The following is a 46,282-nucleotide window of genomic DNA, read 5'->3' as shown; positions in this document are numbered from 1 at the left end:
TTCGTATATTCAACGAATGGTAGAAATTCTGCTAGATATTTGCGGTTACTATCTACTAATTTAAATAACTGCCCTGCTTCTCTTTCTTCTAATATCTTTAATTTAATATCTTTATCTATTTGATAACCAAAGATCATAACTATCCCACCCGCTTATATAATTATTAATGAACCTTAAAGAAAAAAACCGCTACTAAAGAGGATATGGAAATCCATCTCCACGAGCAAATTGCTGTAACACTAAATGGATAAAGTGTTTACTATCTTCCATCTTCTTCGTATATTCAACGAATGGTAGAAATTCTGCTAAGTAGTCACGATTTGAATCCACGAGTGTAAATAATTGTTCCGCTTCACGTTCCTCTAATATTTTCAGTTTAATATCTTTATATATTTGATAAATAAAAATATACAGTACTTTATTTCTTTTTTCAAAATATTCAATAAATTATACACATATTAATATGCTAAGTTTGCTAAAAAATATGAATTTATTAAATATTTTTAAAATTTTATATTGCTCTTTATTCGATATATGTTAATCTTTTATACATCTGTTTTATTAAATTTGAAAGGAGTTAAATACATGGAAAACAAATCTAAACAGTTTTCAAATGTGTTTATTTTTGCTTCAGTTATTGTAGGGTTACTGGTAATTATTGGAGCCATCTTCCCTAATCAATTTGGTTCAATTTCTGGAGCAATCGGAAGTTTTATTACAGAAACGTTTGGTTGGTACTATATGCTACTTATTAGCATTATTCTGATATTTTGTATCACACTTATTTTTCATCCAATTGGAAAGCTTAAGTTAGGAAAGCCTGATGATAAACCAGAATTTAATACCATTTCATGGTTAACAATGCTATTTAGTGCAGGTATGGGTATTGGACTTGTATTCTATGGATCTTCTGAGCCCATTTCACATTATCTATCGCCACCAACAGCGAGTAAAGAAACAGAAGCTGCTCTAGCTGAAGCCATGCGTTCAAGTTTCTTACATTATGGACTACATCCTTGGGCAGTTTACGGTATTGTTGCATTGGCTCTTGCATATACACAGTTTAGAAAAAATGACTTAGGACTCATTTCTCATACATTACGTCCTATTTTCGGAAATAAAGTAGAAGGTCCATTAGGTACTGTTATAGATGTTCTAGCCGTTTTTGCTACTATTATTGGGGTTGCAGTGTCACTTGGTGTTGGCGCCATGCAAATTAACGGTGGTTTAAATTATTTATTTGGAGTGCCAAACAATAAACTTATTCAAGGCATTATTATTCTAATTGTTACAGTTTTATTCTTAATTAGTGCTTGGAGTGGCTTAAGCAAAGGTATTCAGTATTTAAGTAATTTAAATATGCTTTTAGCTGCGATGTTATTTATTATTATTCTTATTGTAGGCCCTACAATTTTAATTATGAATATGTTTACATCCTCAATTGGTGAATATTTGAATACTCTTATTTTTAATAGCTTTGATGTTGCTCCACTTAACTCACAAAAACATGAATGGTTACAGTCATGGACGATTTATTATTGGGGCTGGTGGATGAGTTGGTCACCATTTGTAGGTATCTTCATTGCACGTATTTCAAAAGGTCGTTCGATCCGTGAATTCGTTATAGCAGTATTAGGTGTTCCTACAATTATTAGTATGCTATGGTTTACAGCCTTTGGTATTACTGGTATTGAAATTGGTAAGCAATCTAAACATATCTTTAGTATGCCACCTGAAACACAATTATTTGGTATTTTCAATGAAATGCCTATGGGTACAATTTTGTCATTTATCGCTATTATCTTAGTAGGCTCATTCTTTATTACATCCGCAGATTCAGCTACATTTGTATTAGGCATGCAAACATCATTTGGTCGTTTAAATCCATCGGGTTTTGTTAAAATTGTCTGGGGCGTGATGTTATCAGCGATTGCCTATGTACTTTTATTATCTGGTGGATCGACAGGTCTAGATGCGCTGCAATCTGCTGCTATTATTTCAGCATTACCATTTAGTTTTGTTGTTATTTTAATGATGATTTCATTTTTCAAAGATGCAAATCAAGAAAGAAAATACTTAGGTTTAACCTTACAACCTGATCATCAACGTAAAAAGGACTATATTAAAAATAACACAACTCAACAATCTAAAATCAAATAGGACAGAAACTGAGACATCATTAAATGTCTCAGTTTTTTTATTGATAGCCGATTATTGAATTGAACATGCATTTGTCGCAAGCTTTTTTCAACCTTAGTCCTCTTTTTTGGGGACGACACATTCAAAATGAATTCTATCTACTCTTGTAGTTTGTATAAGATATCTTCTAAAACTCTACTATAAAATAAAAGGTCACAGCGAATTGAAGACATTCGTTGTGACTTTATTTTTAAAATGTTCCTGGATTGAAGTTAGTCTTCCATTCATTAAATGGCCAATATCTCCAAACGACTTTACCTACAAGTTGTTTTTTATCTACTAGACCTACAACATCAAATCGGCTATCTATACTATTTTGTCTATTATCTCCTAAAACTAAATATTTATCTTTAGGAAGTTTCATTTCACCATTTGAACCTTTAATTTGACTTGATTTAAATGAGCCTGTTAAATATTGACCTTGTTTGTGTTTCTTATTGTAATCTAAATACGGTTCAGACACTTTTTTATTATTTACATATAATTGGTCTCCCTTATATTCTACTGTATCCCCTGGTGTACCAATCACACGTTTAATAAAATCACGTTTTGAATCTTCATGAAATACAACGACATCACCATTATCAATGTGATTCATAGATTTAGAAATTTTACTTATAATCACTTTATTGCGATCTTGAAACGTTGGATACATCGAAGACCCAGATACTGTATAGGATTCGCCAATAAACTTTGTTACTACAATAACAACCAGTAGCCCCACTACAATGGATATAACCCACTCCATGATTTCTCGTTTCACATTTCATCCCGCCTATCATTTGTTTTATTCTCGATGACTTCTACTCTATCATACATACTTTTCAAACACGTTTCATTCTTCTTACGATTGATTTCTATTTGAATCTTTCACATTCGTAAGATATCCCTCTTACTTTGTAAGGTTAGATAAAGGCACCGCTTCATTCACTCTTTTAAAATAAGAAGTGTAATAGAGATAAGGAGTGATGAGATTGAAATTATTATTAAGAATCATATTAACTATTCTTGTCATTATTGTAGTCATTATAGGTGGTTTATTTGGATTAAACGCATATTCAGACCAACATCCTAACAATCGTTCTATCAATGATTGGAATAAATTAAATCCCTTAGCACCAACGCATGAGTATTATGTTAAGACTCAAAAACCATCAAAAGTGGAAGTCATTGATAAGGAAAAAGACTTCTACATCTACCATTACAATCAAACAGGTTACACCAAAGATGGTAAAGCTAAAAACATTGATTACACAGCGTCTAAAAAATTAAAACAACATCATTACTTAGTTGTAAGCGAAAAATCTCACACCATTACATCATATAAAGAAGTAAAACAATCAGACATTCCAACTAAAGCGAAAGAAAAATTATAAAACTTACAAGGAGTATGAGAATCATGCCTATTTTAAACGTTAATCATGTATCAAAAATTTATGGAACGAAACAAAAATTTAAAGCACTACACGATATTAATTTTTCAGTCGATAAAGGAGAATTCGTTGCAATTATGGGCCCATCTGGTTCAGGTAAGACAACCCTTCTTAATGTTATCAGTTCGATTGATAGCATTTCAGACGGTACTGTAGAAATCAGTGGCAATGAGATAAACCAGTTGTCTAATAAAAAATTAGCACAATTTCGTAAGAAAGAACTTGGTTTTATTTTCCAAGATTATAGCGTTTTACCTACATTAACAGTTAAAGAAAATATTATGTTGCCATTATCTGTCCAAAAAATGAAAAAAGATGAAATGGAAAAAAACTATCAAGACGTCACAGAGGCACTTGGTATTTATGATTTAAGTGATAAATATCCTAGTGAAATTTCTGGAGGTCAACAACAACGTACAGCTGCTGCACGTGCTTTTGTACATCGACCATCCATCATTTTTGCAGATGAACCCACAGGTGCACTGGATTCAAAAAGTGCACAAGATTTACTTCATCGCTTAGAAGATATGAACAAACAATTTAATAGTACGATTATTATGGTTACTCATGATCCTTCAGCAGCAAGTTTTGCACAACGTGTCATTATGTTAAAAGATGGCGATATTCATTCAGACATTCATCAACAAAGTAAAACAAAATCTACATTTTACAATGAAATTATTCAATTACAATCAGCCCTAGGCGGTGTGGCAAATGACGTTTAATCAAATTACATTAAAGAATTTAAAAAGTAATATCAAACATTATGTATTATATCTTTTTTCATTAATCTTAAGCATCATCTTATATTTTAGTTTTGTCACATTACAATACACACATAGCTTAAATAATGGTTCATCAAAAATAATCAATCAAGGTGCAAAAGTTGGTTCAGTTTTTTTATTCATTACGATTATCATTTTCTTAATGTATGCGAACCATCTATTTATTAAACGTCGTACACGTGAATTTGCATTATTCGAACTCATTGGACTAACACGTGGTAACATTCTTAGAATGCTTGCTATCGAACAAATCACTTTATTTATTAGTACAGGCATTATTGGCGTTATCATTGGTATTTTAGGTTCAAAATTATTGCTTTCAATATTAATAAAACTGATGCATTTACACATTCATGCATCTATAGGATTTGAAGTAGCTGCTTTAATTCAAACAATGATCATGCTAATGTTAGCGTTTATTTTAATTATGTTAGAAAATGCGATCTTTTTAAAACGAAGAACCATACTTTCTATGATGAAAGACAGTATGAAAACAGAAGCAGTAAAAGCGAAAATCACCACGCCAGAATGTATTGCTGGTATTCTTGGACTCATAATGATGATGTTAGGTTATTATATGTCTACAGAAATGTTTGGTAAATTTCAAGAATTAACAATGGCCTTATTAACGCCATTTATTATTTTATTCTTAACTGTAGTAGGCGCATATTTGTTTTTCAGAAGTTCAGTTTCAATTATTTTTAAATCTTTAAAAAAATCAAAACAGGGTCGTGTCTCTATCACTGATGTCGTCTTTACATCTTCGATTATGTATAGAATGAAGAAAAATGCGATGTCTTTAACTATTATTACAGTCATTTCAGCAGTTACAGTAACAATATTGTGTTTCGGAGCAATTAGTAAAGCAAATGCTGACTTTAATATTCAATCATCGTCACCTCAAGATATTAACTTTACTAAAGTAAAGATGGCCCAACAATTTGAACATCAACTTAACCAACACGGTATACCATATACAAAAAAAACGTATGAAAATGCCAATACCCATATTATTGAAAATGATGTCATTAAAAGTAAAACGGGTAATGCAATGCAAAATGAAAGTATATCAATTATGGCTGATCCTCATATCAAAGGTCATCACGCTACAATTACAAATTTACAAGGTCCACTTTCAATGATGTTTAATGTTCAAATTCATAAAGATTTAAAACTAAAAGGGCAACAAGTAAAGACATTTTATGTAGATAAAAAAGATTTAAATGAAATCATTCCAATGGATGCTTCACTGGGTGGACCAGTACTTAAAATTAGCGCAGACAACTATAATGCTTTAAAAACAAAAAATCAACTTACACATCATTATGGTTTTAATATTAAGCATCATAGCGATCTTTCAAAAGCTGAAACATTAGCTAAAAAAGGAAACCAAAATGTAGTTTTAAAAAGTGAAACCAAAAAAGCAATTGATGAAAGTAATGGCATTCTTATATTTGTCACTTCTTTCTTAGGTCTTGCATTTTTAGTGGCAGCTGGTTGCATTATTTATATTAAACAAATGGATGAAACTGAAGATGAAATAAATAATTATCGTATTCTGCGACGTATTGGTTTTACAAATACTGATATGATAAAAGGACTAGCCTTAAAAATTATATTCAATTTCGGTTTACCATTAGTTGTTTCTTTACTCCATGCCTTTTTTGCAGCAAACGCATTTATGATCTTAATAGGTAATTATACATTGACACCTATCTTCATTGTTATGATTATCTATTCGCTCGTATATCTGATATTTGCAGTTATTTCGTTCATTCATTCAGAACGCATCATTAAAGACGCCATTTAAATAATAAATTGAAAGGACATGTTAAAATGACTATTAAAGAAATGATTCAACACGCATATGACGACTTAGTAAGTTTAAAAGTAAATTGGTTTAATGGTATCATGTTAGCTCTGATAGTATTAGTTGTTAGTAGCATTACAACGCCATTTATTGGTGTGCCGGTAGGCTTACTTGGCGGTGGCTATATTTTGAAAAGATACGAAAAAAATAACCATTAGAATAAAAAAGGAAGCTCAAAATAAATTGAGCTTCTCTTTCATTAATATTTTAAAAATATCTCTGTTAAATATATACTTAAATAACACATACATAAAAATAAACCCACTATAAAAATAAAAGATAATATACTAGTAAATAGATTCCTTTTTTCACTAGATTTTACTTCGTTTGGATCTTTACCATTCATAAAAGCTACTATTCTATCGTAGTTATCTAAATTATATTTATACTTAATTTTATCTATTTGAGTACCACTATAAAAGCTAATTAAAAAAAGAATAGCAATTATTATAAATCCCCATGAATTAAAATAATATAAGAGAGGACCTATAAGTATAGAAGACAAAGTAAATCCAATAATCATAACTAACGACCAAATGTTCATTTTTCTTTTTATAGATTCTTGTTTATTTGAATTTAAATCTCCTCTAACTAAATCATCTAGTGAGATATCAAACAACTCACACATTACTAGTAAATTATGAATATCTGGATAACTCTTTTCATTTTCCCAATTTGATATTGTCTGTCTAGAAACATATAATTTTTCTGCTAAGTATTCTTGAGAATATTCATCTCTTTCTCGATATTTTCTTATTTGTTGACCGATATTCATTCATTCACCTCGTTATAAATTAAACTATTTTTATTTAATTTTTAAAATCATAATACTATATTTATAAAAGCGTTTTTTCTAATAAAAGGCTATCAATTTTCTTTTACATTATCTTAGTTTTAGTGTAAAAAATGTTTTACATTTTAGTATATCGCAATATTTTAAGATCTTTAGAACAAATATAAGCAAAGTATTGGTGGTGAAATTCCTAAAGGGGTAGGACAAATTAAAGATTGAGACCTTAATCATAAATAAACATGAAAAGACTTTGAGTTGACATAAACTGAAACCATCCCCTAGGAAAGCGAAATCGTATAATACTGATTATTAATAAAAAACCCATAGATTAAAATCATCTACGGGTTATATAAGAATAAGAATTATACTCTAATTTCTTATAGTTTCAATATTTTTATTATTCAATATTATATGCATCTAAAATTACTTTTAATAACTTTTTAATATAAGTTTCATTAAGGACGTTAGGTTTAATTAATATATTGAAATAAATCGGTGAAAAAATTAAATCAATAAATAAATCTTGGTCCGCTTCGTCAATATATTTAGAAATAATAGTCTTCAATATTTTACGATTGCTATCAAAATAACCTTTCATAAATATGTCACGTGCTTCAGATTTTTGATAACTAATTAATATTTCAATCACAGCACGACCTAAATGAGTTTGATAAATATTCATAATTCTTATTAGAAAATGATACAATTCATCGTACATCGTTTTATAATCATTTTCAAAAACGTGGATTCGACTGACAAACATATCGACAATAATAGATGATTTATCTTTCCAACGTCTATAAATCGTCGCTTTAGAAACACCAGTATTTTCAGAAATTTGATCTATTGTTATATCTCTAAAATAAGTCGTTTCTAATAACTGATCAATTTCTTTAAATATTTTTTCATTGATTGTTGGATCTTTCGGTCTTCCAGCCATCTTTTCTCCTTCTTAAACGTGAAATAAATTCTACAATTTCAAAGATAATTACTGCACTAATAAACCATACAACAAAACCAACCAAAATACTAAGTAACCACTCATGTGTAGAATATAACATTGCCCATGTTGCTAAGATACTACATAATACACCTGTCATACCAAAAACTGCACCTCTACTAACATGTTTAGCAACGACATCCCCATGTTGCATACCAGTAATAAATAAAGAAACAAGAAATACTGCAGGTAATGTTGCAAAAACGCCACCTAATTCCTTCCAAGGTAGCATAACTGAAATAATATAACTTAACATAACGGCTAAACCACCCACGAGAAATTTGATAAAAGTTAATTTCATTAAAAAGTCCTCCAAATATTAAGAAATATGTCGTACTGCAAAAATAGCAATTGAAATGACTAACCAACAAATAAATGCAAACGCTGTACCTTTTTTATAATCTCGTTTACTTATATAAAGCGACGTAATCAATACTGTAATGATGCAAGAAATAATACCTATTATAGCTCCTGAACTAAGATGTATCGACATTTGAATCAGCCGTTCTCCTCGATGATCTATAGCTAAAGCAATAATAGCTGCTAGGTAGACTGCCGGCATAGTCGCAATAATGCCGCCCATTTTTCCTCCTACTTTCTCAGCCATCATTGATGCAAAGGCAACAGCGATACCTCCAATCACAAAATGAAGTATCGCACTTGAAATTGATATTCCGAACACATGAAACCCTTCTTACCTTAATTATTAAACGATACGTTTCGTTTATTAATATTGTAATTCTATTTTCAAACTATGTAAATATGAAATAAAAAATCAATTATTATAAAAGAATTGACAAAAAAAGAACAGAGTACTGAATACAACATTCATTCTACCTGTTCTTTTAGTCATTAACGTTTATATAGTTTTATTTTAATTTCGTAATAATCCTCGTGGTCTTTATCACGATGCTCAACATGAATACCCGAGTCTTCAATGGCTTGAATACTCTTACCAACTTCATCACGTGCTTGTGTCAAATCTTTAGCAAATTGGAATGTTTTTGCTTTTACTTTTTCAGGAGCTAATTTTTGTTTCACACGAGCTTCTGTCTGTTTGACATTCAATTTCTGAGCAATAACTTGTTCAATCAATTGTTCTTGATCCGCTTCTTTTAAGGATAATACTGCACGTGCATGACGTTCTGTAATTTTACCTTCACGTAATCGTACAATTACTTTTGGTGCTAATTTAAGTAAGCGTAATTTATTAGCAATAAAACTTTGGCTTTTTCCAAGACTTTGCGCTAACTCACTTTGAGTGGTTTGTCCAATTTCAAGTAACTTTTTATAAGCTTCGGCTTCTTCTATTGCAGATAAATTTTCACGTTGGATATTCTCAATAAGGGCGACTACAGCAGTTTCTTCATCATTCATATGACGAATAATGACGTCTGCTTTAGATTGATGCAAGGATTGTAATGCTCTAAATCGTCGTTCACCAGCAATAATTTCATACATATTCTCTTCTATAGGTCGAACGACAATGGGTTGTAATAACCCATGTTCTTCTATCGACTCAGCAAGTTCTGTAATTTTACTTGAATCAAACACTTGGCGCGGTTGATAACGGTTAGGTACGATACGCTCTATTTGAATGGATTCCACACTTGAATGACGATTTTCTTCAATATAATCAACGATGTCTTCTTTATTTTTTAAACCAAATAGTTTAGAAAAAGGTTTTTTCATTGTCCATTCACTCCTCTTAAAATCAATTTTAACATGAGTAACCGAAAAATTGATTAATTTTCTAATAAAGGAGCTTTATTAGGCGTACCAGGTTTTCTAGGATATTTTTTAGGTGTTTGACGGCGCTTATCAACTATAATCATTTGTCGTTCACCTGCATCTTCTGGTAAATCAAACGTGTAAGAATCACTAAACGCTCCACCTAAGATGCTTATACCAAATTGTGCTTCTGCTAATTCTTCTTCACCTTTTGCAGACTTTAATGCAATAAACTGGCCGCCTTTTTTAACTAACGGCAAACACAACTCACTTAGAACAGTAAGTCTTGCCACTGCACGTGCTGTTACCACATCATATGTTTCTCTATTGACACCTTTACCAAATGTTTCTGCTCGATCATGAACAAAACTTACTTGGGTTAATCCAAGTTCAACTGCTAAATGATTTAAAAACTTAATACGTTTATTTAATGAATCGACAATGGTAACTTTCAATTCTGGAAAAACAATTTTTAAAGGAATGCTTGGAAATCCAGCGCCAGCCCCTACATCACAAAGTGTTAATGGCTGATTAAAATCATAGTAAAATCCAGCTGTAATAGAATCATAGAAATGTTTCAAGTAAACTTCATGCTCATCAGTAATACTTGTTAAATTCATTTTTTCATTCCATTCAACAAGCAAACGATAATAGGTTTGAAATTGTTGTTGTTGTTGATCTGTTAATTCAATACCTTGCTCACTTAACGCTTTTGTTAACCATTCGATGCCACTCATTAATTTTTCACCCTTTGTAATTTACCTTGTTCTAAATATACAAGTAAGATAGAAATATCTGCAGGATTAACACCTGAAATACGTGATGCTTGCGCAATATTTAATGGTTTAACCTCTGATAATTTTTCTCGTGCTTCAGTAGCTAAACTATCCACTTTACTATAATCTAAGTCTTCTGGAATTTTCTTTTCTTCCATACGTTTAACTTTTTCAACTTGTTGTAATGATTTATTGATGTAACCTTCATATTTCGTTTGAATTTCAACTTGTTCTTCTACCGCTTCTGGTAACTGATGCGTTTCTTCTAATATCTCTAAAATTGTATTATACGTCATTTCAGGACGGCGCAATAAATCAATGGCTAAGATACCATCTTTTAAGCGAGAACCACCATGAGCTTCAATCACAGATTGCGTATGTTCATTCGGTTTAATACGGATATTTGATAAACGGTCAATTTCATCTTGAATTTGTTGACGTTTATCATTAAAACGTGCATAACGTTCTTCAGAAATCATGCCTAAGTCATAACCAATATCAGTTAAACGTAAGTCGGCATTATCATGACGTAATAATAAGCGATATTCAGCACGAGAAGTCAATAAACGATAAGGCTCATTCGTTCCTTTTGTTACTAAATCATCAATTAAGACACCAATATAAGCATCTGAACGACTTAGAATTTTTTCGCCTGTACCTAATACGTTACCTGCAGCATTAATACCTGCCATAATGCCTTGGCCTGCTGCTTCTTCATAACCAGATGTACCATTAATTTGCCCTGCAGTGTATAAGTTTTTAATCATTTTAGTTTCTAATGTTGGCCATAATTGTGTTGGCACAATCGCATCATATTCAATCGCGTAACCTGCACGCATCATATCTGCTTTTTCAAGACCTGGAATAGTAGCTAACATTTGACGTTGAACATGTTCAGGAAGACTGGTTGATAAGCCTTGCACATAAACTTCATTCGTATTACGTCCTTCTGGTTCTAAGAAAAGTTGATGACGTGGTTTGTCGTTAAAACGTACAAATTTATCTTCAATAGATGGACAATAACGTGGACCTGTACCTTTAATCATACCTGAATACATGGCTGATAAATGTAAATTATCATCAATAACTTTATGTGTACGATCATTTGTATACGTGAGCCAACAAGGTAGTTGGTCTAAAATGTATTCGGTAGTTTCAAAACTAAACGCACGACCAACGTCATCGCCAGGTTGAATCTCAGTTTTAGAATAGTCGATGGTTTTAGAATTCACACGTGGCGGTGTACCTGTTTTAAAACGCACAACTTCAAACCCAAGTTCTCTTAAATTATCAGCTAATGAAATAGATGGAAGTTGATGGTTTGGACCACTTGAATATTTCATATTCCCTAAAATGATTTCACCACGTAAGAATGTACCTGTCGTGATGACTACAGCTTTCGCATGATACTCTGTACCTATGTTTGTACGTACACCTTTAACTTCATCATTTTCAATCAATAATTCGTCTACCATACCTTGCATGATATCTAAGTTATCTTCATCTTCAATGACACGTTTCATTTCTTGTTGATAAAGCACTTTATCAGCTTGAGCACGTAATGCACGAACTGCTGGACCTTTACCAGTATTAAGCATACGCATTTGAATGTGTGTTTTATCAATGGCTTTAGCCATTTGGCCACCTAATGCGTCGATTTCACGTACTACTATTCCTTTTGCTGGGCCGCCGACTGATGGGTTACATGGCATAAAGGCGATATTATCTAAGTTAATGGTTAACATTAACGTTTTAGCACCACGTCTTGCTGAAGCTAATCCCGCTTCAATTCCAGCGTGACCGGCACCAATAACAATTACATCATATTCTTGAACCATTGAATGGACCTCCCTATTTTTCCTTAATTATTATTATTCATTTTAGACTACTGACCGTCTTAATTTTTATTATTTACCTAAACAGAATTGACTAAATAGCTGATTAATTAATTCATCACTTGCTGATTCTCCAATAATTTCTCCTAATAATTCCCATGTACGCGTTAAATCAATTTGAACCATATCCATAGGAATACCAGCTTCAGCTGCATCAATAGCATCTTGAATTGTTTGTCTTGCTTGTTTTAAAAGTGAGATATGTCTTGAATTTGAAACATAAGTCATATCTTGATTTTGTACTTCTCCACCAAAGAATAAATCTCTGATTTGTAATTCTAATTCATCGATACCTTCTTGTTTTAACATTGATGTTTGAATAAGTGGTGTGTCCCCTATCATAGTTTTAACTTCTTCAATATCTAATTGACGTTCTAAATCTGTTTTATTAACAATAACAATAGCATCTTCATTTTTTATGACTTCATATAATGTACGATCTTCTTCAGTTAAAGGTTCGTTGTTATTTAATACAAAAAGGATTAAATCCGCTTCGCTTAATGCTTTACGTGAACGCTCTACGCCTATTTTTTCTACAATATCTTCAGTATCACGAATACCTGCTGTATCAACAAGTCTTAATGGAACACCACGTACATTAACGTATTCTTCTAATACATCTCGAGTTGTTCCAGCTACTTCAGTGACAATGGCTTTATTATCTTGAATAAGATTATTTAGCATTGAAGATTTACCTACATTCGGTTTACCGACAATCACTGTAGATAATCCTTCTCTCATAATCTTACCTTGAGTACCGGTTTCTAATAATTGATCAATTTCATTTTTAATTTTTTTAGATTGCGCAAGTAAAAATTCCGTTGTTGCATCTTCAACATCATCATATTCTGGATAATCAATGTTCACTTCAACTTGGGCAAGAATTTCTAATATCGATTGACGTTGTTGTTTAATTAAATCACTCAAACGACCTTCAATTTGATTCATTGCAACTTTAGAGGCTCTATCCGTTTTAGAACGAATGAAGTCCATGACTGCTTCTGCTTGAGATAAGTCAATTCGGCCATTTAAAAACGCACGCTTAGTATATTCGCCGGGTTCCGCCATTCTAGCGCCATGTGTCATAGTAAGTTCTAGTATACGATTAATTGTCAAAATACCCCCATGACAATTAATTTCAATAATATCTTCACGTGTAAAGGTTTTTGGTGCACGTAAAACTGAAATCATCACTTCTTCAACCACTTCATGAGTCTCAGGATCTATAATATGACCGTAATTAATAGTGTGTGATGGAACATCTTTTAATTTTTTCTTTCCTTTATATAACTTATCACCTATTTCAACCGCTTCTGGACCAGACAACCGTACAATACCAATTGCACCTTCTCCCATTGGAGTTGAAATACTTGTAATTGTATCATAATCCATTATCCATTCTCGCCTCCCTAGTTAAGTAAAATTTCAATATAATATTGTAATAAGTTTCTAATTAAATTGCGAATATATTGTTTTATAATCTACTGGTTAGTCTTCGGTTTGTCTAACATTAGACTTCCGTCAGTCTAAATTTATTTAATTCTCTTATTAAATACCTTTGCTATTTTCAATACATGTTCTAAACTGCCTTGAATCTCTAAAGTTGACATGTTTTTAGCAGGTTGTCTCGCTATTACAATAATATCTTTTGAAATCATATCTTGCTTATGCACTTTAAAATTTTCTCTAATGGCACGCTTAATACGATTTCGAGTTACAGCATTTCCGATTTTCTTAGAAACGCTAATGCCTAAACGAAAATGTTCATACTCATTTTTTAATGTATACACAACAAATTGTCTATTGGCTACAGATTTTCCCTTCTTATAGATTTTTTGGAAATCACTGTTCTTTTTTATACGATAAGCTTTCTCCATGCTTAAATCACTCGCTTACATTGTTCTTTATGTTACATTGATCTATTAAAATGCATTGGTTTAAAACGAAAAAAAAGACCACTGAGAAGTCAGTGATCTTATGCTGATAAAACTTTACGGCCTTTACGACGACGACGCGCTAAAACTTTACGGCCATTTTTAGTGCTCATACGTTTTCTGAAACCATGAACTTTACTATGTTTACGTTTATTTGGTTGATAAGTACGTTTTACCATGCAAAACACCTCCATCTACATATTATATCTCGTTCACTAAATCTACTTCTAATGAACCTGACTATTTTAATAGATAAATGATAATTGTTAATATCAAATAATTTTGATTTAATTCGATTTTATCTAGTCATAATTCAAGCAACTACTACAATATAACAAATTACCATTTATAAAGCAAGCAGCTTTTGAAACCAATTAATGATTTTCAAGACGCTCTCTTAGTTATATCATTTTCATTTTTAATATTTATACATTTCATTGATTTAGTAGTTTCTCAATTTTATACATATTTAATACACGTTTATAAATTATTTCCCAAACCTGTTATAGTACATTGAATTATGGTATCATTTTTTATCCACTTATTCACATATAATATTTAATTTTTTGTGGATAATCAATCATATATTCACAGATTTATACCAAATTTACAAACATATTCACAGCCATTTGACATCTATTGCAGTTAAAAAGTATAATTGTGTGGATAAGTCGTCTGAATCATTTATCTTATAGGATTTGTTTATAAATTCTATACGTGTTTTTACTGTGTATAAATCATAGCATATATAAAGTTATCCACCGAATGTGATTAACTTGTGGATAATTATTAACATGCTGTGATTATTTTTATCCACTCTTATAAAAACTGTGTACAAGTCTTAAATTTATAGAAAGATGGAGTTTATATATGTCGGAACAAGAAATTTGGAAAAAGGTATTAGAAGTAGCTGAGTCAGAGATTTCGAAAACAACGTTTAATACGTTTTTAAAAGACACTGAACTTAAAGAAATTCGCGACAATGTTGCTTACATCTTTGTTATTCATGAGTTTTACGCTGATTGGTTAAACTCAAATTATAAAGATGTAATTCAAACAATTATGAAAGACATCATTGGTTATGAAGTTGATCCAAAATTTTACACTGCTGAACAACTTGCTGAACTTGACGAAACGAGTCGTAAACAATCAAATACTGTAAACAAAACGTCTGCCATTGATGATAGCCATGATGATATCGATCAATTTAATACGCATAATACGTTTGATACATTTGTGATTGGTCCTGGCAACCGCTTCCCACATGCAGCAAGCTTAGCTGTAGCTGAAGCACCTGCACAAGCTTATAATCCATTATTTATCTATGGAGGCGTAGGATTAGGGAAAACGCATTTAATGCATGCCATTGGTCATCACGTACTAAGTAATAAACCGAATGCCAAAGTGCTGTATACTTCAAGCGAAAAGTTTACAAATGATTTTATTAAATCCATTCGTAACAATGAACCTGAAGCATTTAGAGAAAAATATAGAAATATCGATGTATTATTAATTGATGATATTCAATTCATTCAAAATAAAGAACAAACACAAGAAGAATTTTTCCACACATTTAATGAATTACATCAAAATAAAAAACAAATTGTTATTTCAAGTGATCGTCCACCTAAAGAAATAGCAAAACTTGAAGATCGCTTACGTTCTCGATTTGAATGGGGTCTCATTGTTGATATCACGCCACCAGATTATGAAACACGTATGGCCATCTTGCAGAAAAAAATCGAAGAAGAGAACTTAGAAATTCCAGCAGAAGCATTGAATTATATTGCAAATCAAATTCAATCAAATATTCGTGAACTTGAAGGAGCTTTAACGCGTTTACTTGCTTATTCAAAATTACAAGGTAAACCGATTACAACAGAACTTGCTGCTGAAGCATTAAAAGATATTATTCAAGTTCCCAAATCTAAAAAAATCTCGATTCAAGATATTCAAAAAGTAGTTGGGCATTATTACAATGTACGCATCGAAGATTTTAGTGCTAAGAAAAGAACAAAGTCGATTGCCTATCCAAGACAAATCGCAATGTATCTATCTAGAGAATTAACTGATTTTTCATTACCAAAAATTGGTGAGGAATTTGGAGGACGCGATCATACTACAGTTATTCACGCACACGAAAAAATTTCGAATGATATTAAGGCGGATCCAATTTTCAAACAAGAAGTCGAAGATTTAGAAAAAGAAATACGTAAACAGTAATAGGAAATATGAATCTGTTATATAACAGCATTGCTAAAATATGACATTCAATATCAAAGATGACTGTGCTTCTAAATAATTTTATAAATATAGCAAGAATCTAGAAAAGGTTAAATTGTGGATAATGTGAAAAAGTAATACACATCATTAACAACTTATCCACATGTGCATAACTTTGATATAAAAGGTGTTTCATGAGATATCCACTAATCCACAAGCCCTACTACTATTACTATGATTTTAAAACCTATATAATTTAAGTATAAACGACTGGAAGGAGTTTAAATTAATAATGGAATTTACAATAAAAAGAGATTACTTTATCACACAATTGAATGATACATTAAAGGCAATCTCACCAAGAACAACTTTACCAATTTTAACAGGTATCAAAATTGATGCTAAAGATAATAACGTTATCTTAACTGGTTCTGACTCAGAAATTTCAATTGAAATCACGATTCCTAAACAAGTAGATGGAGAAGATATTGTTGATATTACTGAAACTGGATCAGTGGTTCTTCCTGGTCGTTTCTTTGTTGACATCATTAAAAAATTACCAGGCAAAGATGTTAAATTATCAACAAATGAACAGTTTCAAACCCTTATCACATCAGGACATTCAGAATTTAATTTAAGTGGTTTAGATCCTGAACAATATCCATTATTACCGCAAGTATCACGTGATGATGCAATTCAATTATCTGTAAAAGTACTTAAAAACATTATTGCGCAAACAAACTTTGCAGTGTCCACCTCAGAAACACGCCCAGTTTTAACTGGTGTGAACTGGCTTATACAAGATAATGAATTAATATGCACTGCTACGGATTCACACCGCTTGGCTGTAAGAAAATTAAAGCTTGAAGATGAATCGGAAAATAAAAATGTTATTATTCCAGGTAAAGCATTATCTGAATTAAATAAAATTATGAGTGATAATGATGAAGACATCGATATCTTCTTTGCATCTAATCAAGTATTGTTCAAGGTCGGTAACGTAAACTTTATTTCACGTTTATTAGAAGGTCATTATCCTGATACAACACGTCTTTTCCCTGAAAACTATGAAATCAAATTAGGATTAGATAACGGAGAATTCTATCATGCGATAGATCGTGCGTCATTACTTGCACGTGAAGGCGGAAATAACGTAATTAAATTAAGTACTGGAAATGAGGTTGTAGAATTATCATCTACATCACCAGAAATCGGTACAGTAAAAGAAGAAGTTACAGCAACTGATGTTGAAGGTGGCAATTTGAAAATTTCATTCAACTCAAAATATATGATGGACGCATTAAAAGCAATTGATAATGATGAAGTTGAAGTAGAATTCTTTGGTACGATGAAACCATTTATCTTAAAACCAAAAGCAGATGATTCAGTCACTCAACTCATTTTACCAATCAGAACATACTAGTCATTAAAGATTAATTAAAAAGTTAAAGTAGAACAGAGTTCTTATTGAATTACTGTTCTACTTTTTTATTGATTAAAACAGTAATTTTAAACTATCTCAGAGGTTCATAGTGAAGCTAAATTTAGTAAAACGTGGTTTTTATCTACAACTCATTATATTCGCTGAAATAGGCCTTAAAATTAAAAATTGAGATATTGTCTCTGATTATTTTTGTCATAATTTCAAAAAATCATCTATTTTTTACATAACAATTTAAAATAACAAAAACTTATTTAAAAGTAAACGGTTTCACACTTCATTTTAAATGAAATTTATTCCTAAAAAAGGTATAATATAGTAATGATATATAAAGAAATGGAGTGATTATTTTGGTTCAAGAAGTAATAGTTGAAGGCGAGATTACGTTAGGTCAATTTCTTAAAACAGAAGGTATCATCGAATCAGGTGGACAAGCAAAATGGTTCTTACAAGATTACGATGTTTTATTAAATGGCGAACGTGAAACACGTCGTGGAAAAAAGCTAGCTGACCAAGATCGTATCGACTTCCCTGATATTCCAGATATCGATTCATTTATTATTATTCATCAAGGTGAGCAATGAAGCTTAAAACACTCCAATTAGAAAACTATCGTAACTATGAAGCGGTTACGTTAAATTGTCATCCTGAAGTGAATATTCTTATTGGAGAAAATGCACAGGGAAAGACAAATTTACTTGAATCAATTTACGTCCTTGCTTTAGCTAAAAGTCACCGAACCTCCAATGACAAGGAACTTATACGGTTTAACTCTGAGTATGCTAAAATAGAGGGTGAGCTAAGTTATAGACACGGAACCATGCCATTAACGATGTATATAACTAAAAAAGGTAAACAAGTTAAAGTGAACCACTTGGAACAAAGTCGACTAACACAGTATGTTGGACATCTAAATGTGGTTCTTTTTGCACCTGAAGACTTAAATATTGTTAAAGGTTCTCCTCAAATTAGAAGACGATTTATAGATATGGAATTAGGGCAAATTTCTGCAGTATATCTCAACGATTTAGCTCAATATCAACGTATTCTCAAACAAAAAAATAATTATCTTAAGCAGTTACAACTTGGTCAAAAAACAGATAAAACGATGCTAGAGGTTTTAAATCAACAATTTGCACAATATGCGCTTAATGTCACTTTAAGACGTGAGCAATTTATTGAAGAATTAGAGGCTTTAGCACAGCCTATCCACGCTGGTATTACGAACCAACGTGAAACATTATCTCTAAAATATTTACCAAGTATTAAACTTAGCGATACAAGTAAAAATAAGAGTGAATTATTAGATGAAGTCATCATGTTATTGAATGAATATCAACAACGTGAAATGGATAGAGCAGTATGTTTATACGGTCCACATAGAGATGACTTAGGATTTAATGTGAATGACATGGATGCTCAAACCTATGGATCTCAAGGTCAACAAAGAACAACCGCTTTATCAATTAAACTAGCAGAAATAGAATTAATGAACATTGAAGTCGGAGAATATCCGATTTTATTATTAGACGATGTCTTAAGTGAACTTGATGATTCTCGTCAGACGCATTTACTCAGTACAATTCAACATAAAGTACAAACCTTCGTAACAACTACATCGGTAGACGGTATTGATCATGAAATCATGAATAATGCGAAACTTTACCGAATTAATCAAGGTGAAATTATTAAGTAATAGAAAGTGATGGTGAATACATTGTCAGATGTAAACAACACAGATAATTATGGTGCTGGACAAATACAGGTATTAGAAGGACTTGAAGCGGTACGTAAACGCCCTGGTATGTATATTGGCTCAACTTCAGAAAGAGGTTTGCATCATTTGGTATGGGAAATCGTTGATAACAGTATTGACGAAGCGCTAGCTGGATATGCGAATCAAATTGAAGTAGTGATTGAGAATGACAACTGGATTAAAGTGACTGACAATGGTCGTGGTATTCCTGTCGATATTCAAGAAAAAATGGGACGTCCCGCAGTAGAAGTTATTCTTACTGTACTTCATGCCGGAGGTAAATTCGGTGGTGGCGGATACAAAGTATCTGGTGGACTACATGGTGTAGGTTCATCTGTAGTAAATGCGTTATCACAAGAGTTAGAAGTGTATGTACACCGTAATGAAACAATTTATCATCAAGCATACAAAAAAGGCGTGCCTCAATTTGATCTTAAAGAAATAGGTAGTACGGATAAAACAGGTACAGTGATTCGCTTTAAAGCAGATAGTGAAATCTTTTCAGAAACAACAGTTTATAATTATGAAACACTTCAAAAACGTATTAGAGAATTAGCATTCTTAAATAAAGGTATTTCAATTACACTAAGAGACGAACGTGAAGATGAAGAACAACGTGAAGACACGTATCATTATGAAGGTGGTATTAAATCTTACGTTGAATTACTGAACGAAAATAAAGAACCTATTCATGACGAACCTATTTATATTCATCAGTCAAAAGATGATATCGAAGTAGAAATTGCAATACAATACAATAGCGGTTATGCTACAAACTTATTATCCTATGCGAATAATATCCACACATATGAAGGTGGTACACATGAAGATGGCTTTAAACGTGCACTTACACGTGTCTTAAACAGTTATGGGACTCAAAGTAAGATTATTAAAGATGATAAAGAACGTCTTTCAGGTGAAGATACACGTGAAGGTTTAACAGCAGTTGTCTCTATAAAACATGGTAATCCACAATTCGAAGGTCAAACGAAGACGAAATTAGGTAACTCTGAAGTACGTCAAATCGTTGATCGATTATTTTCAGAACACTTTGAACGCTTTTTATATGAGAATCCAAATGTTGCAAGAATCATTGTTGAAAAAGGAATCATGGCGTCAAGAGCACGTGTAGCAGCTAAAAAAGCGCGTGAAGTGACACGTCGTAAATCAGCATTAGAAATTTCAAGTTTACCTGGTAAACTGGCAGACTGTTCAAGTAAAAATCCTGATGAAAGTGAAATTTTCTTAGTTGAGGGTGACTCTGCCGGGGGGTCTACAAAAGAAGGTCGTGACTCAAAAACACAAGCGATTTTACCGTTGAGAGGTAAAATATTAAATGTGGAAAAAGCACGTTTAGATCGTATTTTAAATAACAATGAAATCCGTCAAATGATTACAGCATTTGGTACAGGCATAGGTGGCGAATTTGATATTTCTAAAGCCCGTTATCATAAGATTGTTATCATGACAGATGCTGATGTAGATGGTGCGCATATTCGTACATTATTACTTACATTCTTCTACAGATTTATGCGTCCATTAATTGAGGCTGGGTATGTATACATCGCTCAACCACCATTGTATAAGCTAACACAAGGTAAACAAAAATATTACGTCTTTAACGATCGTGAATTGGATAAATTAAAAGCTGAACTAAATCCTACTCCAAAATGGCAAATTTCTCGTTACAAAGGTTTAGGTGAAATGAATGCCGATCAATTATGGGAAACAACAATGAATCCTGAAAATCGTATGATGTTACAAGTAAAACTTGAAGATGCAGTAGAAGCGGATCAAACATTTGAAATGTTAATGGGTGACGTTGTTGAAAATCGTAGACAATTTATCGAAGATAATGCAGTTTATGCTAATTTAGATTTCTAATTTAACTTAATGTGAACTGACTATAAAAGGAGGATATCTTGATGGCTGATTCTCTACCACAATCAAGAATTAATGAAAGAAATATAACCAACGAAATGCGCGAATCATTTTTAGACTATGCGATGAGCGTTATCGTTTCACGTGCATTACCAGATGTACGTGATGGTTTAAAACCTGTACATCGTCGTATTTTATATGGTCTAAATGAACAAGGAATGACTCCAGACAAACCTTATAAAAAATCAGCACGTATTGTTGGGGACGTTATGGGGAAATATCATCCACACGGCGACTCTTCAATTTATGATGCTATGGTAAGAATGGCACAAACCTTTAGCTATCGTTATCCTCTTGTTGATGGTCAAGGTAACTTTGGTTCAATGGATGGTGACGGTGCTGCGGCAATGCGTTATACCGAAGCAAAAATGACCAAAATCACATTAGAACTGTTACGTGATATCAATAAAGATACTATTGATTTCTTAGATAACTATGATGGTACAGAAAGAGAGCCCGAAGTCTTACCTTCTCGTTTCCCTAACCTTTTAGTGAATGGTGCTTCAGGTATTGCGGTTGGTATGGCTACAAATATTCCACCACACAATTTAACAGAAGTCATTGACGGAGTCTTACGTTTAAGTCAAAATCCTGATATCACAATCTCAGAATTGATGGAAGATATTCAAGGTCCTGATTTTCCAACTTCTGGCTTAATTTTAGGTAAAAGTGGCATTAGACGTGCCTATGAAACTGGTCGTGGATCAATTCAAATGCGTGCACGTGCATCAATAGAAGAACGTGGCGGTGGTCGTCAGCGTATTGTTGTGACTGAAATTCCATATCAAGTGAATAAAGCAAGAATGATTGAGAAAATTGCAGAATTAGCGCGTGAGAAAAGAATTGAAGGTATCACAGATCTTCGTGACGAAACAAGTTTACGTACAGGGGTAAGAGTTGTTATTGATGTACGTAAAGATGCCAATGCAAATGTTATTTTAAATAATTTATATAAACATACACCATTACAAACATCATTTGGTGTAAATATGATTGCCCTTGTGAATGGTCGACCTAAATTAATTAACTTAAAAGAAGCGCTTGTTGAATATTTAGAACATCAAAAAACAGTTGTACGTCGTCGTACAGAATACAATTTGAAAAAAGCGAAAGATCGTGCACATATCTTAGAAGGTTTAAGAATTGCGCTGGATCATATTGATGAAATTATTTCTATTATTCGTGAGTCTGACACAGATAAAGTGGCGATGGAAACATTGCAAGAACGTTTTAAATTGTCTGAACGTCAAGCTCAAGCCATTTTAGATATGCGTTTACGTCGTTTAACTGGGTTAGAGCGCGATAAAATTGAAAATGAGTATAATGAATTATTAAGTTATATTGCAGAATTAGAAGAGATTTTAGCAAATGAAGATGTATTACTTCAACTTGTTCGTGATGAGCTTACAGAAATTAAAGAACGTTTCGGTGACGAACGTCGTACTGAAATTCAATTGGGTGGTTTAGATCACTTAGAAGATGAAGACTTAATCCCTGAAGAACAAATTGTCATCACTTTAAGTCATAACAACTATATTAAACGTTTACCTGTATCTACATATCGTTCACAAAACAGAGGTGGACGAGGTGTACAAGGTATGAATACCTTAGAAGAAGACTTTGTCAGTCAACTTGTAACATTAAGTACACATGATAATGTTTTATTCTTTACGAATAAAGGCCGTGTTTATAAGTTGAAAGGATACGAAGTACCTGAATTATCTCGTCAATCTAAAGGTATTCCAGTCATTAATGCGATTGAGCTTGAAAATGATGAAGTGATTAGTACGATGATTGCCGTAAGAGATTTAGAAGATGAGAACAGTTTCTTAGTCTTTGCTACTAAAAAAGGTATTGTTAAACGTTCTGCATTAAGTAACTTCTCTCATATTAATAAGAATGGTAAAATTGCGATTGGCTTTAAAGAAGATGATGAATTAATCGCAGTTCGTCTTACTGATGGTAAACAAGATATTTTACTTGGTACAGCACATGCCTCATTAATTCGATTCCCTGAAAATAGTTTACGCCCACTAGGTCGTACAGCTTCAGGTGTGAGAGGTATTTCTCTAAGAGAAAATGACGTAGTCGTAGGTTTAGACGTAGCCTATGCTGAAAGTGAAGATGAAGTTCTAGTCGTTACTGAAAAAGGTTATGGTAAACGAACACCTGTAAGTGAATATCGTTTATCTAATCGTGGCGGTAAAGGTATAAAAACAGCTAAAATTACAGAACGTAATGGTAATGTTGTATGTATTACAACGGTAAGCGGTCAAGAAGATTTAATGATTGTAACAGATGGTGGTATTATTATTCGTCTACAAGTTGAAGATATTTCTCAAAATGGCCGTGCCACACAAGGTGTGCGATTAATGAAATTAGGCGATAATCAAGCCGTATCAACCGTTGCGAAAGTCATTGATAAAACTGAAGATGAAGCTGCAACTGAAGCGGCACAACAAACAGAAAATGTGAGTGCCCAAACTACAGAAAGCGCAAAAGAACAAGTGATAGATGATACGACACCTGGTAACGCTTTGCATACTGAATCTGATGAAGATGATGAACGCATCGAAGTAAGACAAGATTTCCTGGATCGTGTAAATGAAGATATTGAGAATGATTCAGATCAGAATTAAATATAAAAATAAGACTTCCCACATATAGGGAAGTCTTATTTTTATTATTTATCGTTCTAATTCTTTCATTACATAAGGAATTTGATTAATTAATTTTGAAGGGGGCACAACGTACATTTTTTCAGAAAGTTTTTCACCAATATAACTGTGAATATAAGTTGCGCTCGTAACGGCATCTTGTAAGCTATCAAATTGACCTACAAAACTTGTAATCATACCAGCTAATGTATCACCCATACCACCTGTAGCCATTGCAGGTGTGCCAATTGGTAATTTGTATTCTTTATCTTTAAAGAAGATTTCTGTACCGTGTTTTTTTAGTACTACAGTAGCACCTAATTTATCCACAGCTTCTCTATTTCTTTCATACGTTTGTTCTTCAATAGGAATACCACTTAGACGTTCCCATTCTTTTTGATGTGGTGTAAAGATAACACGACATGTAGGAATATCAGGTTTAAGTTTACAAAATATTGTAATTGCATCACCATCTACAATTAAGTTTTGGTGGGGTTGAATATTTTGTAGTAAGAAAGTAATCGCATTATTTCCTTTAAAATCAACGCCAAGACCTGGTCCAATTAAAATACTATCTGTATTCTCAATCATTTTTGTTAACATTTTAGTATCATTAATATCTATTACCATTGCTTCAGGACAACGTGAATGAATGGCTGCATGATTAGTAGGATGTGTGGCTACAGTAATTAAACCACTTCCACTAAAAAGACATGCACGGGCAGCTAACATGATTGCTCCGCCTAAATTTGCACTACCACCAATTAAAAGAATTTTTCCATAATCACCTTTATGCGTTTCGTCATTACGTTTAGGAATTGTCACATTAGTTAATGTTTCCATATGATGAATCCTCCCTATTTAGATTCGAAAGTCATAACTTCTATATATTAAATCAATGAAATGATGAGTTATTAAGACAAGCGAAAATATCATGTGCGTTTTAAATACAATAGAAAATATTATACCTGCTTAAGCGTTTCGTCAACACTATTTTAAATAAATTTATAAATGCTAAAATTGACAGAATTTTAACGTATGTAGTTTGTTATATTTGGTTGAGGTAACTGCTTGAAAATTATATATGACTTTGCTATATTAAAATTAACTTAATAAAGTATTGTTCGTAGGCTAAGTAACATAAGGGTATTAATTTCAGAGAGCTTGTGGTTAGTGTAAACAAGTAATTAATTTTTATGCGAATCTACCTACTTATATTGAACAATCGGTTTTAACCGTTATCGATAGTGGAGTGCAATTTAGTTTATTTAATTAAATTGTTAAATAGGGTGGCAACGCGTAGACCACGTCCCTTGTATGGGGACGTGGTCTTTTTTTATTTTAAATCGCTATGGTCACTCAATATAAATTTTTTGGAAGGATGAATATTATATGTTAGACATCAAGCAATTCAGAGACGAAACGGACAAAGTTAAGAGCAAAATTGAATTACGAGGAGATGATTCAAAGGTTGTTGATGAAGTATTAGAATTAGATAATCAACGTCGTGATTTAATTGGTAAAACAGAAGAAATGAAAGCACGTCGTAACAAAGTAAGTGATCAAATCGCTGAAAAAAAACGTAACAAAGAAGATGCGGATGACGTCATTAAAGAAATGCGTGAATTAGGCGATGAAATTAAAGAAAATGATGCAAAATTAAATGAAGTAGATAACAAAATTCGTGATATCTTAATTCGTATTCCAAACTTAATTGCAGATGACGTACCACAAGGTGCTGACGACACTGAAAATGTTGAATTAAAAAAATGGGGTACGCCTCGTGAATTTGATTTTGAACCAAAAGCGCACTGGGATTTAGTAGAAGAATTAAAAATGGCTGATTTCGAACGTGCTGCAAAAGTATCAGGTGCGCGCTTCGTTTATTTAACTAAAGATGGTGCTTTATTAGAACGTGCATTAATGAACTATATGTTAACAAAACATACAACACAACATGGTTATACAGAAATGATGACACCTCAATTGGTAAATGCAGATACAATGTTTGGTACAGGCCAATTACCTAAATTTGAAGAAGATTTATTCAAAGTTGAAAAAGAAGGCTTATATACAATTCCAACTGCAGAAGTGCCATTAACAAACTTCTATAGAAATGAAATTATCCAACCTGGCGTGTTACCAGAAAAATTCACTGGTCAAACTGCATGTTTCCGTAGTGAAGCGGGATCAGCTGGTAGAGATACAAGAGGTTTAATTCGTTTACATCAATTCGATAAAGTTGAAATGGTGCGTTTTGAAAAACCTGAAGATTCTTGGGATGCATTAGAAGATATGACTCAAAATGCCGAAGCAATTTTAGAAGAATTAAAATTACCATATCGTCGCGTGATCTTATGTACTGGAGATATTGGTTTCAGCGCAAGTAAAACATATGACTTAGAAGTATGGTTACCAAGTTATAATGACTATAAAGAAATTAGTTCTTGCTCAAACTGTACTGATTTCCAAGCTCGTCGTGCTAACATTCGTTTCAAACGTGATGCTTCTTCTAAACCAGAATTAGTACACACATTAAATGGTAGTGGACTTGCAGTAGGTCGTACATTTGCAGCTATCGTAGAAAACTACCAAAACGAAGATGGTTCAATTACAATTCCAGAAGCACTTGTACCATTTATGGGCGGCAAAACAGAAATTCGTCCAGTCAACTAATCATTCAATAGAATTCAACTCATAAAGTGATAGAGTGACATAGTCCTCTATCGCTTTATTTATTTTTATATTAAATAAGACTGCCCTGAGAAAGGTAACTTTTAAAAATATCGAAAATTTCTGATATTTTTAAAACATTGAAGTATCAATATTTCTAAACGCCCTTCTCTATAACCTCACTCAAACGGACGTCTAAAGATATTGAAGCGTCTATTAGATTATATTAGACTGAATTTAATTATACTATATAGTCAATTTGAAAATACATATATAAAGGGGGAGCTAACATGACGTCACATGTAACATTTCAACAAGGAGTCAAAGAATGTATTCCAACACTACTAGGATACATCGGTATAGGACTATCATTTGGCATCGTGGCAGCTTCTCAGGATTTTAGTGTTCTAGAAATTCTTCTGTTATGTTTATTGGTTTATGCAGGCGCAGCACAATTTATTATTTGTGCTTTAGTTATTACTGGTACACCTATATCAGCAATCGTGTTAACAACGTTAATTGTGAATTCCCGCTTCTTTTTATTGTCTATGACATTATCACCTAATTATAAAGATTATGGTATATGGAATCGTTTAGCTTTGTCTTCTCTTCTTACTGACGAGACCTTTGGGGTTGCTATAACGCCACACTTAAAAGGGGAAACAATTAATGACCGATGGTTACATGGATTAAATATTACTGCTTATTCATTTTGGGCAATAGCTTGTGTGTTAGGGGCAATCTTTGGGAAATACATCTCTCATCCTGAAATGTTAGGGCTAGACTTTGCGATTACAGCTATGTTTATTTTCTTGGCTATGGCTCAATTTGAAACGATTACACGTTCCAAAGTAAGTATATATATCGTATTAATTGCGTTCGTTATTGTAATGATGTTCATTTTAAGTTGGTTGATGCCCTCTTATGTGGCTATTCTTGTTACATCAATTTGTGCTGCAACACTTGGGGTGGTGATGGATCGATGACGATAACTGGACATATGCTTTTACTCATCGTTTTATGTGGATTAGTGACATTAATTGTGCGTGTTGTACCATTTTTAATGATTTCACGTATTCAACTGTCAGAAACAGTCATCAAATGGCTGTCGTTTATTCCGATTTCATTATTCACTGCGTTAGTTATTGATAGTTTTATCGTTCAACATAAAGGCATGCAGGGCTTTGAATTAAATATTCCATTCATTGTAGCAACCATTCCTACAGTCATTATCGCAGTTGTGACGCGTAGTCTAACCATTACTATTATTGTAGGTATTGTATTCATTGCAGGTATACGATGGTTCTTTTAATTCATTTATTTACTGCGCATTGAAGTTAACTAGGCAATTGTATTAAAATAAGTTTAAATTAAACCATTCAATCAATATATAGATACTCTTATTTTGAGAAGTAGAGGGAATTGGCCCTATGAAGCTTCAGCAACCGACAAATCATTTGTACGGTGCTACAACCAACGAGATACTCGAATGATAAGTACTAAAGTATTATCGCTTCATACTTTTAAAATTAAGGGTAGAAGCGATTTTTTTATTCTAAGGAGGCATAGCATGACAAATTATACAGTAGATACATTACATTTAGGTGCTTTTACAACGGAATCAGGTGAAACGATTGAGAATCTAAAATTGCGTTATGAGCACGTAGGTTATTCGGGACAACCGCTTGTTGTGGTTTGTCATGCTCTGACTGGGAATCATTTAACTTATGGTACAGATGAACATCCTGGATGGTGGCGCGAAATCATTGATGGTGGTTATATGCCGATATATGATTATCAGTTTCTTACTTTTAATGTTATTGGAAGTCCTTTTGGTTCAAGTTCCCCTTTAAACGATGCTCATTTTCCTAAAACCATAACATTAAGAGATATCGTTAAGGCAATTGAATTGGGAATCAAGGCCCTTGGATTTACTAAAATTGATATTTTAATTGGTGGCAGTTTAGGTGGCATGCAAGTAATGGAATTATTATATAATCATCGATTCGAAGTAGATAAAGCAGTCATCTTAGCAGCTACAGATAAAACCTCTTCATACAGTCGTGCCTTCAATGAAATTGCACGTGAAGCGATTCATATTGGAGGTAAAGAAGGACTTAGTATTGCAAGACAACTTGGATTCTTAACATATCGTTCTTCAAAAAGTTATGACGCGCGTTTCACACCAGATGAAGTAGTCAATTATCAACGTTATCAAGGTAATAAGTTTAAAGAATCCTACGATTTATCGTGTTATTTAACGATGTTGAATGTCTTAGATAGTCATCATCTTGATCGTCAGCGCGATGATGTGGATGAGGTCTTCCAATCTTTAAATACAAAAATACTAACTATGGGCTTTACAGATGATTTGTTATATCCAGATGATCAAGTCAGAGCAGTAGGAGAACGTTTTAAATATCATCGTCACTTTTTTGTTCCAGACAACGTAGGCCATGATGGTTTTTTACTTAATTTTAATGACTGGGCGCCTAACTTATATCATTTTTTAAAAGTTTCGAAATTCAAACGAAAATAATAGATAAGAGAACAGTTAACACATTTGTTTAATTTGAATATAGAAGGTAAAATAGACCTTATAGTCAAAAAAGTATAGGAGTGGCGAATGTGTTTTCAAAAGTACATCCTAAAGCAATGATTATAGGAACTATCGTGCTTGTAGCAGTTGCTTTAGTTACGTATGTATTGCCAATAATTGGTCTGATTCTATGTTTATTCGCTACCATTCCAGGGATTATCATGTGGCATAAATCAATTGCTACATTTGGAATTGGAGCTTTACTCACTGTAGTCATCACGACCTTATTAGGGAATACCTTTGTATTAAGTGCCATGATTTTAGTTTTATTACTAAGTTTTGTAATTGGCCAATTATTAAAAGAACGTACATCTAAAGAACGCATCTTATATATCACAACAATATATATAAGTATTGTGACGTTAATTGTATTTATGTTATTACAAGCGTTCAAAAAGATTCCAAATACCGAAGTATTGATTAAACCAGCAAAAGACGCAATGAACAATGCGATTGTAAATTCAGGCGTTGAATCAGATTATAAGATCATCTTAGAAGAAGGATTTCGTCAAATGGCTGTTCAACTTCCAAGTTACATCATTATTATTGTCTTTCTTTTAGTTTTAATGAATATCATCATTACATTTCCAATTTTACGCAAATTCAAAGTAGCAACACCTATGTTTAGACCTTTATTTGCTTGGCAGATGAATCGCACATTATTATGGATTTACATGATTGTGCTAGTATGTGTGATGTTTGCGATGAAACCAAGTATATTCCAAAGTATCGTATTAAATTTCGAAGTTGTGTTATCATTATTAATGTATATCCAAGGATTGAGTTTGATTCATTTCTTTGGAAAGGCCAAACGATTACCTGATGCGGTATCTATATTATTAATGGTCGTGGGGACAGTGATTTCACCCTTTACGCATATCGTATCATTACTTGGCGTACTTGATTTAGGAATTAACTTAAAACGAATGATTAAAAAATGACTTTAAAAAGTGAATAGAGGTGGAAGAATGAACCGTCAATCCACTAAAAAAGCATTGCTTATTCCTTACATTTTGATGGTGCTTACGGCAATTGCAATTGTTATTGTTGGGTTTATATTTAAACCTTTAATGGCAACGTTTACGGCGATTGCTTTAATGATTATGATTGTCATTAGTGCGGTATTGATTAAACAAGCATTATCAAAAATGGATCATTATGTGGATAATCTGAGTGGTCATATTTCAGCAGGAAGTAATAAAGCAATTAAACGCATGCCAATTGGTTTAGTTGTGATTGATGCTGACGATCACATCGAATGGATCAACCAATATATGTCTGAACATCTAGAAACGAATGTCATCTCAGAACCAGTCAATGAAGTTTTTCCGAATATTCTTAAGCAACTTGAAAGAGTACAAGAAATAGAAATCGAACATGGTCAGTACCATTATCATGTGCGTTATTCTGAAGAAGAGCATTGTTTATATTTCTTCGATATTACAGAAGAGGTACATACAAATGAATTATATGAAGAATCAAAGCCTATTATTGCAACGTTGTTTTTAGATAACTACGATGAAATTACACAAAATATGAATGACACACAACGTTCTGAAATCAACTCAATGGTGACACGTATTATTAGTCGATGGGCAACTGAATATAACATTTATTTTAAACGTTATAGTTCAGATCAATTCGTAGCTTATTTAAACCAAAAAATCTTAGCAGAAATAGAAGATTCTAATTTTGATATTCTAAGTCAGTTACGTGAAAAAAGTGTAGGCTACCGTGCACAATTGACATTAAGTATTGGTGTTGGTGAAGGTACTGAAGATTTAATTGAACTTGGTGAATTATCTCAATCAGGACTTGATTTAGCCTTAGGTCGTGGAGGAGACCAAGTTGCAATTAAAAACATGAATGGTAATGTCCGTTTTTACGGAGGTAAGACTGACCCGATGGAAAAACGAACACGTGTTAGAGCACGTGTTATCTCTCACGCATTGAAAGATATCTTAACTGAAGGCGACAAAGTGATTATTATGGGACATAAACGTCCTGACTTAGATGCAGTTGGCGCAGCTATTGGAGTATCTCGATTTGCGTCAATGAATAATTTAGAAGCATATGTGGTACTTAATGAAGAAGATATCGATCCAACATTAAGTCGTGTGATGGAAGAAATTGATAAAAAACCTGAATTAAAAGAACGATTTGTGACATCTGATGAGGCTTGGGATATGATGACGTCAAAAACAACGGTTGTTGTGGTAGACACACATAAACCTGAAATGGTATTAGATGAAAATATTCTAAATAAAGCGAATCGTAAAGTAGTCATTGATCATCATAGACGTGGAGAAAGCTTTATTTCAAATCCATTACTCGTTTATATGGAACCTTATGCAAGTTCAACTGCAGAACTTGTCACAGAGTTATTAGAATATCAGCCAACAGAACAACGGTTATCACGTTTAGAATCTACAATTATGTATGCAGGTATTATTGTTGATACACGTAATTTTACATTACGAACAGGGTCAAGAACGTTTGATGCGGCAAGTTATTTACGTGCGCATGGTGCGGATACAATCTTAACGCAACAATTCCTTAAAGATGATGTTGATACGTATATTAATCGTTCTGAATTGATACGTACAGTGGAAGTTCAAGATAACGGTGTCGCAATTGCTCATGGTTCTAATGATAAAATCTATCATCCTGTAACAGTTGCACAAGCAGCGGATGAATTGTTAAGTTTAGAAGGTATTGAAGCTTCTTACGTTGTAGCGAAACGTGAAGATAATCTTATTGGTATTTCAGCACGTTCATTAGGCGGTATTAATGTTCAATTAACAATGGAAGCCTTAGGTGGCGGAGGTCACTTAACAAATGCTGCAACGCAAATAAAAGGTGTCACTATAGAAGAAGCAATCGAGCAATTACAACAAGCAATTACTGAACAAATGAGTAGGAGTGAAGATACATGAAAGTAATATTTACACAAGATGTTAAAGGTAAAGGTAAAAAAGGTGAAGTTAAAGACGTGCCAGTAGGTTACGCAAATAACTTTTTATTAAAAAATAAATATGCTGTTGAAGCAACACCAGGTAATTTAAAACAATTAGAACAACAAAATAGACGTGCTGAAGCGGATAGACAACAAGAAATCGATGATGCTAAAGCATTAAAAGCAAAATTAGAAGATATCGAAGTTGAAGTAAGTGCTAAAACTGGTGAAGGCGGTAAATTATTTGGTTCTATTAGTACAAAACAAATTGCTGACGCTTTAAAAAATCAACACGATATTAAAATTGATAAACGTAAAATGGATTTACCACACGGTATTCACGCGTTAGGTTATACTAATGTACCTGTTAAATTAGACAAAGAGGTTGAAGGTACAATTCGCGTACACACTGTAGAAAAATAAAAAAATTTGGGACACACATAGGTAGTCCACTCTTTTAAAAACAATTCATAGAAATAGATATAATGTTGCACTAGCATGTCGAAAATTTTAAGATGGATGGGTGTAATGATTGATGGATAATATGTATGATCAAAGACAAATGCCCCATAACAATGAAGCTGAACAGTCTGTCTTAGGTGCAATTATTTTAGATCCAGAATTAATAGGTTCGACTCAGGAGGTATTACTTCCTGAGTCGTTTTATAGAGGTGCACACCAACATATCTTTAGAGCAATGATGAATTTAAATGAAGATGCTCATGAGATTGATGTAGTCACGTTAATGGAACAATTAACGAAAGAAGGTACATTAAGTGAGGCTGGTGGCCCTCAATATTTAGCTGAATTATCGAATAATGTACCGACGACACGTAATATTGAATACTATAGAAATATAGTTGCTAATCTTGCGCTTAAACGTCGATTAATTCAAACAGCTGATAGCATTGCGAATGATGGGTATAATAATGAGCTTGAATTAGATGCTATTTTAAGTGATGCTGAAAAACGTATTCTTGAACTCTCAGCAAACCGTCAAAGTGATGGATTTAAAGATATTAGAGATGTCTTAGGTCAAGTATATGAGACTGCAGAGGAACTTGATCAAAATAGTGGGCAAACGCCGGGTATTCCTACTGGATATCGCGATTTAGACCAGATGACTGCGGGCTTTAATAGAAATGATTTAATTATTTTAGCAGCCCGTCCTTCTGTAGGTAAGACTGCCTTCGCACTTAATATCGCTCAAAAAGTAGCCACTCATGAAGATAACTATACAGTAGGTATTTTCTCACTTGAAATGGGTGCCGATCAACTTGCAACACGTATGATTTGTAGTTCAGGAAATGTAGATTCTAACCGTTTAAGAACAGGGACAATGACAGAAGAAGACTGGAATCGATTTACGATTGCAGTAGGTAAATTATCGAGAACAAAGATTTTTATTGATGATACACCAGGAATTCGTATTACAGATTTACGATCAAAGTGTCGTCGTCTTAAACAAGAACATGGTCTTGATATGATTGTGATTGACTATCTACAACTTATTCAAGGGAGTGGCTCACGTTTTTCAGATAATAGACAACAAGAAGTCTCTGAAATCTCACGTACGTTAAAAGCCATCGCTCGTGAATTAGAATGTCCCGTTATCGCACTGAGTCAGTTATCTCGTGGCGTAGAACAACGTCAAGATAAACGACCAATGATGAGTGATATTCGTGAATCAGGATCAATTGAGCAAGACGCAGATATTGTTGCGTTCTTGTATCGTGATGATTACTATAATCGAGGCGATGGTGAAGAAGATGACGATAGTACGCAGTTCGAACCTCAATCCAATGACGATAATGGTGAGATTGAAATTATTATTGCAAAACAACGTAACGGCCCTACAGGCACAGTGAAGTTACACTTTATGAAACAATATAATAAATTTACAGACATTGATTATGCACATGCAGACATGTCATAAAAATATTTTTACCGTACATTATTATTATTTTTAATATAAATGTACGGTTTTTATTTTATTTTTGAAAAATAAAGTTAAGTGAAGTATGTGTATTAAACATTTGTAAAACTGTATTGAAATACTGGTAAATTAACAATGTTAAAGGTTTTTTAATAAAATATACATATTGATTTGACTGATGTGAATGCTATTTTCAATGTTCGATTTTTATTTGCATTATATGAAACGTATTGATAGAATACTTAGTGGTTAATTGAGAAAACTTTGGAGGTGCTCACATGTCATCAATCGTAGTAGTTGGGACACAATGGGGAGACGAAGGTAAAGGTAAAATTACAGATTTCTTAGCAGAACAAGCAGATGTGATTGCGCGTTTTTCAGGTGGAAATAACGCAGGCCATACCATTCAATTTGGTGGAGAAACATACAAATTACATTTAGTACCATCAGGTATTTTTTATAAAGATAAATTAGCAGTGATTGGTAATGGTGTGGTTGTAGATCCTGTTGCATTATTAAAAGAATTAGACGCTTTAAATGAACGTGGTATTTCTACAGATAATCTACGTATTTCAAACCGTGCGCAAGTCATCTTACCATATCACTTAGCACAAGATGAATATGAAGAACGTCGTCGCGGCGATAATAAAATCGGTACAACGAAAAAAGGTATCGGACCAGCTTACGTAGATAAAGCACAACGTATTGGTATTCGTATGGCTGATCTATTAGAAAAAGATACATTTGAAAGACGTTTAAAAGAAAATATTGAAATTAAGAATGCCTATTTCAAAGGGATGTTTAATGAAACGTGCCCACACTTTGATGAAATATTCGATGAATACTATGCCGCTGGTCAACGTTTAAAAGAATTCGTTATAGATACAGCTAAAATTTTAGATGACGCTTTCGTAGCTGATGAAAAAGTTTTATTTGAAGGTGCACAAGGAGTTATGTTAGATATCGACCATGGTACATATCCTTTCGTAACGTCAAGTAATCCTGTGGCAGGTAACGTGACAGTAGGAACTGGCGTGGGTCCAACCTTCGTATCTAAAGTAATTGGTGTATGTAAATCCTATACATCTCGTGTAGGTGATGGCCCATTCCCTACTGAATTATTCGACGAAGATGGTCATCATATTAGAGAAGTAGGTCGTGAATATGGAACGACAACAGGACGTCCTCGTCGTGTAGGTTGGTTTGACTCAGTTGTATTACGTCACTCTCGCCGTGTAAGTGGTATTACAGACTTATCTATTAACTCAATTGACGTGTTAACAGGTTTAGATACAGTTAAAATCTGTACAGCATATGAGTTAGATGGTGAAACAATCACAGAATATCCAGCAAACTTAGACCAATTACGTCGTTGTAAACCAATTTTCGAAGAGTTACCTGGTTGGACGGAAGACATTACAGGTTGTCGTACATTAGAAGAGTTACCTGAAAACGCACGTAAATACTTAGAACGTATTTCTGAATTATGTGGCGTTCATATTTCAATCTTCTCTGTAGGCCCTGACCGTGAGCAAACAAACCTATTAGAAAAATTATGGTAAGAAAAGCATATAAACCTAGAGTAATAACGTGCTAAGAGTGAAAATCGATTTTTGATTTTAAGATGAGCATACGATTGACGAGCGGGTTGCTTTTCGAAGCCCATTAATAATAAAGCATTTAATGGTATACATTTAACGTTGTTAAAGTCACTCACTTTAGCAACGTTTTTTATATATAAAATAAGATAATGATAACCATCTCATTTCAATTTGAATGAATAATGTAAAAGTAAATAAAAAACGTATATTCTCACGTAATCTACCTTCAATATAACTCTTTTTTTCCAAAAATTAAGGAATTATAAAAAAATATTAAAATTATGTAAAAAAGTTCTTGTCTTTAAAATAAAAGCTATGCTATAATCTATCTTGTGCTTAAGAACGGCTCCTTGGTCAAGCGGTTAAGACACCGCCCTTTCACGGCGGTAACACGGGTTCGAGTCCCGTAGGAGTCACCATTTTAGGTCTCGTAGTGTAGCGGTTAACACGCCTGCCTGTCACGCAGGAGATCGCGGGTTCGATTCCCGTCGAGACCGTATTGCTTATCCAAAAGGGTAGGCATTTTTTTTATACTTTTTTAATATTGCTTCTTTATTTTTATAAATATATAGACGTTATCATGAGTAAAGCGATGTGTGTATTACAAATAGATGACGTCGCAATATATTTTTAATATTTCTCTCTTTTTTTATACATCTTTTATATATCACTCTTAATTTTCAACGACTATCCGCTATCATCATTTTGTAACAATGTACCGTTTCAGTCTTCCTACGACTTTTGTCCAATATTCAAGGCGCTCAACTTATTTGTAATATAAAACGAGCGTGGTAAACTTTAAATTAATGTTATTCTATAATTTTAAATATGAAAATAGAATTAAGTGAATATTAATGTTAAATTATATAGTAGATAAACGTGCGTTAAGACGTAAGATAGCGCCATATGTTTTACTCAAAATATAATAAACATTAAGGTTTGAACTACAATTTGAGAAATGAGGTTTATAGATATGGCTAGAAAAGTTGTTGTAGTTGATGATGAAAAGCCAATTGCGGATATTTTAGAATTTAATTTAAAAAAAGAAGGCTATGAAGTGCATTGCGCTTATGATGGTAATGATGCCGTCGATTTAATTTACGAAGAAGAGCCAGACATCGTATTGTTAGATATTATGTTACCTGGTCGTGATGGTATGGAAGTATGTCGTGAAGTACGTAAAAAATATGACATGCCAATTATTATGTTAACAGCGAAAGACTCAGAAATTGATAAAGTATTGGGCCTTGAATTAGGCGCTGATGATTATGTGACGAAACCATTTAGCACACGTGAATTAATTGCACGTGTGAAAGCAAATTTAAGACGTCACTACGCTCAACCTGCGCAAGAATCAGAAGGTACAACGAATGAAATTGCGATTAAAGATATCGTAATTTATCCTGAGGCTTACTCAATTAAAAAACGTGGTGAGGATATTGAATTAACACATCGTGAATTTGAATTATTCCACTATTTGTCAAAACATATGGGTCAAGTTATGACACGTGAACACTTACTACAAACGGTTTGGGGATACGATTATTTTGGAGACGTTCGTACAGTGGATGTAACCATTCGTCGTTTAAGAGAAAAAATTGAAGACGATCCATCTCATCCAGAATATATAGTGACACGTCGAGGCGTTGGATACTTCCTCCAACAACATGATTAGGAGTTGCAAACGATGAAGTGGCTGAAACAACTCCAATCCCTTCACACAAAACTCGTTATTGTTTATGTCTTACTGATTATTATTGGAATGCAGATTATTGGTCTGTATTTCACTAATAGTTTAGAAAAAGAATTAACCAATAATTTCATGAAGAACATTAAACAATATGCGACACAACTCGAAGTCAATATTGAGCGTATTTATAAAGACAATCCTTCAAATGCACAAAAGGAAGTTCAATCGCTACTGAATGAATACGCTAACCGACAAGAGATTGAAGAAATCCGCTTTATTGATAAAGACCAAATTATAATGGCTACAGCGAAGTTATCATCACATAGCTTAATTAATCAAAAAGTGAATGATAATTCTGTTCAAAAAGCAATCTCTCTTGGCGAAGCAAATAGTCATAACGTCTTAAAAGACTATGGTAATGGTAAAGAACGGATTTGGATTTACAACTTACCAGTTAAGAATGGCAATGATGTGATCGGTAATATTTACATAGAGTCAAATATTAATGATGTATATAACCAGCTTAACAATATTAATCAAATCTTTATTATTGGTACGGCTATTTCCTTATTTATCACGGTCATACTCGGTTTCTTTATTGCGCGAAAGATTACGCGACCGATTACAGATATGCGTAACCAAACAGTTGAAATGTCGAAAGGGAACTATACACAGCGTGTTAAGATTTATGGCAATGACGAAATTGGTGAACTTGCGCTTGCGTTTAATAATCTTTCTAAACGTGTACAAGAAGCCCAAGCGAATACAGAAAGTGAAAAACGTCGACTCGATTCTGTCATCACACATATGAGTGATGGTATCATTGCGACGGATCGACGTGGTCGTATTCGTATTGTGAATGATATGGCGATTAAAATGTTAGGTATGGCGAAAGAAGATCTCATTGGTTATTACATGCTAAATGTTTTAAAAATAGAAGGCGATTTTTCATTAGAAGAAATTCAAGAGAATAATGATAGTATCTTAATTGATATGAACGAAGAAGAAGGTATTATTGCACGTGTCAACTTTAGCACGATTGTACAAGATACGGGATTTGTTAATGGTTATATCGCCGTATTACACGATGTTACAGAACAACAACAAGTGGAACGTGAACGTCGCGAATTCGTTGCCAATGTATCACACGAGCTACGTACGCCATTAACATCAATGAATAGTTATATTGAAGCACTTGAAGAAGGCGCTTGGAAAGATGAAAATCTTGCGCCATCGTTCCTTTCAGTCACACGTGAAGAAACAGAACGTATGATTCGACTGGTCAATGACTTACTTCAATTATCTAAAATGGATAATGAGACAGAACAAATTACAAAAGAAATTGTCGACTTTAATATGTTTATTAATAAAATTATTAATCGACATGAAATGACAGCGAAAGATACAACGTTTGTACGTGAAATTCCAAATGAGACAATTTTCACAGAAATAGATCCAGATAAGATGACGCAAGTATTTGATAACGTCATTACGAATGCGATGAAATATTCTCGTGGAGATAAACGTGTCGAGTTCCACGTGAAACAAAATGCACTTTATAATCGAATGACCATTCGTATTAAAGATAATGGCATCGGTATTCCAATTAATAAAGTAGATAAAATCTTTGATCGCTTCTACCGCGTAGATAAAGCACGTACACGTAAAATGGGTGGTACGGGTCTTGGACTGGCCATTTCAAAAGAAATTGTCGAAGCACATAATGGTCGTATCTGGGCAAACAGTGTTGAAGGACAAGGCACATCGATATTTATTACGCTTCCATGTGAAGTGATAGACGACGGTGATTGGGATGAACAGTAAGGAACATATTAAATCAGTTATCCTTTTTCTTTTAGTCATGATGAGTATTGTCCTTACGTATATGATTTGGAACTTTACTCCAGATTTAAATAATTTAGACAGCGCGGATAGTAAAAAAAATAATACTAAAACCATTGGTAAACCTTTAGCTGCAAAGATGGACACAGTGATTTCACCTTATCAAGTTGTGTCAGTTAAAGGGGATAAAGTCAAAGGATTTGCACCATCAAGATCTCAACTCGCTCAAGTTATTGACCCACTCAAAAATCATGAAGTGAGTAAAGTAGAATTGATGCAAAAAGGGTATAATTTGCAAACCCCGATATTAGACCATGATTTTGTCGTATTGGATTTTACGTATGATATGCCATTAACCACCTATTTAGGTCAAGTACTTAATAACTCAGCTAAAATTCCTAAACATTTTAGCTTTAATCGGATTTTAATGGATAAAAATTCTAAGGGTGATCTAGAACTATATGCGCTGAGTAAACATCATCAACAAGTCATGAAAGTGACGATAGACGCGAAGGCAACGCCATTTACTAAAACCATTCATCATTTAGAAAAAGATATGGAAACCTATTCGGAAGTGATTACGAATAAGACAACGATTGATAAATCAACGCATATTTTTGCGCCGAAACATCCAAAAGACCTACACTCATATCGTATGGTATATGATACGATTTCAGTCGAAACGATGAACTCAATTTTATTTGATGATTCTGTCATTATTCGAAGTGGAAAAAGTGGTTCAACCACATATAATAATAATACTGGCGTCGCAAACTATAATGATGACAGTAAAAAGTACCATTATAAAAACTTATCGGAAGATGAATCAGGTTCGAAAGATATGGATACTTCCATCCCAAGTACATTCGAATATATTAATAATCATGGTGGTTTCTTTAACGATGATTTCCGTCTGTTCGATACAGATAATATGTCAGGAGAATTAACCTATCAACTATTCCTCAATGGACATCCTACATTTAATGATCAACAGTTGAATGAAATTAATGTGACTTGGGGAGAGAAAGGAATTTATGACTATAAACGTGCTCTTCTACGTTCAAGCGTGCCTTTAGAAGGTGCAACGACATCATTAGATAGTTTGGAAACGGTGCGTGCGACACTTGCAAATAATCATAACATTGATTTTGAAAAAGTATCGAATATGATTGTTGGCTATAAAGAAGATGATAAGCCAGATAAAGATGACATCGAAGTACAACGGAATAGTGTATTTATTCCAACGTGGTATGTTGAGTATGATGGTGAGTGGTATGTATATCAGGATGGGAGGCTTGAATAAATGAACTGGAAACTAACCAAAACATTGTTTATTTTCGTGTTTGTTCTAGTCAATATCTTTCTCATTCTGATTTATATTAATAAGGTGACTAAATCGCAAATTAATGAAACTGAAAGCGATAATGAAGTCAACTTCCAGCAAGAAGAGATTAAAGTATCGACAGATGTATTAAATAAAGATGTAAGTGGTACGAAGATGCAAATGATTACTGCTACTTCTAAGAACTTTAAATCATACGCTGAAAATAAATCTTCATTAGAAACAAGTGATTCTGGTTTCACATTAAGCGGTGAGGTAGATAATACTGTAAATGTAAGTGATCGTAATCTTAGTGATTTAAAAGATTACATTATCAATCATATTTATAATGGTAAGGTCTATCAACTTGGCGATATGAATTCAAATACAGTCACTTACGAACAAACATATGATGGATACCCATTGCTTAATAACAATAAAGCACGGCTTCGCTTTAATATAGACGATGGTAAAGCGACCACGTATAAACAAACATTAATGAGTAAAATTGAACCTGCAAAAGGTGACAATAATCCTAAGAAGCAAGTCATTACGCCGCGTAAAGCAATTGAAAGCTTGTATTTCAATCGTTACTTAAAAGCTGGCGATGAAGTATTAGATGCTAGACTAGGATATTACTCAGTAGTAAGAGAAACCAACGTTCAATTACTACAAGCAAACTGGGAAATCAAAGTGAAACATAAAGGTAAAGAAGAAACGAAAAAATATTATGTTGAAGCCACTTCAGTCAATCCCAAAGTGATTGATAACTAAAAAGTGATGCATTTTAAATAGAGCAAAACAGCGATCAAATTTACCCGTTGTTTTGCTCTTAAATCGTTAATATAAACAGAGAATTGGAATTTCTAGTTACAGATTGGTATAGTATATTATAAAAGTACTTTTAGAGCGGAAAGTTTCGAACAAAGATACAAGTTCGAAACTATATTTTTTTAGAAAAAAAGCAAATATAAAATAATTAGACTGAAGGCACTCTAAATAATTAAAATTTAAGATAATGAGAAAGGATGAACCATCTTGATTCGAATGAGCGTATTAGCAAGCGGTAGTACAGGAAACGCGACTTATGTAGAAAGTGAGAAAGGCAGTCTATTAGTAGATGTCGGTCTTACGGGTAAAAAGATGGAAAATTTATTTAGCCAGATTGATAGAGATATGAAGAATCTGAATGGCATCCTAGTGACACATGAACATAGCGATCATATTAAAGGACTGGGCGTCATTGCACGTCGATATGGTTTACCCGTGTATGCGAATGAAAAAACGTGGAAAGCGATTGAGAAAAAAGACGATAAAATTCCAATGGATCAAAAATTTATTTTCAATCCGTATGAAACGAAATCCATTGCAGGTTTTGATATAGAATCATTTAATGTCTCTCATGATGCGATTGATCCACAATTTTACATTTTCCATAATAACTATAAAAAATTTACGATGATTACAGATACTGGCTATGTGTCAGACCGAATGAAAGGTATGATTCAAGGTAGTGACGCGTTTATGTTTGAAAGTAATCATGATGTGGATATGTTACGCATGTGTCGTTATCCTTGGAAGACGAAACAGCGTATTTTAAGTGATATGGGACATGTGTCAAATGAAGATGCAGGACATGCGATGGCGGATGTGATTACAGGTCATACGAAACGTATCTATCTGTCACATTTATCTCGTGATAATAATATGAAAGATTTAGCACGCATGAGTGTTGGACAAGTATTAAATGAACATGATATCGATACTGAAAGAGAAGTATTATTATGTGATACAGATAAAGCACAAGCGACACCGATTTATACGTTATAAAATTGAAAAGAAGTATGAAGCTTAATGAAAATCTTAAGAAAGTATGAGGTTTTTATTAAGCTCTTTTTTTTTGAAAAATTAAAGATATGATCTAACAATTGGACTATACATGAATATTCATTAAAAGGTGGATAAATAGTGCGATTTAGTTAGAATCTGTGAATAAATATAAAAGACGGTCGTGAAGTTATCCCCAAATTTAAAGAAAGTTATCCCCTGTTGTGAATAATACACACAGAAATACTCACATTATACACAGACTTATCCACAAAAATAGTGTATATGTGACATTTTTTGTAGATAAATCTTAAATTTTCCACAGAATTTATATGCATTCCTGTTATAATTAGAGGGAATTCTGTTAACAAGTTGATAACTTGTGGATAAGTCGAATAACTATTATCAACACGGAGGACTATAATGAAGATTACTATTTTAGCTGTCGGCAAATTAAAAGAAAAATACTGGAAACAAGCGATTGCTGAATATGAAAAAAGACTCGGAGCATACTCTAAAATTGAGATGATTGAAGTGCCGGATGAAAAAGCACCTGAAACTATGAGCGATAAAGAGATTGAACAAGTCAAAGAAAAAGAAGGACAACGATTATTAGCCAAAATTAAACCACAAGCCACCGTTATTACATTAGAAATACAAGGTAAAATGTTGTCATCGGAAGGGTTAGCTAAAGAACTCCAACAACGTATGACACAAGGACAAAGCGACTTCGTCTTCGTCATTGGGGGATCAAACGGACTCCATCAAGACGTCTTAAATCGCAGTAACTACGCACTCTCATTCAGCAAAATGACCTTCCCACATCAAATGATGCGCGTCGTCTTAATCGAACAAGTATATCGATCATTTAAGATTATGAGAGGCGAAGCATATCATAAATGATGCGGTTTTTTCAGCCGCTTCATAAAGGGATTTTGAATGTATCAGAACATATGAGGTTTATGTGAATTGCTGTTATGTTTTTAAGAAGCTTATCATAAGTAATGAGGTTCATGATTTTTGACATAGTTAGCCTCCGCAGTCTTTCATTTCAAGTAAATAATAGCGAAATATTCTTTATACTGAATACTTATAGTGAAGCAAAGTTCTAGCTTTGAGAAAATTCTTTCTGCAACTAAATATAGTAAATTACGGTAAAATATAAATAAGTACATATTGAAGAAAATGAGACATAATATATTTTATAATAGGAGGGAATTTCAAATGATAGACAACTTTATGCAGGTCCTTAAATTAATTAAAGAGAAACGTACCAATAATGTAGTTAAAAAATCTGATTGGGATAAAGGTGATCTATATAAAACTTTAGTCCATGATAAGTTACCCAAGCAGTTAAAAGTGCATATAAAAGAAGATAAATATTCAGTTGTAGGGAAGGTTGCTACTGGGAACTATAGTAAAGTTCCTTGGATTTCAATATATGATGAGAATATAACAAAAGAAACAAAGGATGGATATTATTTGGTATATCTTTTTCATCCGGAAGGAGAAGGCATATACTTATCTTTGAATCAAGGATGGTCAAAGATAAGTGATATGTTTCCGCGGGATAAAAATGCTGCAAAACAAAGAGCATTAACTTTATCTTCCGAACTCAATAAATATATTACATCAAATGAATTTAATACTGGAAGATTTTATTACGCAGAAAATAAAGATTCATCTTATGATTTAAAAAATGATTATCCATCAGGATATTCTCATGGATCAATAAGATTCAAATATTATGATTTGAATGAAGGATTCACAGAAGAAGATATGCTAGAGGATTTAAAGAAATTTTTAGAACTATTTAATGAATTAGCTTCAAAAGTTACAAAAACATCCTATGATAGCTTGGTCAATAGCATAGACGAAATACAGGAAGACAGCGAAATTGAAGAAATTAGAACAGCACAAAAAGATAAGACACTCAAGGAAGTGGAAGCACCTAAAGGAATAATTCCAAAATATAAAAAAGGTGTATCAAAGACTACTAAAAATGATTCAGAAATTGAAAAATCAAATAAAGAGAATAAATTAACCGGTAAAGTTGGAGAAAAATTAGCGCTAAATTACTTTAATGAGCTAATTGATAATAAAATAGACGAAGATAAGAAAGAACAGTTTAGGAATATTTTAAATGATAATCCAGGCTCTCAACACGGTCATGGCTATGATTTAGTAGCTTTTGATCCAACAAATACAGATAAAGCTGTAGAAAAATTTATTGAAATTAAAACATCTACATCTTCTAGTATTGAGGAACCATTTTTTATGTCGCTAAATGAAATGTTTGCTATGAAAGAATATAAGCAGAAATATTTAATATTAAGAATATTTAATGTTTCCGGTAAAGAACCACAATTTTATTTTATAGATCCATATGCAAATTATTCTGAATTTAAAGATGTAGATGATCTCATTGACAAAGTATTTAATGTAGAAGCTATTCAGTATAAAGTTTTTGGCGAAAAATGATTACTTGAACAAGAGCTAAAATAAAATTGTGATCTAATAAAAATAGAAACTGTAATTTAAATAAAACTTTCTAAATAAGCTAACTGATAAAAAATCAGTTTGTCCACAGTCTGAAACAAGATTCCTATATTCTTTAGGAATCTTGTTTTTTCTATTTTTATGGTGATAAAGAGCAGATAAGATAATGTGTAATAATCACAAAAAAGTTAAATATTTTAAGGCTTGTTTAATTATTAATGATTTTATATATAAAGAGCAGTATAATAAAGTTGTTAATATATTATGAATAATATTCAAGTAATTTTATTGTTTTTTAATTTGTCGATATTTAAGTTGAGTTAAATTTAAAGGGTGTAATTTGTTTTACAATGATGAAGATAATTAGTCTATCAAAATAAAGGGGTTGGGACTGTTATGAGTGATAATTTGTCATTATTCATTGACTATATCAATGATAATATAATCTATGGTAGTGAAATCAAACGGGAGAAATTAGAGAATTTATTTAATCAATTTGCTATAAAAAATGTTGAAAAGAACATTGTCTATGATGAACTGAAATCTTTAGATATTACAATCATTGAGTCACAGGATTCATATAAAAATAAATTGAAGAGATTATTTTCGGTTCTGTTGCAAAGTAAAAAAATATAGCTAACCACTAATTTATCATGTCAGTGTTCGCTTAACTTGCTAGCATGATGCTAATTTCGTGGCATGGCGAAAATCCGTAGATCTGAAGAGACCTGCGGTTCTTTTTATATAGAGCGTAAATACATTCAATACCTTTTAAAGTATTCTTTGCTGTATTGATACTTTGATACCTTGTCTTTCTTACTTTAATATGACGGTGATCTTGCTCAATGAGGTTATTCAGATATTTCGATGTACAATGACAGTCAGGTTTAAGTTTAAAAGCTTT

Annotated in this window: 41 protein-coding genes, 2 tRNA genes, 2 pseudogenes, 1 riboswitch and 1 other annotated feature; of the genes and pseudogenes, 30 read left to right on the top strand and 15 right to left on the bottom strand. The window is 32.9% G+C overall.

The genetic code is table 11. The annotated features are described in order from the left end of the window. Positions 1-134 (bottom strand): annotated as a pseudogene (locus tag HMPREF2881_RS00230) (RimJ/RimL family protein N-acetyltransferase); the annotation flags it as partial. 73 nt (positions 135-207) lie between these two features. After that, positions 208-408 (bottom strand): annotated as a pseudogene (locus HMPREF2881_RS11370) (RimJ/RimL family protein N-acetyltransferase); the annotation flags it as partial. A 177-nt stretch (positions 409-585) separates the two neighbouring features. Here HMPREF2881_RS11370 and HMPREF2881_RS00225 point away from each other — a divergent pair. Then, entirely contained in the window at positions 586-2,160 is a 1,575-nt protein-coding gene (locus HMPREF2881_RS00225; protein WP_002488125.1) for a BCCT family transporter, read from the top strand. 229 nt (positions 2,161-2,389) lie between these two features. On the opposite strand, the gene lepB is transcribed toward HMPREF2881_RS00225, so the two are convergent. Beyond that, positions 2,390-2,962 carry a signal peptidase I gene (lepB, locus tag HMPREF2881_RS00220; protein ID WP_002447986.1) on the bottom strand — a complete coding sequence of 191 codons (573 nt, stop codon included), beginning with the start codon at positions 2,960-2,962 and terminating at the stop codon, positions 2,390-2,392. 205 nt (positions 2,963-3,167) lie between these two features. Here lepB and HMPREF2881_RS00215 point away from each other — a divergent pair, with 205 nt between their 5' ends. Genes HMPREF2881_RS00215 through HMPREF2881_RS00200 form a run of 4 tightly spaced genes read left to right on the top strand, consistent with a single transcriptional unit; the run spans position 3,168 to position 6,445 of the window. Next, positions 3,168-3,575 (top strand): YxeA family protein, encoded by a 408-nt coding sequence (locus HMPREF2881_RS00215; RefSeq protein ID WP_037555695.1) that lies wholly within the window; start codon positions 3,168-3,170, stop codon positions 3,573-3,575. Between the two features lie 23 nt (positions 3,576-3,598). Further along, complete coding sequence (locus HMPREF2881_RS00210) at positions 3,599-4,357, top strand: ABC transporter ATP-binding protein (RefSeq protein ID WP_002448021.1); 759 nt, start codon at positions 3,599-3,601, stop codon at positions 4,355-4,357. After that, a complete protein-coding gene (locus HMPREF2881_RS00205; RefSeq protein ID WP_002488117.1) occupies positions 4,347-6,227 on the top strand; it encodes an FtsX-like permease family protein in 1,881 nt (626 codons plus the stop codon). Before HMPREF2881_RS00210 ends, HMPREF2881_RS00205 begins: the two co-directional genes overlap by 11 nt. A gap of 26 nt (positions 6,228-6,253) precedes the next feature. Continuing rightward, positions 6,254-6,445: a VraH family peptide resistance protein gene (locus tag HMPREF2881_RS00200; RefSeq protein WP_002447970.1), complete on the top strand. Its 192-nt coding sequence runs from the start codon at positions 6,254-6,256 to the stop codon at positions 6,443-6,445. A 41-nt stretch (positions 6,446-6,486) separates the two neighbouring features. Here the strand turns inward: HMPREF2881_RS00200 and HMPREF2881_RS00195 are convergent, their stop codons facing one another. The 10 genes from HMPREF2881_RS00195 to rpmH form a co-directional block, all read right to left on the bottom strand. After that, positions 6,487-7,062 carry a helix-turn-helix transcriptional regulator gene (locus tag HMPREF2881_RS00195; protein WP_002454546.1) on the bottom strand — a complete coding sequence of 192 codons (576 nt, stop codon included), beginning with the start codon at positions 7,060-7,062 and terminating at the stop codon, positions 6,487-6,489. A gap of 415 nt (positions 7,063-7,477) precedes the next feature. After that, entirely contained in the window at positions 7,478-8,020 is a 543-nt protein-coding gene (locus HMPREF2881_RS00190) for a TetR/AcrR family transcriptional regulator (RefSeq protein WP_002454547.1), read from the bottom strand. Continuing rightward, a complete protein-coding gene (locus HMPREF2881_RS00185; protein WP_017175629.1) occupies positions 7,986-8,381 on the bottom strand; it encodes a DUF3147 family protein in 396 nt (131 codons plus the stop codon). The genes HMPREF2881_RS00190 and HMPREF2881_RS00185 overlap by 35 nt, the downstream gene beginning before the upstream one ends. Positions 8,382-8,399: 18 nt before the next feature. Continuing rightward, complete coding sequence (locus HMPREF2881_RS00180) at positions 8,400-8,762, bottom strand: DUF3147 family protein (protein ID WP_002488103.1); 363 nt, start codon at positions 8,760-8,762, stop codon at positions 8,400-8,402. Positions 8,763-8,932: 170 nt separating this feature from the next. After that, the gene (noc, locus tag HMPREF2881_RS00175) at positions 8,933-9,772 is read right to left on the bottom strand and encodes a nucleoid occlusion protein (RefSeq protein WP_002447985.1); all 840 of its coding nucleotides are present in this window, start codon (positions 9,770-9,772) and stop codon (positions 8,933-8,935) included. Positions 9,773-9,825: 53 nt separating this feature from the next. Next, positions 9,826-10,548: a 16S rRNA (guanine(527)-N(7))-methyltransferase RsmG gene (gene rsmG, locus HMPREF2881_RS00170; RefSeq protein WP_002488106.1), complete on the bottom strand. Its 723-nt coding sequence runs from the start codon at positions 10,546-10,548 to the stop codon at positions 9,826-9,828. Further along, positions 10,548-12,425: a tRNA uridine-5-carboxymethylaminomethyl(34) synthesis enzyme MnmG gene (gene mnmG / locus HMPREF2881_RS00165; RefSeq protein WP_002447946.1), complete on the bottom strand. Its 1,878-nt coding sequence runs from the start codon at positions 12,423-12,425 to the stop codon at positions 10,548-10,550. The genes rsmG and mnmG overlap by 1 nt, the downstream gene beginning before the upstream one ends. 69 nt (positions 12,426-12,494) lie before the next feature. Then, on the bottom strand, positions 12,495-13,874 hold the full coding sequence (mnmE, locus tag HMPREF2881_RS00160) for a tRNA uridine-5-carboxymethylaminomethyl(34) synthesis GTPase MnmE (protein ID WP_002488098.1): 1,380 nt from the start codon (positions 13,872-13,874) through the stop codon (positions 12,495-12,497). A 140-nt stretch (positions 13,875-14,014) separates the two neighbouring features. Continuing rightward, entirely contained in the window at positions 14,015-14,359 is a 345-nt protein-coding gene (gene rnpA / locus HMPREF2881_RS00155) for a ribonuclease P protein component (RefSeq protein ID WP_002488120.1), read from the bottom strand. Between the two features lie 98 nt (positions 14,360-14,457). After that, the gene (rpmH, locus tag HMPREF2881_RS00150; protein ID WP_000240855.1) at positions 14,458-14,595 is read right to left on the bottom strand and encodes a 50S ribosomal protein L34; all 138 of its coding nucleotides are present in this window, start codon (positions 14,593-14,595) and stop codon (positions 14,458-14,460) included. Between the two features lie 691 nt (positions 14,596-15,286). On the opposite strand from rpmH, the gene dnaA reads away from it, so the two are divergent. The 6 genes from dnaA to gyrA all read left to right on the top strand — a co-directional run bounded on the left by dnaA (position 15,287) and on the right by gyrA (position 24,416). Next, the gene (dnaA, locus tag HMPREF2881_RS00145; protein WP_002488122.1) at positions 15,287-16,639 is read left to right on the top strand and encodes a chromosomal replication initiator protein DnaA; all 1,353 of its coding nucleotides are present in this window, start codon (positions 15,287-15,289) and stop codon (positions 16,637-16,639) included. A gap of 289 nt (positions 16,640-16,928) precedes the next feature. After that, positions 16,929-18,062, top strand: a complete 1,134-nt coding sequence (dnaN, locus tag HMPREF2881_RS00140; protein ID WP_025987126.1) for a DNA polymerase III subunit beta — start codon at positions 16,929-16,931, stop codon at positions 18,060-18,062. Positions 18,063-18,421: 359 nt separating this feature from the next. Beyond that, the gene (gene yaaA / locus HMPREF2881_RS00135; protein WP_170999996.1) at positions 18,422-18,664 is read left to right on the top strand and encodes a S4 domain-containing protein YaaA; all 243 of its coding nucleotides are present in this window, start codon (positions 18,422-18,424) and stop codon (positions 18,662-18,664) included. Further along, complete coding sequence (gene recF, locus HMPREF2881_RS00130; RefSeq protein WP_002488115.1) at positions 18,661-19,776, top strand: DNA replication/repair protein RecF; 1,116 nt, start codon at positions 18,661-18,663, stop codon at positions 19,774-19,776. Before yaaA ends, recF begins: the two co-directional genes overlap by 4 nt. A 9-nt stretch (positions 19,777-19,785) precedes the next feature. Beyond that, complete coding sequence (gene gyrB / locus HMPREF2881_RS00125; RefSeq protein WP_037555696.1) at positions 19,786-21,720, top strand: DNA topoisomerase (ATP-hydrolyzing) subunit B; 1,935 nt, start codon at positions 19,786-19,788, stop codon at positions 21,718-21,720. Positions 21,721-21,761: 41 nt separating this feature from the next. Further along, on the top strand, positions 21,762-24,416 hold the full coding sequence (gene gyrA, locus HMPREF2881_RS00120; RefSeq protein WP_002488124.1) for a DNA gyrase subunit A: 2,655 nt from the start codon (positions 21,762-21,764) through the stop codon (positions 24,414-24,416). 48 nt (positions 24,417-24,464) lie between these two features. On the opposite strand, the gene HMPREF2881_RS00115 is transcribed toward gyrA, so the two are convergent. Further along, positions 24,465-25,277, bottom strand: coding sequence for an NAD(P)H-hydrate dehydratase (locus tag HMPREF2881_RS00115; RefSeq protein WP_002488487.1), 813 nt, complete (start codon positions 25,275-25,277; stop codon positions 24,465-24,467). Between the two features lie 270 nt (positions 25,278-25,547). Then, positions 25,548-25,751: a binding site (T-box leader), on the top strand. A 75-nt stretch (positions 25,752-25,826) separates the two neighbouring features. Between HMPREF2881_RS00115 and serS the strand changes: the two genes are divergently transcribed. From serS to HMPREF2881_RS00020, 19 genes are all read left to right on the top strand, one after another. Then, positions 25,827-27,110, top strand: a complete 1,284-nt coding sequence (serS, locus tag HMPREF2881_RS00110) for a serine--tRNA ligase (RefSeq protein WP_002488451.1) — start codon at positions 25,827-25,829, stop codon at positions 27,108-27,110. 287 nt (positions 27,111-27,397) lie between these two features. Then, positions 27,398-28,093 carry an AzlC family ABC transporter permease gene (locus HMPREF2881_RS00105; protein ID WP_002488460.1) on the top strand — a complete coding sequence of 232 codons (696 nt, stop codon included), beginning with the start codon at positions 27,398-27,400 and terminating at the stop codon, positions 28,091-28,093. After that, positions 28,090-28,419: an AzlD domain-containing protein gene (locus HMPREF2881_RS00100; RefSeq protein WP_002454557.1), complete on the top strand. Its 330-nt coding sequence runs from the start codon at positions 28,090-28,092 to the stop codon at positions 28,417-28,419. Before HMPREF2881_RS00105 ends, HMPREF2881_RS00100 begins: the two co-directional genes overlap by 4 nt. An 85-nt stretch (positions 28,420-28,504) precedes the next feature. Further along, positions 28,505-28,606: riboswitch (SAM riboswitch) on the top strand. Positions 28,607-28,677: 71 nt separating this feature from the next. Beyond that, a complete protein-coding gene (locus HMPREF2881_RS00095) occupies positions 28,678-29,646 on the top strand; it encodes a homoserine O-acetyltransferase MetX (RefSeq protein ID WP_002488482.1) in 969 nt (322 codons plus the stop codon). Positions 29,647-29,735: 89 nt separating this feature from the next. Further along, entirely contained in the window at positions 29,736-30,647 is a 912-nt protein-coding gene (locus tag HMPREF2881_RS00090; protein ID WP_002488488.1) for a YybS family protein, read from the top strand. A gap of 27 nt (positions 30,648-30,674) precedes the next feature. After that, positions 30,675-32,642, top strand: a complete 1,968-nt coding sequence (locus HMPREF2881_RS00085; protein ID WP_002488493.1) for a DHH family phosphoesterase — start codon at positions 30,675-30,677, stop codon at positions 32,640-32,642. Then, positions 32,639-33,085: a 50S ribosomal protein L9 gene (rplI, locus tag HMPREF2881_RS00080; RefSeq protein WP_002488452.1), complete on the top strand. Its 447-nt coding sequence runs from the start codon at positions 32,639-32,641 to the stop codon at positions 33,083-33,085. Before HMPREF2881_RS00085 ends, rplI begins: the two co-directional genes overlap by 4 nt. Before the next feature lie 112 nt (positions 33,086-33,197). After that, a complete protein-coding gene (dnaB, locus tag HMPREF2881_RS00075) occupies positions 33,198-34,598 on the top strand; it encodes a replicative DNA helicase (protein ID WP_002449507.1) in 1,401 nt (466 codons plus the stop codon). A 278-nt stretch (positions 34,599-34,876) separates the two neighbouring features. Beyond that, the gene (locus HMPREF2881_RS00070; protein ID WP_002488483.1) at positions 34,877-36,160 is read left to right on the top strand and encodes an adenylosuccinate synthase; all 1,284 of its coding nucleotides are present in this window, start codon (positions 34,877-34,879) and stop codon (positions 36,158-36,160) included. Between the two features lie 383 nt (positions 36,161-36,543). Beyond that, positions 36,544-36,618: transfer RNA gene (locus HMPREF2881_RS00065), tRNA-Glu, on the top strand. A 5-nt stretch (positions 36,619-36,623) separates the two neighbouring features. Beyond that, positions 36,624-36,696 (top strand) — tRNA-Asp (locus HMPREF2881_RS00060). Between the two features lie 476 nt (positions 36,697-37,172). Continuing rightward, positions 37,173-37,874, top strand: coding sequence for a response regulator YycF (gene yycF / locus HMPREF2881_RS00055; protein WP_002449444.1), 702 nt, complete (start codon positions 37,173-37,175; stop codon positions 37,872-37,874). 12 nt (positions 37,875-37,886) lie between these two features. Beyond that, positions 37,887-39,713: a cell wall metabolism sensor histidine kinase WalK gene (gene walK / locus HMPREF2881_RS00050; protein WP_002488475.1), complete on the top strand. Its 1,827-nt coding sequence runs from the start codon at positions 37,887-37,889 to the stop codon at positions 39,711-39,713. Beyond that, positions 39,703-41,034, top strand: a complete 1,332-nt coding sequence (locus HMPREF2881_RS00045; RefSeq protein WP_037555959.1) for a YycH family regulatory protein — start codon at positions 39,703-39,705, stop codon at positions 41,032-41,034. The genes walK and HMPREF2881_RS00045 overlap by 11 nt, the downstream gene beginning before the upstream one ends. Next, positions 41,035-41,826: a two-component system regulatory protein YycI gene (locus tag HMPREF2881_RS00040; protein ID WP_002488464.1), complete on the top strand. Its 792-nt coding sequence runs from the start codon at positions 41,035-41,037 to the stop codon at positions 41,824-41,826. Positions 41,827-42,099: 273 nt separating this feature from the next. Continuing rightward, complete coding sequence (locus tag HMPREF2881_RS00035; RefSeq protein ID WP_100217433.1) at positions 42,100-42,882, top strand: MBL fold metallo-hydrolase; 783 nt, start codon at positions 42,100-42,102, stop codon at positions 42,880-42,882. Positions 42,883-43,302: 420 nt separating this feature from the next. Then, entirely contained in the window at positions 43,303-43,782 is a 480-nt protein-coding gene (gene rlmH, locus HMPREF2881_RS00030) for a 23S rRNA (pseudouridine(1915)-N(3))-methyltransferase RlmH (protein WP_002488447.1), read from the top strand. Positions 43,783-44,103: 321 nt separating this feature from the next. Further along, positions 44,104-45,360, top strand: a complete 1,257-nt coding sequence (locus HMPREF2881_RS00025) for an MrcB family domain-containing protein (protein ID WP_000566670.1) — start codon at positions 44,104-44,106, stop codon at positions 45,358-45,360. A gap of 414 nt (positions 45,361-45,774) precedes the next feature. Continuing rightward, the gene (locus tag HMPREF2881_RS00020; RefSeq protein WP_001282728.1) at positions 45,775-46,014 is read left to right on the top strand and encodes a hypothetical protein; all 240 of its coding nucleotides are present in this window, start codon (positions 45,775-45,777) and stop codon (positions 46,012-46,014) included. Positions 46,015-46,045: 31 nt separating this feature from the next. Here the strand turns inward: HMPREF2881_RS00020 and HMPREF2881_RS11365 are convergent. Then, positions 46,046-46,282 (bottom strand): DDE-type integrase/transposase/recombinase (locus HMPREF2881_RS11365; RefSeq protein WP_031869976.1); only part of this gene is annotated, 237 nt, incomplete at its 5' end.

It is taken from the genome of Staphylococcus sp. HMSC057A08, from assembly GCF_001812925.1.
In the GTDB taxonomy this organism is placed as follows: Bacteria; Bacillota; Bacilli; order Staphylococcales; family Staphylococcaceae; genus Staphylococcus; species Staphylococcus hominis.
Note: the sequence above shows the minus strand (reverse complement) of the source record. Positions and strands in the feature narration are given on the sequence as shown.

Excerpts from the sequence above, each read along its gene's own strand:
- HMPREF2881_RS00225 (WP_002488125.1), top strand. The coding sequence starts at position 586 with ATGGAAAACAAATCTAAACAGTTTTCAAATGTGTTTATTTTTGCTTCA.
- HMPREF2881_RS00215 (WP_037555695.1), top strand. The coding sequence starts at position 3,168 with ATGAGATTGAAATTATTATTAAGAATCATATTAACTATTCTTGTCATT.
- HMPREF2881_RS00210 (WP_002448021.1), top strand. The coding sequence starts at position 3,599 with ATGCCTATTTTAAACGTTAATCATGTATCAAAAATTTATGGAACGAAA.
- HMPREF2881_RS00205 (WP_002488117.1), top strand. The coding sequence starts at position 4,347 with ATGACGTTTAATCAAATTACATTAAAGAATTTAAAAAGTAATATCAAA.
- HMPREF2881_RS00200 (WP_002447970.1), top strand. The coding sequence starts at position 6,254 with ATGACTATTAAAGAAATGATTCAACACGCATATGACGACTTAGTAAGT.
- HMPREF2881_RS00195 (WP_002454546.1), bottom strand. The coding sequence starts at position 7,062 with ATGAATATCGGTCAACAAATAAGAAAATATCGAGAAAGAGATGAATAT.
- HMPREF2881_RS00190 (WP_002454547.1), bottom strand. The coding sequence starts at position 8,020 with ATGGCTGGAAGACCGAAAGATCCAACAATCAATGAAAAAATATTTAAA.
- HMPREF2881_RS00185 (WP_017175629.1), bottom strand. The coding sequence starts at position 8,381 with ATGAAATTAACTTTTATCAAATTTCTCGTGGGTGGTTTAGCCGTTATG.
- noc (WP_002447985.1), bottom strand. The coding sequence starts at position 9,772 with ATGAAAAAACCTTTTTCTAAACTATTTGGTTTAAAAAATAAAGAAGAC.
- rsmG (WP_002488106.1), bottom strand. The coding sequence starts at position 10,548 with ATGAGTGGCATCGAATGGTTAACAAAAGCGTTAAGTGAGCAAGGTATT.
- mnmG (WP_002447946.1), bottom strand. The coding sequence starts at position 12,425 with ATGGTTCAAGAATATGATGTAATTGTTATTGGTGCCGGTCACGCTGGA.
- mnmE (WP_002488098.1), bottom strand. The coding sequence starts at position 13,874 with ATGGATTATGATACAATTACAAGTATTTCAACTCCAATGGGAGAAGGT.
- rnpA (WP_002488120.1), bottom strand. The coding sequence starts at position 14,359 with ATGGAGAAAGCTTATCGTATAAAAAAGAACAGTGATTTCCAAAAAATC.
- rpmH (WP_000240855.1), bottom strand. The coding sequence starts at position 14,595 with ATGGTAAAACGTACTTATCAACCAAATAAACGTAAACATAGTAAAGTT.
- dnaA (WP_002488122.1), top strand. The coding sequence starts at position 15,287 with ATGTCGGAACAAGAAATTTGGAAAAAGGTATTAGAAGTAGCTGAGTCA.
- recF (WP_002488115.1), top strand. The coding sequence starts at position 18,661 with ATGAAGCTTAAAACACTCCAATTAGAAAACTATCGTAACTATGAAGCG.
- gyrB (WP_037555696.1), top strand. The coding sequence starts at position 19,786 with ATGGTGAATACATTGTCAGATGTAAACAACACAGATAATTATGGTGCT.
- gyrA (WP_002488124.1), top strand. The coding sequence starts at position 21,762 with ATGGCTGATTCTCTACCACAATCAAGAATTAATGAAAGAAATATAACC.
- HMPREF2881_RS00115 (WP_002488487.1), bottom strand. The coding sequence starts at position 25,277 with ATGGAAACATTAACTAATGTGACAATTCCTAAACGTAATGACGAAACG.
- serS (WP_002488451.1), top strand. The coding sequence starts at position 25,827 with ATGTTAGACATCAAGCAATTCAGAGACGAAACGGACAAAGTTAAGAGC.
- HMPREF2881_RS00105 (WP_002488460.1), top strand. The coding sequence starts at position 27,398 with ATGACGTCACATGTAACATTTCAACAAGGAGTCAAAGAATGTATTCCA.
- HMPREF2881_RS00100 (WP_002454557.1), top strand. The coding sequence starts at position 28,090 with ATGACGATAACTGGACATATGCTTTTACTCATCGTTTTATGTGGATTA.
- HMPREF2881_RS00095 (WP_002488482.1), top strand. The coding sequence starts at position 28,678 with ATGACAAATTATACAGTAGATACATTACATTTAGGTGCTTTTACAACG.
- HMPREF2881_RS00085 (WP_002488493.1), top strand. The coding sequence starts at position 30,675 with ATGAACCGTCAATCCACTAAAAAAGCATTGCTTATTCCTTACATTTTG.
- rplI (WP_002488452.1), top strand. The coding sequence starts at position 32,639 with ATGAAAGTAATATTTACACAAGATGTTAAAGGTAAAGGTAAAAAAGGT.
- dnaB (WP_002449507.1), top strand. The coding sequence starts at position 33,198 with ATGGATAATATGTATGATCAAAGACAAATGCCCCATAACAATGAAGCT.
- HMPREF2881_RS00070 (WP_002488483.1), top strand. The coding sequence starts at position 34,877 with ATGTCATCAATCGTAGTAGTTGGGACACAATGGGGAGACGAAGGTAAA.
- yycF (WP_002449444.1), top strand. The coding sequence starts at position 37,173 with ATGGCTAGAAAAGTTGTTGTAGTTGATGATGAAAAGCCAATTGCGGAT.
- walK (WP_002488475.1), top strand. The coding sequence starts at position 37,887 with ATGAAGTGGCTGAAACAACTCCAATCCCTTCACACAAAACTCGTTATT.
- HMPREF2881_RS00045 (WP_037555959.1), top strand. The coding sequence starts at position 39,703 with ATGAACAGTAAGGAACATATTAAATCAGTTATCCTTTTTCTTTTAGTC.
- HMPREF2881_RS00040 (WP_002488464.1), top strand. The coding sequence starts at position 41,035 with ATGAACTGGAAACTAACCAAAACATTGTTTATTTTCGTGTTTGTTCTA.
- HMPREF2881_RS00035 (WP_100217433.1), top strand. The coding sequence starts at position 42,100 with ATGAGCGTATTAGCAAGCGGTAGTACAGGAAACGCGACTTATGTAGAA.
- rlmH (WP_002488447.1), top strand. The coding sequence starts at position 43,303 with ATGAAGATTACTATTTTAGCTGTCGGCAAATTAAAAGAAAAATACTGG.
- HMPREF2881_RS00025 (WP_000566670.1), top strand. The coding sequence starts at position 44,104 with ATGATAGACAACTTTATGCAGGTCCTTAAATTAATTAAAGAGAAACGT.
- HMPREF2881_RS00020 (WP_001282728.1), top strand. The coding sequence starts at position 45,775 with ATGAGTGATAATTTGTCATTATTCATTGACTATATCAATGATAATATA.